This is a genomic window from Actinomyces haliotis (genome assembly GCF_015355765.1).
Taxonomy (GTDB): Bacteria; Actinomycetota; Actinomycetes; order Actinomycetales; family Actinomycetaceae; genus Actinomyces; species Actinomyces haliotis.
In genome coordinates, this window is the sequence record NZ_JACWNA010000012.1 from 1 (window position 1) to 57,671 (window position 57,671).

The 57,671-nt window shown below is 72.8% G+C and carries 48 protein-coding genes, 3 pseudogenes and 1 other annotated feature (1 of these 52 running past the window's edge); of the genes and pseudogenes, 14 read left to right on the forward strand and 37 right to left on the reverse strand.

What is annotated here, in order from left to right; genetic code table 11:
• Positions 1–126 precede the first annotated feature (126 nt).
• Positions 127–1,143, forward strand: coding sequence for an ABC transporter permease (locus tag IXW69_RS06855; protein WP_407646540.1), 1,017 nt, complete (start codon positions 127–129; stop codon positions 1,141–1,143).
• A gap of 4 nt (positions 1,144–1,147) precedes the next feature.
• Positions 1,148–2,050 carry an ABC transporter ATP-binding protein gene (locus IXW69_RS06860; protein ID WP_194785617.1) on the forward strand — a complete coding sequence of 301 codons (903 nt, stop codon included), beginning with the start codon at positions 1,148–1,150 and terminating at the stop codon, positions 2,048–2,050.
• A gap of 35 nt (positions 2,051–2,085) precedes the next feature.
• Here the strand turns inward: IXW69_RS06860 and IXW69_RS06865 are convergent, their stop codons facing one another.
• Positions 2,086–4,701, reverse strand: a complete 2,616-nt coding sequence (locus IXW69_RS06865) for a helix-turn-helix domain-containing protein (protein WP_194785618.1) — start codon at positions 4,699–4,701, stop codon at positions 2,086–2,088.
• Positions 4,702–5,199: 498 nt separating this feature from the next.
• Between IXW69_RS06865 and IXW69_RS06870 the strand changes: the two genes are divergently transcribed.
• The 3 genes from IXW69_RS06870 to IXW69_RS06880 all read left to right on the forward strand — a co-directional run bounded on the left by IXW69_RS06870 (position 5,200) and on the right by IXW69_RS06880 (position 11,442).
• Positions 5,200–7,731, forward strand: a complete 2,532-nt coding sequence (locus IXW69_RS06870) for a DEAD/DEAH box helicase (RefSeq protein ID WP_194785619.1) — start codon at positions 5,200–5,202, stop codon at positions 7,729–7,731.
• A gap of 284 nt (positions 7,732–8,015) precedes the next feature.
• Positions 8,016–9,701 (forward strand): cation:proton antiporter domain-containing protein, encoded by a 1,686-nt coding sequence (locus IXW69_RS06875; RefSeq protein WP_194785620.1) that lies wholly within the window; start codon positions 8,016–8,018, stop codon positions 9,699–9,701.
• Between the two features lie 73 nt (positions 9,702–9,774).
• A complete protein-coding gene (locus IXW69_RS06880) occupies positions 9,775–11,442 on the forward strand; it encodes a cation:proton antiporter (protein WP_194785621.1) in 1,668 nt (555 codons plus the stop codon).
• Here IXW69_RS06880 and IXW69_RS06885 read toward each other — a convergent pair.
• The 6 genes and pseudogenes from IXW69_RS06885 to IXW69_RS06910 form a co-directional block, all read right to left on the reverse strand.
• Positions 11,426–13,216: a GTPase family protein gene (locus tag IXW69_RS06885; protein ID WP_323745217.1), complete on the reverse strand. Its 1,791-nt coding sequence runs from the start codon at positions 13,214–13,216 to the stop codon at positions 11,426–11,428. The two genes, IXW69_RS06880 and IXW69_RS06885, sit on opposite strands and share 17 nt — an antisense overlap.
• Positions 13,213–14,988, reverse strand: a complete 1,776-nt coding sequence (locus tag IXW69_RS06890) for a dynamin family protein (protein ID WP_323745218.1) — start codon at positions 14,986–14,988, stop codon at positions 13,213–13,215. Before IXW69_RS06890 ends, IXW69_RS06885 begins: the two co-directional genes overlap by 4 nt.
• A gap of 4 nt (positions 14,989–14,992) precedes the next feature.
• Complete coding sequence (gene hisS / locus IXW69_RS06895; RefSeq protein ID WP_194785622.1) at positions 14,993–16,396, reverse strand: histidine--tRNA ligase; 1,404 nt, start codon at positions 16,394–16,396, stop codon at positions 14,993–14,995.
• A gap of 205 nt (positions 16,397–16,601) precedes the next feature.
• The gene (locus IXW69_RS06900) at positions 16,602–17,417 is read right to left on the reverse strand and encodes an MBL fold metallo-hydrolase (RefSeq protein ID WP_194785623.1); all 816 of its coding nucleotides are present in this window, start codon (positions 17,415–17,417) and stop codon (positions 16,602–16,604) included.
• A gap of 52 nt (positions 17,418–17,469) precedes the next feature.
• On the reverse strand, positions 17,470–18,585 hold the full coding sequence (locus IXW69_RS06905) for an SLAC1 family transporter (protein ID WP_323745219.1): 1,116 nt from the start codon (positions 18,583–18,585) through the stop codon (positions 17,470–17,472).
• A 72-nt stretch (positions 18,586–18,657) separates the two neighbouring features.
• Positions 18,658–18,837 (reverse strand): annotated as a pseudogene (locus tag IXW69_RS06910) (integrase core domain-containing protein); the annotation flags it as partial.
• A gap of 83 nt (positions 18,838–18,920) precedes the next feature.
• On the opposite strand from IXW69_RS06910, the gene IXW69_RS12255 reads away from it, so the two are divergent.
• The 4 genes and pseudogenes from IXW69_RS12255 to IXW69_RS12270 all read left to right on the forward strand — a co-directional run bounded on the left by IXW69_RS12255 (position 18,921) and on the right by IXW69_RS12270 (position 20,181).
• Entirely contained in the window at positions 18,921–19,205 is a 285-nt protein-coding gene (locus IXW69_RS12255) for a transposase (RefSeq protein ID WP_456048973.1), read from the forward strand.
• Positions 19,166–19,294 (forward strand) — a sequence feature (AL1L pseudoknot). It overlaps the preceding gene by 40 nt.
• Positions 19,278–19,721, forward strand: a pseudogene (locus tag IXW69_RS12260) (IS3 family transposase); the annotation flags it as partial. (Overlaps the previous feature by 17 nt.)
• A gap of 46 nt (positions 19,722–19,767) precedes the next feature.
• Positions 19,768–19,920 carry a hypothetical protein gene (locus tag IXW69_RS12265; RefSeq protein WP_456048975.1) on the forward strand — a complete coding sequence of 51 codons (153 nt, stop codon included), beginning with the start codon at positions 19,768–19,770 and terminating at the stop codon, positions 19,918–19,920.
• Positions 19,921–19,929: 9 nt separating this feature from the next.
• Positions 19,930–20,181 carry an integrase core domain-containing protein gene (locus IXW69_RS12270; protein WP_456048974.1) on the forward strand — a complete coding sequence of 84 codons (252 nt, stop codon included), beginning with the start codon at positions 19,930–19,932 and terminating at the stop codon, positions 20,179–20,181.
• 92 nt (positions 20,182–20,273) lie between these two features.
• Here the strand turns inward: IXW69_RS12270 and IXW69_RS06920 are convergent, their stop codons facing one another.
• Complete coding sequence (locus IXW69_RS06920) at positions 20,274–21,158, reverse strand: DMT family transporter (RefSeq protein ID WP_228524997.1); 885 nt, start codon at positions 21,156–21,158, stop codon at positions 20,274–20,276.
• A 64-nt stretch (positions 21,159–21,222) separates the two neighbouring features.
• Between IXW69_RS06920 and IXW69_RS06925 the strand changes: the two genes are divergently transcribed.
• Positions 21,223–21,792, forward strand: coding sequence for a TetR/AcrR family transcriptional regulator (locus IXW69_RS06925; protein WP_194785625.1), 570 nt, complete (start codon positions 21,223–21,225; stop codon positions 21,790–21,792).
• Positions 21,793–21,972: 180 nt separating this feature from the next.
• Here the strand turns inward: IXW69_RS06925 and IXW69_RS06930 are convergent, their stop codons facing one another.
• The 9 genes from IXW69_RS06930 to IXW69_RS12040 form a co-directional block, all read right to left on the reverse strand.
• A complete protein-coding gene (locus IXW69_RS06930; protein ID WP_194785626.1) occupies positions 21,973–23,625 on the reverse strand; it encodes an ATP-binding cassette domain-containing protein in 1,653 nt (550 codons plus the stop codon).
• A 26-nt stretch (positions 23,626–23,651) separates the two neighbouring features.
• Positions 23,652–24,506 (reverse strand): formate dehydrogenase accessory sulfurtransferase FdhD, encoded by an 855-nt coding sequence (gene fdhD / locus IXW69_RS06935; protein ID WP_194785627.1) that lies wholly within the window; start codon positions 24,504–24,506, stop codon positions 23,652–23,654.
• On the reverse strand, positions 24,503–24,916 hold the full coding sequence (locus IXW69_RS06940; protein WP_194785628.1) for a DUF6457 domain-containing protein: 414 nt from the start codon (positions 24,914–24,916) through the stop codon (positions 24,503–24,505). Before IXW69_RS06940 ends, fdhD begins: the two co-directional genes overlap by 4 nt.
• A gap of 117 nt (positions 24,917–25,033) precedes the next feature.
• A complete protein-coding gene (gene nrfD / locus IXW69_RS06945; protein WP_194785629.1) occupies positions 25,034–26,116 on the reverse strand; it encodes an NrfD/PsrC family molybdoenzyme membrane anchor subunit in 1,083 nt (360 codons plus the stop codon).
• Complete coding sequence (locus IXW69_RS06950; RefSeq protein ID WP_194785630.1) at positions 26,113–27,177, reverse strand: 4Fe-4S dicluster domain-containing protein; 1,065 nt, start codon at positions 27,175–27,177, stop codon at positions 26,113–26,115. The genes nrfD and IXW69_RS06950 overlap by 4 nt, the downstream gene beginning before the upstream one ends.
• On the reverse strand, positions 27,174–30,527 hold the full coding sequence (gene fdh / locus IXW69_RS06955; RefSeq protein ID WP_194785631.1) for a formate dehydrogenase: 3,354 nt from the start codon (positions 30,525–30,527) through the stop codon (positions 27,174–27,176). Before fdh ends, IXW69_RS06950 begins: the two co-directional genes overlap by 4 nt.
• A 170-nt stretch (positions 30,528–30,697) precedes the next feature.
• Entirely contained in the window at positions 30,698–31,378 is a 681-nt protein-coding gene (locus IXW69_RS12195) for a transglutaminase-like domain-containing protein (RefSeq protein ID WP_407646544.1), read from the reverse strand.
• A complete protein-coding gene (locus IXW69_RS06965; RefSeq protein WP_194785633.1) occupies positions 31,345–31,596 on the reverse strand; it encodes a transglutaminase N-terminal domain-containing protein in 252 nt (83 codons plus the stop codon). Before IXW69_RS06965 ends, IXW69_RS12195 begins: the two co-directional genes overlap by 34 nt.
• On the reverse strand, positions 31,593–33,398 hold the full coding sequence (locus IXW69_RS12040; protein WP_194785634.1) for a circularly permuted type 2 ATP-grasp protein: 1,806 nt from the start codon (positions 33,396–33,398) through the stop codon (positions 31,593–31,595). The genes IXW69_RS06965 and IXW69_RS12040 overlap by 4 nt, the downstream gene beginning before the upstream one ends.
• Before the next feature lie 160 nt (positions 33,399–33,558).
• Between IXW69_RS12040 and IXW69_RS12045 the strand changes: the two are divergent.
• From IXW69_RS12045 to IXW69_RS06985, 4 genes and pseudogenes are all read left to right on the forward strand, one after another.
• Positions 33,559–33,681: pseudogene (locus IXW69_RS12045) on the forward strand (transglutaminase-like domain-containing protein); the annotation flags it as partial.
• 44 nt (positions 33,682–33,725) lie between these two features.
• Positions 33,726–33,917 (forward strand): hypothetical protein, encoded by a 192-nt coding sequence (locus IXW69_RS06975; protein WP_194785661.1) that lies wholly within the window; start codon positions 33,726–33,728, stop codon positions 33,915–33,917.
• Positions 33,918–34,173: 256 nt separating this feature from the next.
• Complete coding sequence (locus tag IXW69_RS06980; protein WP_323745220.1) at positions 34,174–36,045, forward strand: DUF349 domain-containing protein; 1,872 nt, start codon at positions 34,174–34,176, stop codon at positions 36,043–36,045.
• 185 nt (positions 36,046–36,230) lie between these two features.
• Positions 36,231–36,818 (forward strand): hypothetical protein, encoded by a 588-nt coding sequence (locus IXW69_RS06985; protein WP_194785635.1) that lies wholly within the window; start codon positions 36,231–36,233, stop codon positions 36,816–36,818.
• Positions 36,819–36,891: 73 nt separating this feature from the next.
• On the opposite strand, the gene IXW69_RS06990 is transcribed toward IXW69_RS06985, so the two are convergent.
• From IXW69_RS06990 to IXW69_RS07085, 20 genes are all read right to left on the reverse strand, one after another.
• A complete protein-coding gene (locus tag IXW69_RS06990; protein ID WP_194785636.1) occupies positions 36,892–39,234 on the reverse strand; it encodes a RelA/SpoT family protein in 2,343 nt (780 codons plus the stop codon).
• A gap of 226 nt (positions 39,235–39,460) precedes the next feature.
• Positions 39,461–40,027, reverse strand: a complete 567-nt coding sequence (locus IXW69_RS06995; RefSeq protein WP_194785637.1) for an adenine phosphoribosyltransferase — start codon at positions 40,025–40,027, stop codon at positions 39,461–39,463.
• Positions 40,024–41,124, reverse strand: coding sequence for a protein translocase subunit SecF (secF, locus tag IXW69_RS07000; protein ID WP_194785638.1), 1,101 nt, complete (start codon positions 41,122–41,124; stop codon positions 40,024–40,026). Before secF ends, IXW69_RS06995 begins: the two co-directional genes overlap by 4 nt.
• Positions 41,121–43,058 (reverse strand): protein translocase subunit SecD, encoded by a 1,938-nt coding sequence (gene secD / locus IXW69_RS07005; RefSeq protein WP_194785639.1) that lies wholly within the window; start codon positions 43,056–43,058, stop codon positions 41,121–41,123. Before secD ends, secF begins: the two co-directional genes overlap by 4 nt.
• Positions 43,059–43,131: 73 nt before the next feature.
• Positions 43,132–43,497 carry a preprotein translocase subunit YajC gene (locus IXW69_RS07010; RefSeq protein WP_194785640.1) on the reverse strand — a complete coding sequence of 122 codons (366 nt, stop codon included), beginning with the start codon at positions 43,495–43,497 and terminating at the stop codon, positions 43,132–43,134.
• Positions 43,498–43,634: 137 nt separating this feature from the next.
• Positions 43,635–44,699 carry a Holliday junction branch migration DNA helicase RuvB gene (gene ruvB, locus IXW69_RS07015; RefSeq protein WP_407646545.1) on the reverse strand — a complete coding sequence of 355 codons (1,065 nt, stop codon included), beginning with the start codon at positions 44,697–44,699 and terminating at the stop codon, positions 43,635–43,637.
• Positions 44,683–45,321, reverse strand: a complete 639-nt coding sequence (gene ruvA / locus IXW69_RS07020; protein WP_194785642.1) for a Holliday junction branch migration protein RuvA — start codon at positions 45,319–45,321, stop codon at positions 44,683–44,685. The genes ruvB and ruvA overlap by 17 nt, the downstream gene beginning before the upstream one ends.
• A 93-nt stretch (positions 45,322–45,414) precedes the next feature.
• Complete coding sequence (locus IXW69_RS07025; protein WP_194785657.1) at positions 45,415–46,020, reverse strand: crossover junction endodeoxyribonuclease RuvC; 606 nt, start codon at positions 46,018–46,020, stop codon at positions 45,415–45,417.
• Between the two features lie 198 nt (positions 46,021–46,218).
• Positions 46,219–46,983 (reverse strand): YebC/PmpR family DNA-binding transcriptional regulator, encoded by a 765-nt coding sequence (locus tag IXW69_RS07030; RefSeq protein ID WP_194785643.1) that lies wholly within the window; start codon positions 46,981–46,983, stop codon positions 46,219–46,221.
• Positions 46,984–47,253: 270 nt separating this feature from the next.
• Positions 47,254–47,841: an NUDIX hydrolase gene (locus tag IXW69_RS07035; RefSeq protein WP_323745221.1), complete on the reverse strand. Its 588-nt coding sequence runs from the start codon at positions 47,839–47,841 to the stop codon at positions 47,254–47,256.
• Positions 47,842–47,915: 74 nt separating this feature from the next.
• On the reverse strand, positions 47,916–48,650 hold the full coding sequence (pdxT, locus tag IXW69_RS07040; protein ID WP_194785644.1) for a pyridoxal 5'-phosphate synthase glutaminase subunit PdxT: 735 nt from the start codon (positions 48,648–48,650) through the stop codon (positions 47,916–47,918).
• Complete coding sequence (pdxS, locus tag IXW69_RS07045; protein ID WP_194785645.1) at positions 48,644–49,564, reverse strand: pyridoxal 5'-phosphate synthase lyase subunit PdxS; 921 nt, start codon at positions 49,562–49,564, stop codon at positions 48,644–48,646. Before pdxS ends, pdxT begins: the two co-directional genes overlap by 7 nt.
• A 141-nt stretch (positions 49,565–49,705) precedes the next feature.
• The gene (locus IXW69_RS07050; protein WP_194785646.1) at positions 49,706–50,950 is read right to left on the reverse strand and encodes a PrsW family intramembrane metalloprotease; all 1,245 of its coding nucleotides are present in this window, start codon (positions 50,948–50,950) and stop codon (positions 49,706–49,708) included.
• Positions 50,947–51,669 (reverse strand): hypothetical protein, encoded by a 723-nt coding sequence (locus IXW69_RS07055; RefSeq protein WP_228524999.1) that lies wholly within the window; start codon positions 51,667–51,669, stop codon positions 50,947–50,949. Before IXW69_RS07055 ends, IXW69_RS07050 begins: the two co-directional genes overlap by 4 nt.
• On the reverse strand, positions 51,666–52,853 hold the full coding sequence (locus IXW69_RS07060; RefSeq protein WP_194785647.1) for a glycosyltransferase family 4 protein: 1,188 nt from the start codon (positions 52,851–52,853) through the stop codon (positions 51,666–51,668). Before IXW69_RS07060 ends, IXW69_RS07055 begins: the two co-directional genes overlap by 4 nt.
• Positions 52,850–53,902, reverse strand: a complete 1,053-nt coding sequence (locus IXW69_RS07065) for a phosphatidylinositol mannoside acyltransferase (RefSeq protein WP_194785648.1) — start codon at positions 53,900–53,902, stop codon at positions 52,850–52,852. Before IXW69_RS07065 ends, IXW69_RS07060 begins: the two co-directional genes overlap by 4 nt.
• On the reverse strand, positions 53,899–54,561 hold the full coding sequence (pgsA, locus tag IXW69_RS07070; RefSeq protein WP_194785649.1) for a phosphatidylinositol phosphate synthase: 663 nt from the start codon (positions 54,559–54,561) through the stop codon (positions 53,899–53,901). The genes IXW69_RS07065 and pgsA overlap by 4 nt, the downstream gene beginning before the upstream one ends.
• 75 nt (positions 54,562–54,636) lie before the next feature.
• Positions 54,637–55,278 carry an HIT family protein gene (locus IXW69_RS07075; RefSeq protein ID WP_194785650.1) on the reverse strand — a complete coding sequence of 214 codons (642 nt, stop codon included), beginning with the start codon at positions 55,276–55,278 and terminating at the stop codon, positions 54,637–54,639.
• A complete protein-coding gene (gene thrS / locus IXW69_RS07080; RefSeq protein WP_194785651.1) occupies positions 55,271–57,316 on the reverse strand; it encodes a threonine--tRNA ligase in 2,046 nt (681 codons plus the stop codon). Before thrS ends, IXW69_RS07075 begins: the two co-directional genes overlap by 8 nt.
• Positions 57,317–57,475: 159 nt before the next feature.
• Positions 57,476–57,671, reverse strand: the 3' end of a protein-coding gene (locus tag IXW69_RS07085) for a lipid II:glycine glycyltransferase FemX (protein WP_323745222.1). It continues 929 nt past the right edge of the window; only the last 196 of its 1,125 coding nucleotides appear in the window; the start codon falls outside the window, past its right edge — the gene reads right to left on this strand; the stop codon is at positions 57,476–57,478.

Consider the following 57,671-nt stretch of genomic DNA (forward strand, 5'->3'; position numbering starts at 1 on the left):
CCGGGCCCGCCGCCCCCCGGGCCCCCCCCCCCGGGGGGGGGGGGGGGGGGGCCCCCCCGGGGGGGGCCCCCCCCCCCACCACCCGTCACCACCATCCCAGACCCCGCCCCCGGGAGAAGCACCACCGTGACCCAGCAAGCCGCCCGGCCCGCCCCTACGGCCGGCACCCCACCCGCGAGCGCACGCCAGACGACCCGGACCTGGGGCGCCATCGGCGTCGCCCTGTGGCTCGTCTACCTCGCCCTCGTCGTCCTCCTGCCAGACGCCGCCGGTGCCCTCACCGCGCCGCACGGACCGCTCCTCATCGTCGGTGGCGCCCTCACGGCGGGCCTCGCCGCCTGGGTCGGCACCGCCGTCGCCCGCCCGTCGAGCGACGCCGCAGCGGCCCTGGCCCACCGCCTCCCCTGGATCGTCTTCGGTGGAGCCTGGTTCATCGTCTGGCAGCTGACCACGGCGAAGTCCAACCTGCTCAAGCCGCCCTACTTCGCGTCCCCCGAGGTGCTGCTCCAGGCCCTCGGCTCGGACTGGCGGCTACTGGTCACCTGCCTCGGATCCTCCGCCCTGCTGTTCCTCACCGGCTACGCCATCGGCTCGGCCGCGGGCTTCGTCACCGGTCTCCTCATGGGCTGGTCGCATCGCGCCGACTACTGGCTCCACCCGCTCCTGCAGACGGTGGGCCCGGTGCCGGCGGCCGCGCTCCTGCCCCTTGCCGTCCTCCTCCTGCCCACGACCTACCTGTCGGCCGCCTTCATCGTCGCCTTCGGCGCCTGGTTCCCGATGGCGACGATGACGCGCGCCGGCGTGAGGGCCGTGCCCCGCACGTACATCGACGTCGCCCGCACCCTCGGTGCCGACCAGTCCTTCCTCATCCGTCGGCTGGCGATCCCGGCGGCGCTCCCCGACGTCCTCACCGGCCTCTTCACGGGCCTGGGCACCTCGCTCGCGGCCCTCATGACCGCCGAGCTCGTCGGCGTCGATCGCGGCCTGGCCTGGTACATCAACTGGGTCAAGGGATGGGCCGACTACCCGAAGATGTACGTCGGGCTCGTCGTCCTCATCGTCTTCTGCCGCGCCCTCATGGTGCTCCTGTTCAAGCTCCGATCCTCCCTGCTCGCCTGGCAGCAGGACCTCGTCCGGTGGTGACCCCATGACTGACACGACCAGCTCCACGAGCCCCTCGAGCACGACCGGGCCCGTGGCCGCGCGCACGGCCGCCCAGCGCGGCGCCGCGGTCCGCCTTGAGGCCGTCTCCCACTCCTTCCCGCTCAGCCACGACCTCGACCACGGATGGGTCCAGTCGGCCATCCGGCTCGTCTCCCCCGCGGCCCGCGCCCGGCACGAGGCCGAGCTGGCCAAGCCTGACAGCCTCGACGTGCTCAACGGCATCGACCTCACCATCGAGCCCGGCGAGTTCATCTCCCTGGTCGGCCAGTCCGGCTGCGGGAAGTCGACGATCCTGCGGCTCCTCGCCGGACTCGACTCACCGAGGCAGGGACGTGTCCTCGTCGACGGCGAGCCGGTCACGAGCCCGGCGCCCGAGCGCGCGATGGCCTTCCAGGACTCGACGCTCCTGCCCTGGCGGACCGTCCGCGAGAACGTGGCCCTCGGACCGCAGGCCCGGGGCCGCCTGGAGAAGGACGAGCGACGCATCACCGCAGCCCTCGAGCTCGTGGGTCTCCGGGACTTCGCGGACTCCTACCCCTCGACCCTGTCCGGCGGGATGGCGCAGCGCGCCGCGCTCGCCCGTGCCCTCGTCAACCGCCCCCGTCTGTTCCTCCTCGACGAGCCCTTCGGCAAGCTCGACGCCCTCACCCGGCTCCAGCTTCAGGACGAGATCGCCCGCCTCTGGCGCTCGCAGGGCTTCACTGCCGTCCTCGTCACGCACGACGTCGACGAGGCGCTGCGCCTGTCCGACCGGGTGGTGGTGCTCTCGGAGCGGCCGGCTCACGTCCTCGAGGACGTCGTCGTGCCCCCCGAGGTGCGCGCCGACGAGGGCGGGGCGGACTTCCAGCGGCTGCGCCGCCGCATCCTGCACCTCCTGGGTCGTTGACCCGCACGGCGCCGGACCGCGCCGTTCCCGGCTTCTCAGGCGCTCCGGACCAGTCCCTGCTCCCGGGCCACCACCACGGCGTCGCCGCGGGTGTGGACGTTGAGGCGCCGGTAGAGCCGCTTCGTCAGCGTCCGAACGGTCTCGGTGCCGACGCCCAGCTCCTCGGCGATCTGCGTCGAGCTGAGCCCGCGCTCCATCCCGAGCAGGATCTCGTGCTGCCGGGCCGTCAGAGTCGTCCCCGCCCCTGCACCGCGGGGACAGGGGACCGCCTCGGGCCAGCCCGGGTCGAGAGCCAGGAGTCCCGCGACGGAGCGTCGGGCAGCCTCGGGCAGGAGCGCCAGGTGGTCCAGCGAGCGAGCCCACTGCCCGCCCCGCGCCACGACCGCGGCGGTCATCGCCGGGTCAGCGCCGAGGAGCACGCCCCCGGCCTGGAGGCGCCAGCGGGACGTGGCACCCGGGGCGGTGAGGGCCGCTGCGGCCAGCTCCCGCGCCTCAACGGGCCTCCCGGCGGCGAGTGCGGCGCTCGCCCGGACCACCAGCGCCCCGTCCTGCGGTACGGAGCCGAGACGCAGCCAGCTCTCGGCGGCCTCGACGCGCCCGGCCCTCGCGTCGAGCAGAGCCAGGGTGAGGTGCACCGGCCACCACTGCCAGTCGGCCGTGCCCGCCCAACGGGATCGTCCCAGCTCGTCGTGGAGCCAGCGGCCCGCGGCGCCCGGACCCTGCTCGACGAGGAGCGCGCGCCCGACGGCGGCCACGCCGAGCGGCCTGGTCGGTACGTAGCCGTCCGAGACTGCTCCGCCAACCGACCGGTTCCCCAGCCCCTCCGCCACCGCGAGCGAGCCGCGTCCCGAGTCCACGATCAGGCGAGCGACGTCCGCGATCCCGGCCTCGTCGTCGTCGACGCAGGGAGCCGTCTCAAGGGCGGCCTCGTAGGCGGCAAGGTGGTCCTCCGCCTCAGCGGGCAGGTTCGCGGTCGCGGCGAGCAGGGCCATCCGCACGCGCAGGCCCTGCTCGGTCCGACGGCTGCCCAGGACGCCCCGGGGCGTGAGCTGCCCCAGGCTGCGCGCCTGGTTGAGGCACTGCTGCGCGCGCAGCACCATCCCGGCGCCGAGGCACGCGTCCGCGGCCCCCTGGAGAGCCAGGGACAGCAGCCGGGCGAGGTACTCGTGGGCCTGCGGGCCCAGGGCGTCGTCGTCACGCAGACGGTGAGCGCGCAGGACGTGATCAGTCAGCACCCCGACAGCAGCCTCGAGATCGGCTCGCGCGGCGGGCCCGTCGGCCACCAGCGCGTGGCTCGTCAGCCTCCGGACCCGGCCGTGGAGGTTCCTGAGGGCGGGAGGCAGGAGCGCGCTCTCGGTCGCGCCGTAGAGGTAGCGGAGCTCCTGCCAGGGACGTGGACCGGGTGCGGCGGAGGCTCTCCACGAGCCGTCGAGGAAGGCCCGGCCGGCAGCGAGGTACGGCCACACACCGTCCCCGGAGCTCGGCCACCGGCGTACGAGGGCCGTTCGCTCGCTGCGGGTCAGGAAGGCGAGCGCCATCATCCCCTGCGCCAGGACGGAGTCGAGGCGGTCCCAGTCGCCGAGCACCGCGAGCACCATGATCCGGTCGACGGTGCGCACGGGGAGCCCGGGGTCGATGACGGCCAGGACGATCTCGCGTCGCATCCCGCGGACGGGGGCGCGGTCCCGCTCCATGAGCACGGTGACGACGCTGCGGGCGAGCAGCGACGGCGCGCAGGGCCGCGCGCCCTCGACCGGCAGCGCGCTCCCGCGCCGTCCCACCGCCGCTCGGACCTCGGGTGTCCCGACCGGGCGGTGCAGGACGCGCGAGGCGACGGCAGCCGTCACGTCGAGGGGAAGGGGCGGCACGAGGTTGAGGAGCACGGCGAGGCGGTCGTCGCCGTCGTGCTCGACCACGCGCAGCGCCCACCGGCGTCCGAGGCGCTCCAGGTCGGACCGCGAAGGGCGCGGCGTGAGACCCGCCGCGGTGCTCGCCAGGGTGACGAGCTCGTCATGGCGTCCCTCGGCGAGGTCGGTGAGGGCGGCTCCCACGAGCGCGGGCACGCCGCCGGTGGCCTCTCGAAGCACCTGCAGGCCCTGGGGCGACAGTCGGTCTCCGACGACCAGGGCGAGCTCGGCGGGCGTGAGCGCCAGGCTGGCGGAGGAGAGCACGAGGTCGAACACGGTCGGCACGGCGAAGTCTCGGACGTCGGCGTCGATGACCAGGAGCAGCGGGGGGATGGGAGTCCGCGACCCGAGGAGCTCGGCGACCTTGTCGAGCAGCTCGCCGGGGTCGGTCGGGCAGACGACGCCGCCGGCCCCGTGCTCGGCCCCGGGCCGCCAGTGGACGAGGGCGCGACCGACGCCGGGGGCAGCGCGCAGTCCCTCGATGACCTCGTCGATCCCGGTCCTGCCCGCGGCGGCGTGGGCGCCGGGTGAGCACTCGACGAGCAGAGGAAGGCTGCCGTCGGCGTCGAGCACGGCGGCCTCGAGGGAGTCGCTCGCCTCGAGCTCCTCGGGGCCGATGGCGACGACGGCGTCGGCCTGGGCGATGAGCGGTGCGAGGCGGGCGCCGACGGCTCGTGCGGCAGGACCGCTGGAGCCAACGGCGGTGGGCGTCGGCTCGTCCTCGCCCGCTGCGCACGCCGTCATCGCTGCTGCCGTCCTCACCGGAGCGCACGCGACCGCCGACCTCCGACGGCCCGCACCGGGCGCCTCCGCCGCGAAGGTAGCGCTGCGGCAGGCCAGCGCCCTCCGCAGACCGCCCGCCCGGACCCGCACCCGTCCACTCCTCGGTCCGCACGCGGGCACCGAGCCCGACCGGGGCGAGACCGGGCTCACGTGTGACCTCGTGCGGATCGCGGAGCGCTCCGGACACCGGGACACCACCCTCCCGTAGGGTGACCCCAGGAGCGATCCGTGCTGTGAACCCCGTTCGGGGCGCCGGCGCCGACGCCGGGGCACCGGCGCGGGCCGGAAGCGACCCCGTGAGTCTGTGCGTGAAGCCCGCAAGCCGCCGTCGTCCGCGAGGACGTCCCGGCGCAGGGCGAGTGTGGTGGGTGCGGCGCGGCAGGAGGGCCGCCGGACGAGCTGTCCCCACACTCCGCGTGAGTCCCCCGCCGTGGGGACGTGAACGGGAAGAACACCGATATGAGCACGAACGACGCCACCAGTGCGCCCAACGACGGCCCCCTGAGCCTCGACGACCTCTTCAGCGCCAGCGCCTCCGGGTCGCCGGGCACCCCGGGGACCCGCGTCGAGGAGGTCGACGGCGGCGAGGAGGTGGCGGCCCCGCACCGGGCGGAGGCCGTGACCGAGTCCGCCTCGGCGCCGTCCTTCGCCACCCCGGCCTCCTCCGACTCCCCGGAGGACCCGGAGGACGTCGACCACGAGGACGAGGACGACGACGTGGACACCGCCGCCGAGCTGGCCCTGCCCGAGTCCGACCCCGAGGACCAGGACGACGAGGACGCCGACGACGGCATCGAGGTCGACGAGGACGAGGTCGACGGCCGCGCCCCCTTCCTCGACGGCGACGACTCCGACGACGAGTCCGGCGAGGACGAGGCGCCCGCCCGCAAGGCCCCCGAGGAGATCACCTTCGCCGACCTCGGCCTGCCCGCCGACCTCCTCAAGGCCGTCACCGACATGGGCTTCACGACGCCCACCGACATCCAGCGCGAGGCCATCCCCACGCTCCTGTCCGGCCGCGACGTCGTCGGCGTCGCTCAGACCGGCACCGGCAAGACGGCGGCCTTCGGCCTGCCGCTCCTCGACGCCGTGGACGCCCACGACGCTGAGGTCCAGGCCCTCGTCCTGGCCCCCACCCGCGAGCTCGCCCTCCAGAGCGCCGAGGCCATCACCGACATGGCGCACCGCTCCCGGGGCCTCGACGTCGTCGCCGTCTACGGCGGCTCGCCCTACGGCCCCCAGATCAACGCCCTCAAGGGCGGCGCGCAGGTCGTCGTCGGCACGCCGGGCCGCGTCATCGACCTCATCGAGAAGGGCGCCCTGCGCCTGGAGAACGTCCGCTACTTCGTCCTGGACGAGGCCGACGAGATGCTCCGCATGGGCTTCGCCGAGGATGTCGAGACGATCGCCGCCTCCCTGCCGGAGGAGCGCCGCACGGCGCTGTTCTCCGCGACCATGCCGGCCGCCATCCAGCGCGTCGCCCGCCAGCACATGACCGACCCGGTCGAGGTCGAGGTCTCGCGCCAGTCCTCCACGGTCGACACCGTGCACCAGACCTACGCGGTCGTGCCCTTCCGTCACAAGGTCGGCGCCGTCTCCCGCGTCCTCGCGGTCACCGAGGCCGAGGCCGCCATCGTCTTCGTGCGCACCAAGTCCACGGCGGAGGACGTCGCCATCGAGCTCGCCGGACGCGGCATCCAGGCGGCCGCCATCTCCGGCGACGTGCCCCAGCGCGAGCGCGAGCGCCTCGTCGAGCGCCTCCGTCAGGGCACCCTCGACGTCCTCGTCGCCACCGACGTCGCCGCCCGCGGCCTCGACGTCGACCGCATCGGGCTCGTCGTCAACTTCGACGTGCCGCGCGAGGCGGAGGCCTACGTCCACCGCATCGGCCGCACGGGTCGCGCGGGCCGCCACGGCGAGGCCGTCACCTTCCTCACCCCCAAGGAGAAGGGCAAGCTCCGTCAGATCGAGCGCCTTACCGGCACCCGCCTCGAGGAGATCACGCTGCCCTCCCCCGCGGACGTCTCGCGCCACCGCGCCGGCAAGCTCCTCGAGCGCGCCGCCGCCCGTCACGAGCGCGGTCGCCTCGGGATGTACACCGAGCTCGTCACGGCCCGCTCCGCCGAGCTCGGCCTCAGCGTCGAGGACCTCGCCGCGACGCTGCTCGCCCTCGCCGTCGGCGACGACGGCCCCCGCCGGCCCGAGAACGCCAAGGGAGGCAACCGCCAGCGCGTGCGCCGCGAGGAGAACGTCGACGCCGAGGGCACCTTCGTGTCCGCCTCCTTCGAGCCCGGCCGCGGCGAGCGCAGCCGCGACCGCGGCGACCGTGACGACCGGGACCGCAAGCCCGGTGCCGCCCGCGGCGGCCGCCCGCGCCCCGAGGGGCCCGGCACCGTCTACCGCGTCGAGGTCGGCCACCGCGACCGCGTCATGCCCGGCGCGATCGTCGGCGCCCTCGCCAACGAGGGCGGCATCGCCGGCTCCGACATCGGCAAGATCGACATCCTGCAGTCCTTCTCCCTCGTCACGATCCACACGGACCTGACCGAGGATCAGCTGGACCGCATGCGTCACGCGACCTTCGGCGGTCGCGAGCTGCGCATCCGCCCCGACGAGGGCCCGGGCCACGGCTGGGACGGCCCGAACGACGACAACGCGCCGAGCGAGTTCTCACAGCGTCGCTCCGGGCGTCCGCACCGCGACGACCGACGCGGAGGCTTCCGCGGGGACCGTGGGAACGGCCGTGGCAATGACAGGGGCGGCTACCGGGGCGGCAGGCGCTACGACCGTGACGACCGACGGGGCGACCGCGGTGACGGCCGCCGCGGGGGCTTCCGGGGCGACCGCGACGACCGACGTGGAGAGCGCCGTGACGACCGCCGCGGGGGCTTCCGAGGCGACCGCGACGACCGACGCGGTGAGCGCCGTGACGACCGTGGAGGCTACCGGGGCGGCAAGCGCCGCGACGGCTTCCGCGGCGACCGTTGGTGACCGCCGCCGACCGCTCGTGACCCGCGTCCGGCGCACCGCCGTCGGCACGGTGTGACCCTCCCGTCCCCCGCGCACTGAGAGCACCGCGCCGCACGGCCCCGTCCCGTGGTGGGACGGGGCCGTCGTCGTTTCCCGGGACACCCCGGTCCGACCGCTCCCGCACGCCTCCCGAGACCGCGAGCGACGGAGACCACCGATCCAGGAATACCCATCGTGACACCGTTGTTGCCGGGACCGAGAACGCACTGACACCGAAGGCCGAGGCCGGCACGCAAAGGGGGCCCGTGGTACCAGCCATCTATCTGCTCGCCGTCGTCGTCCTCGGGTTCACCGCCACGATCCTGCGTCTGCCGCCGCTGGTCGGCTTCCTCCTCGCAGGATTCATCCTCGGAGCCTCCCCCGTCCCCAACCTCGAGTACGTCGGCGTCCTCGGCGACCTTGGCGTCGCCGTCCTCCTCTTCACCATCGGGCTCAAGCTCGACCTGCGCGTCCTCACGCGCAAGGAGGTCACGGCCACGGCCCTCATCACCATGACGGTGCTGAGCGGCCTCGGCAGCGTCATCATCGGCGGGCTGCTCCTCCTCGGCCTGCAGGTGGATACCGTGACGCCCGCCGGCGTCGCCATCCTCGGCTTCGCCCTGTCGTTCTCCTCGACGGTCGTCGTCGTCAAGCTCCTCGAGGAGCGCGACGACACCGGCTCCCTCTACGGCCGCATCGCGATCGGCGTCCTCGTCGTGCAGGACATCGCCGCCGTGCTCTACATGACGCTGACCTCCGGGCAGGTGCCGAGCCCGTGGGCCCTCGGCCTCGTCCTCCTGTGGCCCGCGTCCAAGGTGCTCGGCTGGGTGCTCGACCACATCGACCACCGCGAGATGCGCACCATCTTCGGCATCTCGATGGCGCTCCTGCCCGGCTACCTCCTCTTCGACATCGTCGGCATCGACGGCGACCTCGGCGCCCTCATCATGGGCGCGCTCCTCGCCTCCCACCCGGCCGCCAAGGAGCTCTCCGGCGCCCTGTTCACCATCAAGGAGCTCCTCCTCGTCGGCTTCTTCCTCGCCATCGGCCTCGACGGCGTCCCCGGGACGGGCGCCTTCATGCTCGCCGCCTTCCTGCTCCTCCTCCTGCCGCTGCGAGGCCTCGTCTACACCATCACCGTGAGGATCTTCGGGATGCGGCGGCGCACCTCGGCCCTCGCCGGGCTCGCGATGACCGCCTACAGCGAGTTCGCCCTCATCGTCGTGGCCGTCGCCGTCGAGCACGGCCACCTCGGGCACGAGTGGACCGCCGCGGTGTCGCTGGCCCTGGCGCTCTCCTTCGTCGTCTCCGCGATGGTCAACCGGCGCCCCGCCGCCCTCGTGCGCTGGATGAGCGGCCTCATCCCCCGGCGCAGCCCGACGAGCCTCCACCCCGACGAGCAGCCCCTCGACCTCTCGGGCGTCCGCACCGTCATCTTCGGCATGGGACGCGTCGGCCGTGCGACCTACTCCCGTCTCCACGCCGACGGCGAGCGCGGCGTCCTCGGCATCGACAACGACGCCTCCAAGGTCGAGTCCCTCGAGAAGTCCGGCTTCAACGTCCTCGAGGCCGACGCCACCGACCAGGAGTTCTGGGAGCGGCTCGACGCCGTCCACGCCACCAAGGCGGTCCTCGCCATGCCCGAGGCCGGTGCGAACGTCCGCGTCCTCGACTGGCTCAACCGCTCGAGCTTCGACGGCCAGGTCCTCGCCATCGCCCGCTACGACGACGAGGCCGCCCAGATGCGCGACAAGGGCGTCGACGCCGTCATCAACATCTACGACGGCGTCGGAGCCTCCCTCGCGCAGGCCGTCGAGTCCCTCGGCCCGCTCGACGCGGTACGGGCCGTCGACGCCGGTGCCGACGCGGAAGGGCCCGACGCCGGCTCTGTGACGCAGCCGCCGATCCCGACCGCGGCCGAGCCCGAACCTGTGACCAGCCGGGCCGTGTGAGCCCCGGCAGCCACCCCCGTCCGACCCGAGCGCGCCTCAGCGGCGCCCACCCGAGCCCCACGAGAGACCCCGCATGAGCCTCGCCCTCCACCTCCTCGCCGTCGTCGCCCTCGGCCTCGCCGCCGCCCTCCTGCGCCTGCCACCACTGGTGGGCTTCATCGCCGCCGGATTCCTCCTGGGCGCCACAGGGGTTGAGCCCCTCCCCTGGCTGTCCACGGTCGGAGACCTCGGCGCCGCCCTCCTGCTGTTCTCCATCGGCCTCGATCTCGACCCGCGCGTCCTGGGGCGCCGAGTCATCGCGGGCACCGCCGCCGTCACGATGGTGGCCATCACCGCCGTCACGTCCCTCGTCGTCGGCCTCGTCGTCCTCGTCGGCGGGCTCGCCGTCGGGGCGACGGAGGGCTGGGGCGCCGCGCTGCTGGTCGGCTTCGCCCTCGCCTCCTCCTCGACGATCGTCATCATGAAGATCCTCGAGGACCGCGACGACGCCTCGGCTCTCTACGGACGCATCGCCGTGGGCACCTCGATCCTCCAGGACACGACCTCCATCGTGCTGCTCGTCGCCATCTCGGGGACCGCTCCGAGCCCCTGGGCCCTCGCCCTCGTACTCCTCGTCCCGGCCGCGCGCGCCGTCGGGTGGCTGCTGCGCCGGGTCCAGCACCGCGAGGTGCTCATGCTCCTCGGGATCACGCTCGCGCTCATGCCCGGCTACGAGCTCTTCGAGCTGGTCGGCCTGCCTGGGACCCTGGGCGCCCTCGTCGTCGGGGCGCTGCTCGCCGCCCACCCCTCTGCCGGCGAGCTCGCCGACTCCTTCCGGCCCGTGCAGGAGCTCTTCCTCGTCGCCTTCTTCGTGTCCATCGGCACGGCGGGGCTGCCGGGGCCTGGCGCGGTCGTCATGGCGCTCGTGCTCGTGGCGCTCCTGCCGCTGCGCTCGGCCGCCTACACGGGCGTCCTCTGGCTCATGCGTCTGCGGCACCGCAGCGCCGTGCTCACGGGTCTCGCCGTCGCCTCGTACTCCGAGCTCGCCCTCGTGGTGGCCGGCGTCGGTGTCGGCCAGGGGGTACTCGGCCCCGAGTGGCTCCAGGCCCTGTCACTGGCCGTGGCGCTGTCCTTCGTGGTCGCCTCGGTGGTCAACAAGCGGGCCAGCGGTCTGGTCCGACGGGTCTCGCACGCGCTGCCGGACCACGGTGAGGACGCGCTCCACCCCGCGGAGGCGCCCGTCGACCTCACGGGGGTGCGCGCCGTCGTCTTCGGGATGGGACGCGTCGGCCGCGCGACCTACGCCCGGCTCCTCGCGGACCTCACCGAGGACACCGAGCAGGCCACCCCGCCCGCGGGCTCAGGTGCGCCGGCCGAGCACCGCCGGGTCCCCGTCCTCGGAGTCGACTCCGACGCGGACAAGGTCGAGCGGCTGCACGGCCTCGGCCTCAACGTCGTCGAGGGCGACGCCACGGACACCGACTTCTGGGCGCGCCTCGGCTCCGGCGAGGTCGCTACCGCCGTGCTCGCCATGTCCGAGCCGGGCGCGAACCTCGAGGTGCTCAGCTGGATCGAGCACCACGGCTTCGCCGGTGAGGTGCTCGCTGTGGCCCGCTTCGACGACGAGGCCGCGCAGATGCACGCCCGCGGCGTCAACGCGGTCGTCAACCTCTATGACGGCGTCGGCGAGGCTCTCGCGGAGGCCGCCCACGCGCGCCGTCCCGGCGCCGCTTCGAGGCCCCCGCTCAGCGCAGCCGGCTGAGCGCCTGGGTCAGGTCGCTCCAGCGCGTGAGGTCGGCCTGGAGGGGCTCGATGAGCCGCTCGTCGACGACGGCGTCCGTCGACGAGCGCAGCCGCCCGCGCACGCGCTCCTCCCGACGGCGCACGGTGACGCGGGCGAGGAGCGTCCCGAGTCCCGCGAGGACCGCTCCCAGGAGCAGACCGCCCAGGAGGAGGACCACCGGCCAGGGCAGCTCGCCCAGGCGCGGCGGGTTCGGCTCCCGCATGAGGACGTAGGTGGCGACCAGGTGCAGCACGAGCAGCCAGGCACCGCCGACGAGGGCCGTGGCGGCGCAGAGCCACTGGAGCCAGTTCGCGGCCCTCCACCAGCCCGGCACGCGGCCCTGCTCGAGGTCCGTGCGGGCGACGGCGGAGTCCAGGGCGTCTCCGAGGGCGGCGGCGCGCTCGTCGGAGCGGGCGACGACGTCGGCCTCGGCGTCCCCGGGCAGGTCGCCGGTCATGCGCACGGCGGTCGTGTGGGCGGCGGAGCGCAGCACTCCCCCGGCGACGGCGCCGGTCTGGACGGAGGTTCGGGCGGCGGGCTCGACGAGCGCGCCGGTCGCCGCCGTGTCGCGGCCTGCGGCGGCGTCACCGACACGGGCGGAAGGATCGGGAACCCTCCCGCGCACGACGTCGGCGCCGAGGTGGAGGGCCCTCAGGGGGTCCCTGCGGAAGCGGCCGACCCAGCGCACGGGCACCCAGCCGACGTAGCGGGAGGCGTGCTGCGCGGTCGAGCCGGCGACGGCGCTCGCGACGGCGTCGACCCCGGCCGCGCGGGCTGCCGCGGTGCGCAGGTCGGCCCAGGCACCCTCGACGTCGGCGGGCAGGGACGCCGCGGCGTCGTCCAGCGCGAGCTCGCGCCACAGCACCTCCGCGGCGGTGCGCACGTCGGCGGCGAGCCGGTCCTCGGTGGCGCGGGCCGTCGCTGCGACGGCTCCGATCCGCTCGCGCAGGGCGGGAACGCCCTCGCCGGTGCGGGCGGAGACGGGCTCGACGCGGGCGCCGGCCAGTCCCTCGTCCGCCAGGAGCCGCGTGAGGTCCCCGGTAACGGCACCGCGGGAGCCCTCGTCGAGGCGGTCGACCTGGTTGAGGGCCACGACGGCGACCTCGGCGTGGGCGGCCATAGGGGCGATGAAGTCGCGGTGGAGGACGGCGTCGGCGTACTTCTCCGGGTCGAGGACCCACACGAGGACGTCGACGAGCCCGGCCAGCCGGGTCGCGATCTCTCGGTGGGCGGCCTCGTCGGAGTCGACGTCGGGCAGGTCGAGCAGGACGGTGGCGCCGCCCATGCCCGTGTCCGTCTCGAGCTGGACCCGCTCGTCGACGCCCAGCCAGTCGAGCAGGTCCGAGACGTGGTCGGCGACGGGGCCGGAGACTCCGGCGGGCAGGGCCGCCAGGGGCTTCGTCGTCGTAGGACGGGTGACCGCGGTGCGGGCGATCGTGGCGCCGGTGAGGGCGTTGAAGAGACTGGACTTGCCCGAACCGGTCGCGCCGAGGAGCGCGACGACGGTGACGCCGGGTGCGATGCGGCGGCGCTCGCCCGCCCGTTCGAGGACGGTGCGGGCGGGGGCGAGGGCGGCGTCCTCGACGAGGCCGTCGCCGAGCTCGACGACGCGGGTGAGGTCCCACAGGGTCTGGTCGAGGTCGCGGGCGGCGCCGCGGCGCTGGGCTCGGGAGGTCGCGCGGTCGAAGGCCTGCGTGGCCTCGGCGGGGCCGGCCGCGTCGCGGGACCGGCGGGAGCGCATCGACGGGGTCACTGGGCGCTCCGTCCGTCGAAAAGGGCTCCGACGGCGCTGCGGGCGCGCTCGACGTCCCGCCGGAGCTCCGCGCCGGTGGGCTCGGGCTGGGCGAGGGCCGCGGTGAAGGCGAGCTCGTCGGCGTCCAGAAGGCTCTTGACGCGGGCGACGAGGTCGTCGTGGGCGCGCTCAGCCATGGTGCGCATGGCCTGGTCGCCGAAGACGGCCTCGAGGAGCCGCTGGGCGATGACGGCGGTGCCTCCGGCGATGCCTACCTCGCCCCCGGAGAGCCCGCCGGTGTGGGCGAAGACGATGACCATGAGGGCGACGCCGACGCCGTTGACGCCGAGGGACAGGACGCGGGCCGTGAGGCGCTTGTCCCCGCCCTCGGCCCGGACCATCTCGAGGACGTCGCCCTGCCAGTCGCGCACGAGCGCGGCGGCGCGCTGGGTGAGCTCGGCGTCCGAGGGCAGGGAGGGCAGTGCCGCGGTGAGCTGGTAGGGGGCGGTGCCGGCACGGCGCCAGGCACGCTCGGTCTCGAGCGCGGCGCGCTGCGCCTCGGCCACGACGAGGGAGGCGAGCGAGGACTCGATGGCCTCCTCGACCTTGGCGGCCGGGGCCGGGCGGCCCCGCAGGGCTGCTCCGAGGCGGTCCCTGAGGCGACCGACCTGGCTCTCGAGGCCGCGCAGGAGCTCACCGGTCCCGACGAGCTCCTGCCAACGGGCGAGGACCTCGCCGCGCAGCATGGAGCCGTCCTCGGTGGCCTCCTTGACGCGGGCGAGCGCCTCGGCGTGAGCCGCGGCCGCGGCGTGGGCGAGGTCGTCGTGCTCGGTGCTCTGGGCGTCGAGCTCGCCGGCCAGCGCCGTGGTCTCGGCAAGGGCCGCGCCGAGCGCGCCGGCGAGGGTCCGGCGGGCGACGGCGGCCCGGGCGGCGGCGTCCTCGGCGAGCCCCGTGAGCCACGAGCGCAGGGGCGCGAGGACGCCGTCGGGGAGGAAGCCCTCGGCGTCGAGCCGTGTCTCGGGCACGGAGAAGACGGGGGCGTCGGCGAGCCCGGCGTCGGCGAGGCGGCGCCGCAGGTCGTTCTCGACGTCCGTGCCCGCCCCCTCGGGGACGCGGTCGAGGACGACGGCGATGACGACGTCGCGCTCGGCCGCCTGGCGCAGGAGCGCCCATGGCACGGCGTCGGCGTAGCGGGCGGCGGTGGTGACGAAGACCCACAGGTCGGCGGCCGCGAGGAGCGTGGCGGCGAGGTCGCGGTTCTCCTCGACGACGGAGTCGACGTCGGGGGCGTCCAGGAGCGCCAGTCCCCCGGGCAGCGGCGAGCAGGTGCGGACCTCGAGCTCGCGGGGAGTCGAGGACGTGGGCGGGGTCGGCGCTGCGTCCTCGGCGACGCGGACCCGCGCGAGGGAGCCGAGGACTCGGTCGTCCTCGAACCAAGCACCGTCACCCGGAGCATGAAGGAGCAGGGGCCGACGCGTGGTCGGGCGGATCGCCGAGGAGGCGGTGACGTGGCGCCGGACGAGAGAGGACACGAGCGTCGACTTGCCGGCGCCGGTGGAGCCGCCGACGACCGCGAGCAGCGGCGCCTCGAGGCTCGCGAGCCTCGGCAGGACGTAGTCGCCGAGCTGGTCGCGCACGAGGTCGGCGCGGCTGCGCGCGGCGGCCGTGCCCGGCAGGGCGTAGGGCAGCGTCAGGCTCGAGAGGGCGTCACGCAACCCGGTGAGGGCACCGGTGGCCGAGGCCGGCGCGTCAGAGGTGCTCTCCACCGAGGGCAGGGCCTTCTGCTCGCTCACGGTCTCAGTCCTGCTCGGCGGCGGCGCTCGTGAGGCGGGGCGCGAGGTCGGACGGGTCCGCGGGCGTCCAGGTGGCGGCGTCGGCCTCGACCTGGTCGCCGGACCGGATGTCCTTGACGGAGTCGGCCTCGCCGTCGGCGCCCGGGAACCAGACGAAGGGGATGCCGCGCTTGTCGGCGAACTTGATCTGCTTACCGAACTTGGCGGCCGTGGGGGCGACGTCGGCCGGGATGTCGCGGGCGCGCAGGGCGTCGGCGACGGCGTCGGAGGCGGCACGGTGCTCCTCGTCGGTGACGGCGACGAGGACGGCCGTGGGCACGCCGCGGGAGACCTCGATGAGGCCGTCGGAGATGACGCGCGACAGGAGGCGCGACAGGCCGATCGAGATACCGACGCCGGGGAAGGTCCGCTTGCCGTTCGAGGCGAGGTTGTCGTAGCGGCCGCCGGAGCAGACCGAGCCGAGGTCCTCGGCGCCGGCCATGAAGGACTCGTAGACGGTGCCCGTGTAGTAGTCGAGCCCGCGGGCGATCTTGAGGTCGGCGATGATGGCGCCGGGGCGGCGCCGCTCGGCGGTCGTGAGGAGATCGGTGAGCTCGGCCAGACCCGTGGTGAGCAGCTCGGTGGGCTCGGCGCCGTCGAGGGCGGTGAGGACGGCGGCCCTCACGGACCCGGGGTCCCCGCCGGAGACCCTGGCGAGACGGAGCGCGGCGTCGGCCTGCTCCCGCGTCGCACCAACCTCCTCGACGAGCTCTTCAGCGACGGCCTCGGGGCCGATCTTGTCGATCTTGTCGACGACGCGGAGGACCTCGATGAGCTGGTCGTCAGCGATGCCGACGGACTGGTAGAAGCCCTGGGCGACCTTGCGGTTGGACACGTGGATCGTCACGGACGGGATGGGCAGGGCGGAGAGCGCCTCGTGCATGATGAGGGGCGTCTCGACGTCGTGGTGGAGGGGCAGGGAGCCGTCGCCGACGACGTCGATGTCCACCTGGTAGAACTCGCGGAAGCGGCCCTCCTGCGGGCGCTCTCCGCGCCAGACCTTCTGGATCTGGTAGCGCTTGAAGGGGAAGTGCAGGACGCCGGCGTTGTCGACGACGTAGCGGGTGAAGGGGACCGTGAGGTCGAAGTGGAGGCCGAGCTGCTTGGAGGGGTCCTCGGCCTTCTCATCAGGGTCGGCCTGGAGGCGCGAGAGCAGGTAGACCTCCTTGGAGGTCTCGCCCTTCTTGGTGAGCTGCGACAGGGGCTCGACCGAACGGGTCTCGATGCCGGAGAAGCCGTGGAGCTCGAAGGTATGGCGCAGCGTGTCGATGAAGGACTGCTCGATCATCCGAGCGGCGGGGAGCCACTCGGGAAATCCGGAGAGGGACGACTGGGCCTGACGGGCCTGCGCTGCTGCCATGTGGGCCATTCTGTCACGCCAGCGCGGCGCCCTCGCTCCGGCGCGACATCCCGACCGACCGAGGGCCGCCCGCCCGCGTTTGGACCACCGCGCCGAGTCTGGACCACCTCAGACAGTGGCTCACGTGGTCCTGACTCACGCAGGCGGTCCAAACACCGGGGGGCTCACGCTCGCAGCTCGCTGTGTCCTGCGCCGTGCCCGCCCCGCTGCTCGCTCACGCTCGCAGCTCGCCGCCACGCACCTTGGCCTCGGCGAGGTACGGGTTCCCGCGGTGCTCGTGCTCCATCGTCGTCGAGGCGCCGTGACCGGGCAGGAGGACCGTCTCCGGACTGATCGCGGACGCGAGGAACCGCAGGGTGCCCCACATCTGCACCTGGTCGCCGCCGGGCAGGTCCGTGCGACCCACGCTGCCCTTGAAGATGACGTCGCCGTCGATGCCGATGAGGTAGTCGTGCGGCTGGTCCGCCTCCGAGGGGTCCGCCTCGAGGAGCGCCGGCACCTCGGCCTCGCGCAGCAGGTCGTTGTCGGCCAGCCGCGCGTTGAGGAAGAAGATCGTCGAGCCCTCCGAGTGCCCCGGCGCGGGGACGGCTTGGACCGCGATCCCCCGGACGAGCTCGACGGCCCGGGAGAAGCCCTCGCCCGGGAAGATGTGGATGCCGCTCGGGCAGGTCCAGGGCGTGCCCGCGAGGTCGGCGAAGGTCTGGCCGTCGGAGCGGATGCCCGTCGTCGTGTCCGGGTCGTCGAGTCGGTAGCGGTCCGGCTCGGGGACGTAGACCGGGATCTCGCCGTCCGCGGCGATTCCCTCGGCGCGGGCCGCGTCGATGAGGGCGGCGGTGTCCCACACGTGGTCGGCGTGGCCGTGGGTGAGCAGGACGGCACCCAGGGTGAGGCGGTTGGAGCGCAGCAGGGCGAGGGCTCCGCGGACGGAGCCAGCTCCGGGGTCGACGACGAGGGCCGGGCTGTCCGGGCCGTCGGCGAGGACGTAGCAGTTGGCGGCGAAGACGGGGGCGATCGTGCGCTCGAGGATCATGCCCCGAGGCTACCGCCGACAGCGAGGCGCCCGTCCCGCGACGTCGGACCGTCTAATTCCCCGACCGCCGACCAGCGACGTCGTGCGAGATCCGCACCACCGCGCCGACCAGCCCGAGAAGCACTGTCCCCAGCAGGAGCGCGCAGGCCCCGACGCCGAGCCACGACACGGCAACGACGCCGACCGAGCGGCCCAGCATCATGCCTCCGAGCGCCATGGTTCCGGCGGAGAAGGTGGCCGCGAACCGCCCGGGCGAGTAGGGCATGCGCCGGCGCAGGCCGCGCACGAGGACGAGCAGCCCCCAGACGACCATCGGGTGACCGAGCGCGAGCATGCCCCAGCCCCAGCCGTGGGCGAGGACGAGAAAGGTCCGCGCGGTGGGCCCGCTCACGTAGGCGCGGGCCTGGGTGGCGATAGCGACGATCCCCGCGACGGACTGCCCCACGATGCCGAGAGGGATGGTCGCCGAGGCGGACAGGCCGAGCGGCAGCGGGGCGAGCCTCAGCGTGCGCGGGTAGGCGGCGAGGAAGATCCGCCATCCGAAAACGAGGGAGATGAGCCATCCGAGGAAGGACACGAGCAGGACGATCCCACCGGCCACGTGGGGCACGTGCGGCGCGACGCCCGCACCGACGGTCGAGGAGACCATCGGGGCCAGCACGGCGAGGCAGGAGACGAAGCTCGGCGCGGGCTCGGTCCCGCAGCGGCACCGGTGCAGGTGAAGGCCCTCCGCCGCGAAGCCCAGCACGGTGCCCAGGATCCAGAGGACCGTGTCGACCGCCCACGAGGCGCGCTTGAGCGCGGGCCACCACCCCGGTACGACGGCCGCGGTCGCCGAGCCCACGGTCATGAGTCCCATCGCGACCGGTCCCCAGAAGGGCGAGTGGATCTCCCCGCGCAGCACGGCCGGGTCACGGGCGACGCGCACCCCGTAGCCGGTGGTGAGGACAAGAAGCAGCAACCAGGCGACGAGCAGGTCGATGAGGGCGAGAACGCGAACTGGGCCCACGAGCGCCGTCGGCACGAGGCCGACAGTGAGCTGGAGGGCGGAGGCGAGTATGCCGGTCCCCATGACGGCGGGGAACCAGACGGGACCAGGCGGCGGGAGGGGCTCGCGGTGGGGGGACCTCGGGGGGTCAGGGCTGACCAGGAGGCCGCGGTGCCGCACGGCGGTCGCTCCGGGTGAGTCGGAGGTCGGCAGTGCTCCGAGGTTCGCGCGTGTCAGGCGGTCATTGACCCACTAGGTGTACTGGTCGGGGACGTTGATCAACCGTGCGAAGGGCGGCTTGTTCCCGCAGGCTGTGTGGGGGCGGTGGTGGTTGTAGTAGTGCAGCCACCCGTCGAGCTCACCGCGGCGCTCGGCTTCGGAGGTGTAGCAGCGGGCGTAGGCCCAGCCATCAGCCAGGGTGCGGTGAAACCGTGTTGCGCTCCGGGTTTGATGGAGGCAGTGATGACAGGAAGGATCACTGCGCATGGGACAGAGGAAGTAGCCGATCGAGCTTCGTGGGCGGGCGACGAGGATGGCGTTGGAGGCTCTGGCGGACCCGGCCAGGTCGAAGGGGGGCGATCAAGCCGATCGCCGACGAGCTCGGCGTTGCCCCGCAGGCTCTGCGTACCTGGGTGCGGCAGGCTGAGGTGGACCAGGGCGCCCGGCCCGGTACCACCACGAGCGACGCGGAGCGCATCAAGGAGCTGGACAAGGAGGTCCGTGAACTGCGGCGGGCCAACGCGATTGTGAAGAGTGCCTCGGCTTTTTTCGCGGCGGAGCTCGACCGCCCGTCCCGCTGATCTGCCGTTACGTGGAGTCCAAGAAGGACGAGTTCGGGGTCGAGCCGATCTGCGCCACGCTGACGAGCGCCGGTGTCAAGATCGCCCCCTCCACCGTCGACGCGGCAAGGACCCGCCCGCCCCTCACCACGCGCCAGGCGCGAGGAGGTCCTCAAGGACGAGATCCGTGCCGTTCATGGTGAGAACTACTCGGCGTTCGGGGCCCGCAAGATGCACGTCATGGTGAACCGGCCCCTGGTCGCCGAGAGGCACGGGCAGGGACACGTCGCCCGCTGCACGGTCGGGCGCCTCATGCGGAGCCTGGGGCTGCGGGGCATCCGGCGAGCCAAGACGCCTCACACGACGCGCTCCGCGCCGAGGGATCAGTGCCCCGCGGACCTCGTGGAGCGCCACTTCTCGGCCTTCCGCCCCAATGAGCTGTGGGTCGCCGACATCACGTACGTGCCCACCTTCTCGGGGTGGGTGTACGTCGCCTTCGTCACCGACGTGAACTCGCGTCGCATCGTGGGCTGGCAGACCTCCACCAGCCTGTACACCGATCTCGCCCCGGGACGCCCTGAACATGGGCATCTGGCAACGCCACAAGGACGGTGCCGACCTTGCCGGCCTCGTCCACCACTCCGACCGCGCAGTGCAGTACCGCTCCATCCGCTACGGGCAGGCCCTGGCCGACTGCCACGCGGTGGCATCGGTGGGACCCGAGGCAGGCTCCTAGGACAACGCCCTGGCTGAGGCCCTGAGCTCGTTGTACAAGGCCGAGCTCATCGGCAGCAAGGGGCCCTGGACATCCATCGACGACGTCGAGGTCGCCACCGCCGAGTGGGTCCACTGGTACAACACCGTGCGGCCTCACTCCGCGATCGGGATGCTCACCCCCGTCGAGCACGAGCACGCCCACCACGCCGCAACCGGAGCCGATGCCACAGCCCTTGAGGTCGTCGACCGACCCCTACCCCAGACCACCACAACCAGATGAACGAGCCTCCACAAAACCCGGGGCCTGACACCCTGGCGGCCTAACCCCGACTGACACCCAACCGTGCATCAGCCCCAGTTGTGTGCGCTGGCTCATGTCGGTTCTGCCGCTGACCTTTCAATGCGTGTGGTGGCGCAGGCCACTCCGCCCAGCACGACAAGCAGCCCCGCCCATTGGATGGGGGAAGGCCGCTGACCGAACATGGCCCAGGCCCACAACATCGTGACGGGGGCTGTCAGGTAGAGCAGGGTGCTGGTTGCGGTGGCCCCCACGTGGCGCAGGCACCAGGTGAAGGTGGCATAGCCGCCCAGGCCTGACAGGAGAACGAGCCAGATGAGCGCCAGCACCAACCGTCCGGAGACGGGAACGCGGAAGCTCCCATCGGCGAGCGCGCAGAGCAGGAAGAATCCAGCCGCCACACAGACTTGGATGGTCAGGCTGAGCATGACCGGCATTGCCGGTTGCCACACGCGCTCCAGGAGCGCAGCCGTGGACAGGCCGAGCAGGCTTGCCACCACCAGGCCGACACTGGCCACGCCGGCCGCGCTGATCCCACCAACGCTAAGGGTCACACCGGCAAGCGCTACACCAAGACCAGCCCACTGGCGAATGCTGACGGGATCAGAGAAGACCAGTCGACCCACGGCGGTGACCAGCAAGGGCTGCAGTGCGCACACCAGGGCAGACAGCCCGGCATCCAGCCCGTGGTGGGCGGCAAGGAACACCCCGCCGAGGAATACGACATGCGACAGCAGCGACAAGGCAACCTGTCGCAACAGATCACCGCGTCCCACGTCGACCACCGCTCGGCGGGTCGAGGCCGTCACCATAGAGACGACAAGGAGCACTGCCGCGGTCACCAGGTAGCGCCAAGCCAGCAGCCCCCAGACTCCCACCGCCGTCTGGTCGGCCAAGGACGCGCCCACGAAACCAGAGCTCCACGTCATCACGAATGCTGCAGCCCTGATCCATCGCATCGCAACAGGTAACCATACCGGTCGGTATACTGTCAGTATATCCGCATCCGAGCCAGGAGCAACCATGGACATGGATCTCGAACCCTTCGCTCCAGTGAGCACCACCCCGGCGGGCCACCGGATCCTCGACGCCGCGACATGGCTCTTCCGGGAACAGGGCATCACCGCCACGGGCGTCGACAGCATCGCCGAGCGTGCCAGCACGACCAAGCGAACCCTCTACCAGCGCTTCGGCTCCAAGGACCATCTCGTCGCCTGCTACCTGCAACAACGCGCCCATAACTGGCAGGGCGAACTCGTGACCGCACTGCAGCAAGCCAGCCTCGCAGAAGGCCTCGACATCGTCTACGACCACACCATCCGGTGGGCCGGAGACACACTCCGCGGCTGCGCCTTCGCCAACGCCTGGGCCGAAATCGGGGCCAGTGACCACCAGGCCACAAGGATCATCCTGAACGAGAAGAACTGGATGTTGGCACTCTTCACGATCCTGGCCGAAGGCAACCACCGCATGGGCGGTCTACTCCACCTACTCCACGAAGGTGCCCAGGTCACCGCATCCATCCACCAGGACCCCACAGTCTTCACTGAGGCTCGCACCGCATCCCACCACCTGCTGGCCAGCCGGTCATGAGCTCGACCGGCAACCGTCGAGCTCCGGGGCGCGCTTCTCGATCAACGTCTTCGGTCAGTACAACTATGCCCTGAGCCCGCCCGCAGCTGGTCACCGCCCGGACACGTGCGGCGGCGCCTCCTGCTCCGCCGTCGTCCTGGCTCCTTTCCAACTCACGACGACCGCACCTGCCTTCGCGTGTCACCGGGTGGGCTCGAGCTCGAGGCGTTGGCCGGTCCAGTGCTCGAGGAGCCATCGGTCGTGGCTGGCGACGAGGAGCGTGCCGTCCCAGGCGGCGAGGGCCGCCTCGAGGGCCTCGATGGAGTCGAGGTCGAGGTAGTTGGTCGGCTCGTCGACGACGAGGACCTCCGGTGCGGCGGCGACGGCGAGAGCGAGCTGGACGCGCCGCTGGTTGCCGGCGGACAGGTCCCCGACGCGGCGGTTCCAGAACGACGGGTGCAGGACGCCCGCGCCCGTCTCACCGATCCCGCTCTCCCAGGTCTCGGCGTCGAGGCCCGGGTCGCCGGGCTGCGGGAGCCGCTGCGGGACGACGGCGAGGCGGCCGCCGACGTCGAGGGTGCCGGTCGAGGTGGCCGTGGGCGGCTGGCCGGACGCGATCCAGTTCAGCAGCGTCGACTTGCCTGCGCCGTTAGGTCCCGTGAGAAGCAGGTGCTCACCGGCGCGCAGGTCGAGGGTGACCGGAGCGAGTCGTCCGGGCACAGCCGCCCCTCGGGCCGCGACGGCCACGCCGGACGGCGTGCCGACGCTCCGCAGCTCCATGCGCAGGAGGTACTCGCGGGGCTTGCGGACCTCGCGGGACGTGAGGGCGTCCATGCGGCGGTCGTCATTGTGCGTGCGCCGGGTCATCGTCTTGGAGGCGCGGTCGGCGAAGAACTTCTTCTCCTTGTTGGTCGCCTCACGCAGCCGCACTCCCCCGGCGGCGATGTCCTCGCTGGAGCGCCGGTGCGCGCGGATGGATCGTTTCTCCTCCTGCTGTGCCGTGTGGAGCCGGGCGTGCTCGGCCCGCGCAGCGGACTTCTGGACCAGGTAGTCGGTGTAGGACCCGGCGCAGCGCTGCACGCCGGGCAGGACTCCCGCTCCCTCGGCGGTGAGCAGCGCCTGCCAGGGCGCGGTGTCCAGGTCGAGCAGGACGGTCGCGACCTCGTCGAGGAAGGCGCGGTCGTGGCTGGCCAGGAGGACCGGGCCGGTGACGTCGCGCAGGAGGCCCGCGAGGTACCGGGCGGCGTCGTCGTCGAGGTGGTTGGTGGGCTCGTCGAGGACGAGGACGGAGGGCGAGGCGAGCAGGGTGGCGGCGAGCTCGAGGCGGCCGCGCTGGCCCGGGGAGAGGGTGGCGAGGTCGCGGGCTCTCCCCTCCTCCCCCGTGATCGCTTCGAGGCCGAGGCCGGCGAGCGTCTCGTGGACACGGGCGTCGAGGCCCCACACGTCGGCGGCCTCCATGGCGGAGAGGAGCCCGTCGTACTCACGACTGAGGCGGCGCTCCTCGGCCGCGTCCGGCTCGTCGGCGAGAGCCGCGGTCACGGCCTCGAAGCGGGCCGTGAGTCCACGGACCTCGGCCGTGGCGGCGTCGAGGTAGTCGCCGACCGTGCCGGTCATGGTCAGGACGTCGGGGGCGCGGCGCAGCCCACCGGCTCCCCCGTCGGTGCCGGTGACGACGGCGGTGCCGGAGTCCGGGACGAGGTCCCCGGTGACGAGGCGGAGGAGCGTCGTCTTGCCGCAGCCGTTGGGACCGACGAGGCAGGCGCGCTCGCCGTCGACGACGGTCAGGCAGACGTGGTCGAGGAGGGGCTCGACCGTGTACGAGAAGGTGAGGTCGGTGAGAGTGATCGCTGGCATGCGGCGGTGCTCCTGGGCGCGGGGTCTCAGGAGGACTCGGGCAGGACGATCCGCTCGGGGTGGGCGTAGAGGTTCATCCGGTCCCCGCGCACGAAGCCGGCGAGGGTGATGCCGAGCTCCTCGGCGACGTCGACGGCGAGGCTGGAGGGCGCGCTGATCCCGGCGAGGACCGGGACGCCCGCCATGGCCGCCTTCTGGGCGAGCTCGAAGCTCGTGCGCCCCGAGACGAACAGGACGCAGCCGGTTGCCGGGTAGCGGCCGTGCTGCATCGCCCACCCGATGACCTTGTCGGTGGCGTTGTGGCGGCCGACGTCCTCGCGGGCCACGAGCATCTCGCCCTGGGCCGTGAACAGCGCGACCCCGTGGAGGCCGCCGGTGGCTGAGAAGACCTTCTGGGCCTCACGCAGAGCGTCGGGCATGGCGAGCAGCGTCTCGGCGCGCACGCGCACGTCGTCGGCGGCGAGGTCGAAGCGGGTCTGGGTGCGCAGGAGGTCGATCGACTCCGTGCCGCACACGCCGCAGGCGGAGGAGGTGACGGCGCGGCGCACGCGCCCCGCTGGGACGACGACGCCGGCCGCGAGCCGGATGTCGAGGACGTTGTAGGTGTTGGCGGGCTGGCCTGTCTCGTCGTCCATGACGCTGCCGGCGCAGTAGCGGGCGGTGGCGACGTCCTCAAGCCGGGTGATGATGCCCTCGGCGTTGAGCAGCCCCTGGGCGAGCTCGACGTCGTGGCCCGGGGTGCGCATGGTGACCGTGTAGGGGGCGCCGCCGAGGCGGATCTCGAGGGGCTCCTCCATGGCGACGGTGTCGATACGGCCGACGCCGCCCGGGTGGGTGGCGTCGACGGCGGTGACGCGGCGTCGGGCGGTGATACGGCTCATGCGCGGCCCTCGTCGGCGCCCGGCACGGTCCGGCCGACACCGTCAGCGCCCGAGCCGGGAGCCTCATCGTCGGCCCGTCCGACCGCGCTCCCACCGGCGGCCCCCGCCTCCTGCTCCTCGAAGCGACGGACGGTCTCGCGCACGCGGGTGAGGGTCGCGCGGACCTGCTCCTCGCTCGGGCCCTCCTGCCCGGAGGCGCCGGCCTCGCGTCCGAGCGCGACGCCGGCGAGAAAGGCGGACAGCGCGCCGGCGGGGCGGGCGGAGCCGTGGGCGACCTGCCCGACGGTGGCGAGCACCGGGGAGGTCACGGCCTCGGCGAGCGCGTGGTGGATCCCGAGCTCGGTGCACAGCAGGTCGGTGAAGGCCTGCGTGCGGCGCGTGGTCTCGGGGTCGTCGACGTGCTTCGGCATGGTTCTCCTCAGTGCCCTGGTGGGGCGGTGGTGGGTGCGGTCGTCCGCTGCGCTCGCCTGCGGCGTGAGCGGGCGGACGCTGAGCGCCCAGCCGGTCGCTCGCGGCACGGGGGCGTGTCAGCGGATGGAGTACTCGGGCCAGTCGCCGCCCGGCTCGGTGACGGAGCGCCCCTGGGCGAGCTTCTCGGCGAAGCGGCGCCGCTGGGGCCGCACCGTGTACACGGGGTCCTTCGCGCTCTCCAGGCCGGCGTAGTAGATGGAGAAGCGGGTGCAGGCGGAGCCGGCGACGAGCGAGGCTCCCGCGAGGACGTTGAGCGCCCGGTTGCGCCCCGCGAAGGCTGCCGTGACCCCGCCGACGGCGGTGAGGACCTTGGCGGCCTTGTGGAGGCGACCGGCACGGCCCTCGTGGAGCGGCTGTCCCTCCTCACCGAGGCGGCGCTCCATGGCGGCGTCCGCGGCCAGGTCGCAGGCGGCGGCAACGGAGGCGAGCTGGCGGACCGGTCGCATCTCGTCGGCGGAGCCGAGGACCATGTTGAGGCCGCAGCCGGCCCCCTGCCCGGAGGCGACGAAGAGGAAGGGCATCTCGCGGTAGGCCTGGTGCCACAGCGGCGTGGCCGTGTCGGAGAAGAGGACGGCCGTGTAGGCGGCGAGCGGGGGCGCGAAGAAGGCGGCGCCGGCGGAGGCGAAGATGCTGGCGACGTCGACGAGCTCGCGCCACCAGGACTCGCGCGGCAGGAAGGGCTGGATGATCTCGAGGGCGGCCGCTCCCCCGGTGAAGCCCGAGAAGCCGACGAGGATCCACGAGCCGACGCTCATGGGGCTCGTGAGCTTCGCGGTGCGCATCATGTTGAGGAAGCGCTCGGGCCGGCCGAGGTCGACGATGAGCGCGGTGCCGCCCACGCCAAGGCTGACGAGGCCCGCGATGCGGGCGTTGCGACGCAGGCCGTGGCGGTGCGTGATGTCCGCGCCGGCGCCGACGAGCCCGGAGCCGGCGGCCATGCCGCCCGCCCAGAGGTAGATGGCGATGGCCTCCTCCCACGGTGCCGGCTTGACGATGTTCTGGCCGTAGTAAGAGGTGAACTCGGCGGCGGGGACCACCCAGTCCTTCCCGACCTTCGGACCGGAGCCGGAGCGGCGGCGCCGACGACCGTCGCGGGGCGGCTCGGGCGGGCGGACGGAGTCGAGGTCGGTGACGGTCACTTCTGCCTCCCGTTGAGGACGAACATGCCGAGGGCGGTGGCGATCATGGCGGTGCCGGCGACGCCCGCGTGGGTGAACATCGACGCGATGTCGGCGGTGGTGACCTCTGGGTCCGGCGGAAGGCCGTAGGCCTCCGGCTCGTCCATGAGGAGGAAGACGCTGCCGGTGCCGCCGACGCCGTCGTCGGGGTTGGCCCCGTAGAGGCGGGCCTCGGTGTGACCCTGGGCGTGGAGCTCGGCGAGGCGCTCGCGGGCCATGCGGACCATCTCGTCGTGGTCGCCGAAGTGGATGGACTCCGTCGGGCAGTTCTTGGCGCAGGCCGGCGTCTGCCCGTCCTTGAGGCGGTCGTAGCACAGGGTGCACTTCTGGGCGACGCCGCCGTTCGGGATCGGCGTGGAGACGTCGCCGATGGTGATCGTGCCCTTCTCACGGCGGTCGATCACGCCGAAGGGGCAGGCGGCGACGCAGTAGCCGCAGCCGTTGCACACGTCGGGCTGGACGACGACGCTGCCGAACTCGGAGCGGAAGAGCGCGCCGGTGGGGCACACGTCGAGGCAGGCGGCGTGGGTGCAGTGCTTGCACACGTCCGAGCTCATGAGCCAGCGCACGGCGGGCAGCCCCTGCGGGTCGCCGTCGGCGAGCCCGGAGCCGGGCGCCGTCGGGTCGGCGGGCGCCGTCGTCGTGGTGGCGGTCCCGCTGACGGAGCCACCGGGAAGGCCCTCGCCCTGCTTGCGGACGCTCGGCATGCCGAGGGCGACGACGCCGGAGCGCCTCGCGGCCGCGATCTGCTCACTCGTCTGCTCGACGAAGGCGACGTGGCGCCACTGGTTGGCGCCGAGGTGGTAGCTGTTGTCGAAGGAGTTGCCGGAGAAGGTGTTCCCGTGCTCGTGCTCCTGGCGGGCCGGCACGCGGTTCCACTCCTTGCAGGCCACCTCGCAGGCCTTGCAGCCTATGCAGATGGAGGTGTCGGTGAAGAAGCCCTTGCGCTTGGTCTCGACGCCGTAGTTCGCGTCGTGGAGCGGGTCGGTCGGTCCGCTCAGCTGGTTCCTGAAGATGCTCATGCCCTGCTCCCGGACTCGGTGGCGGCGGTGGCGAGGCGCTCCTCGCCGTCGGTGGTGAGGCTGTTCAGCGGGTCCTGGGCCGTCTCGGGGACGAGGCCGGCTCGCTGCTGGTACTCGCGGACGAGGTCGAGGCGGGCCGTGCCGGTGGGACGGCGGCCGGGGATCACGTCCACGGTGAGGGACTTGGAGTCCTGGATGTGCGTGTTCGCGTCGAGGACGATGCCGAGCAGGTCGTTGGCGGAGTCGCCCTTCGTGATGGAGGTGCGCCCGTTGCCCCAGTGGAAGGGCATGCCGATCTGGTGGATCGTGCGCCCGCCAACGGTGAGCGGCGTGAAGCGGTCGGTGACGAGGACGCGCGCCTCGATGGCGCCGCGCGGGGAGACGATGGTCGCCCAGCCGCCGTTCTCCAGGCCCTTCTCGGCGGCGAGCTCCTTGTCCAGCTCGCAGAACATCGAGGGCTGGAGCTCGGCGAGGTACGGCAGGGTGCGGGTCATGCCGCCCGCCGTGTAGTGCTCCGTGAGCCGGTACGTTGTGAGGACGTAGGGGAAGACCTCGGCGCCGGGCTGGCCGGCCGAGGGCGCGAAGAGGTTGTCCTCGCGGGTGAAGGTCTCACGCGTCGGGTTCGCCTGGAGGTCGTACAGGGGGTTGCCCACCGGCGACTCCTGCGGCTCGTAGTGCGTCGGGAAGGGGCCGTCCACGAGGCCGCGGGGGCTGAAGAGCCACGCCTTGCCGTCCGCCTGGGCCGTGAAGGCGTCCGTGCCGGCGAGGCCCGCGGTGCCGTGCACGCCCTCGGGCGCGACGTAGTCCGGGGCCTTGGTCACCGGGAAGTCCGGGACGTCGTCGCCGGTCCAACGGCCCGACTCCTCGTCCCACCAGACGAGCTTCTTGCGCTCCGACCAGGGGCGCCCCTCGGCGTCGGCGGAGGCGCGGTTGTACATGATGCGGTTGTTGGCGGGCCAGGCCCAGGCCCAGTTGTGGGCGAGGGGTCCGTCCTGGTCCTTGCGGTCGGGGCGGTCGGCGGCGTGGTTGTGGTCGCCCGCGTAGACGCCCGTGTAGAGCCAGCAGCCCGAGGACGTCGAGCCGTCGGCCTTGAGGTCGGCGTAGCCGTTCAGCGTGTGCCCCTTGTGCTCGCCGTCGAGGAAGTAGCCGTTGATCTCCGCGAGGACGGACTCGGGGACGATCTCGCCCTCGTCGTCGGTCGGGTAGTCCCAGGTCATGTCGAGCAGGAGGCGGTCGCGGGGGTCCGTGGAGCCAGCGAGCTTCTCCTGGATGCGCTTGCCGAGCAGGTAGTAGAACTGCAGGTCGCTCATGCCGACGCCGGGGGCCTGGGCGGCCTTGTGGCGCCACTGGACGAGCCGGTGGGTGTTGGTGAAGGTGCCGCACTTTTCCGCGTGGGAGGCCGCGGGCATGAGGAAGACCTCGGTGCCGATCTCCTCGGTGACGAGCTCGCCCGTCTCGATCTCCGGGGCGTCCTTCCAGAAGTTCGAGGTCTCGGTCTCGCGCAGGTCGCGCACGACGAGCCACTTGAGCTCGGCGAGGGCCTTGCGCTGGATGCGGGCGTGGGCCTGGGCGACGGCGGGGTTCTGACCGAGGACGAAGTAGCCCTCGACACCGCCGTCCATCATGCGCAGGACCGTCTGGTAGGTGCCGTGCGCACCGGTGAGGCGGGGCAGGTCCCCGAAGTGGAACTCGTTGTCCGGCTGGGCGCTCTCGCCCCACCAGGCCTTGAGGAGGCTGACGACGTAGGCGTCGGCGCCCGCCCAGTTGCCCTTCTGCTCCTTGGAGGAGATACCGCCGAGGTACTGCTCGAGGGTCTCGGACTTCCCCGCCACCGGCATGGGCAGGTAGCCGGGCAGGATGTGGAAGAGGGTCGGGATGTCGGTGGACCCCTGGATGGAGGTGTGGCCGCGCAGGCCCATGATGCCGCCGCCGGGACGCCCCATGTTGCCCATGAGGAGCTGGAGGATGCCGGCGGCGCGGATCATCTGGGCGCCGCCGGTGTGCTGGGTCCAGCCGAGCGCGTAGCAGAAGGTGGTCGTGCGCTCGCGGCCGGAGTTCTCGACGATCGCGTCGACGAGGTAGTCGAGGTCCTCGCGGCTGATACCGCAGACCTCCTGGACGAGCTCGGGCGTGTAGCGCGCGTAGTGCTTCCGCAGCAGGTTGAGCACGCAGCGGGGGTTCTGGAGCGTCGGGTCGGTCTTGATGCGCGAGTGGGCGAGAGCCGGGCCGCCGGCGCCGAAGGACTCGTGGTGGCTCGTGCCGGGGACGTCGCCCGGGTCGTTGGCGGGGTCGGGCGCGCCCACGCCGTCTCCGGCGGAGGCCGGGGCGTCGTCGGACTCCTCGTACTCCCAGGTCGAGACGTCGTAGGTCCCGGTCTCCTCGTCGTAGCCGGAGAAGAGCCCGTCGAGGTCCTCGGCGTCGGCGTACCGCTCGGAGACGACGCTCGTGGCGTTGGTGAAGGTGAGGACGTAGTCCTTGAACCAGAGCTCGTCGGTGAGGATCTTGTTGATGACGGCGCCGAGGAGGGCGACGTCGCTCCCGGTGCGGATCGGGATGTGCTTGTCGGCCTGGGCGCTCGTGCGGGAGAAGCGGGGGTCGATGTGGATGAGCCTCGCGCCGCGGAGCTTCGCCTCGGTGACCCACTGGAAGCCCACCGGGTGGGCCTCGGCGAAGTTCGAGCCCTCGACGATGATGAGGTCGGCGTTGGCGATGTCCTGCAGGGACAGGGTGGAGCCGCCGCGCCCGAAGGAGCCGGTGAGGCCGGGGACGGTGGCGGAGTGGCAGATGCGCGCCTGGTTCTCGACCTGGATGACGCCGGAGGCGGTGTACAGCTTCTTCATGAGGTAGTTCTCCTCATTGTCGAGAGCTGCTCCGCCCAGGTGGGCGATGCCGAGGGTGCGGTGGAGGTTCTCGTGCTCGCCGTCGGACTCCTCCCAGGTGCGACGGCGGGTGTCGATGTAGCGGTCCGCGATCATGTCGATGGCGGTGTCCTGGTCGAGGTCCTCCCACTCGGTGGAGTAGGGGCGGCGGTAGCGGACCGTGGAGATGCGGGTCGGCGAGTTGACGAGCTGCTCGGAGGCGGAGCCCTTGGGGCAGAGGCGCCCGCGGCTGATCGGGGACTCGGGGTCGCCCTCGATCTGGATGATCTTCTCGTCCTTGACGTAGATGAGCTGGCCGCAGCCGACGGCGCAGTACGGGCACACGGAGCGCACGACCCGGTCGGCGGTGACGGTGCGTGCCTCGATGCCGCGGGTGGTGGGCGAGGTGACGGCCTTGCCGCGTCCGAGGAAGTCTCCGCTCGTGACCTGTCGGACGACGGGCCAGTCGAGCAGGGTCGGCAGCTTCGCCATGGGTGCCTCCGGGTGCGCAGGTGGTGGCCCGGGCGGGAGGGCCCGGGTAGGCCGAAGGTAGGACGTCGATCCGCCGTCGGCGCGCTCGGAGGGCGTCGGCGCGGCGAGCCCCGGTACCGCGCGGAAAATCGCGACGCGCCGGCGCACGGGCCGCGCCGGAGGGCACGTCTTTAGGTGACGGCGACTGCGCGTTTGTGCGCGCGGGGTCCTCTCGCCGCAGCCTGGTGACGACGACGTCGACGAACATCGACTCGGCGGGTGCGCCGGTGAAGGCGCCGCGCAGCGGTGCGACGTCCGCGTAGTCCCGACCGTGCCCGGCAGCCACGTGCTCCTCGAGGACGGGCGCGGGGTTCGTCGGTCGAGCGGCACCCAGCGGCCCAGCCAGGCCTCGACCCAGGCGTGGGACTGGCCCGTGGCCACCGTGCCCGCCGGGGCGCTCGCCAGCCGGGGCCGAGGTAGCCCGACCCGGAGCGGGCGGGGACGCCGGCGGCGCGCAGAGCACCGATGAGGACGTGGGAGAGGTCCTGGCACACGCCGGATCCGACCTCCCAGGCCTGGGCGGCGCGGGTGGTGACGTCGGTGGAGCCGGGGACGTGTGAGACGTGCCCGGTCACCGCGCCCAGGAGGGCGTCGACGAGCTCGCGGGGACCGGCGGCGCCGGCTCGCGCCTCGACCGCGAGGGTCCCCAGGTCCGCCGCGGGCTCCACGAGCGGTCTCATGGTGAGGTACTCGGTCAGGCGGCCGCGCAGCTCGTCCGTCTCGAGCTCCGCCCAGCAGAACCCCTCCCCCGCGGCGGTGCCCTGGGGAGGCGGTCGCGTCACGTCGACGGTCGGGGTCGCGACCAGCCGCATCTCCTCGGGGGCTCGTGGATCTCGAAGGCGACCACGCCGGTGCCGAAGTAGTCGGTGTAGCGGTGGGTCCACGCCGTCGGGGTGATCTCGATGCGGGAGGACAGGACCGACTGCTCGGCGTCGGCGCGCGAGATCATCCGGGCCTCGTTGATCGAGCCCGTCGCGCGCCCCTCGTAGCGGTAGCCGGTCGTGTGGACGACGCGCAGCGTGGTGGTCATGCGGGCGATCCCTTCGTCTGGGCGGTCGTGGGTGCCTCGTCGGAGGAGCCCTCGCTCCACCTCGGGGCCGCGGCACCGGAGAAGTAGCGCTCGGCGACGACCTCGCTCGCGCGCTCGCACACGAGCTGGAGGTCCTCGAGGCGGGACGCCAGGTCCGTGAGCACCTCCTCGGGGGCGAGGAACTCGAGCTCGGAGCGGGCGCGTCCGAGCGCCCGCTCGGCCGCGGTGCGAGGACCGTCGGGCCAGCCGCCGGGGTCGAGGGCCGCGAGCGCGTCCGCGGCCTGCGCGAGGGAGTGGACGACGGATCGTGGGAAGAATGGGTCCATGAGGAGGAGCTGCGCGGCCTCGCCCGGCTCGGTCGTGGCGCCCCGTGCCCACCGGAAGTCGTGCATCGCTCCGGCGGCGCGCAGGGCGTTGGACCAGACGTTGGTGGCGTCCTGGGTGCGGAGGGTCCACATGAGGAGCCGGACCGACATGTCGAACTGCTCCAGGCAGCGCCCCAGACGGAGGAGCTGCCAGCCCTCGTCGTGGCGCATGGTGTCGTCCGCGATGCCGGCGATGACCGCGCACGACTGGCGCAGGTACGTGAGAGAGGCGGTGGGCCGCGTGCTGGCGACCTCGCCCGTGCGGATCTCGTTCCAGGTCGTGTTGAGGGGCTCCCAGGCCTCGGGCGGGACGGTCTCACGAAGCCGGCGGGCGGCCTCACGCGCGTTGCGGAGCGAGGCGGAAAACGATCCCGGGCAGTCCGGGTCGTCCTTGAGGCGGGCGAGGAGGCCGGCCGTGGTGAGGCACTCCTCCTCGGGAGGCAGCCCCAGGACGGCGAGGAGGGAGGCGGCGGAGACCTCGAGGTCCGCCGTCGGATCCTCGACCATGAGCTGGAGGTGCACGTCCAGGAGGCGGCACGTGTCCTCGGCGCGCTGGACGTAGCGCCCGATCCAGTAGAGGGACTCCGCGATGCGGCTCAGCACGGGGCGATCTGCTGATCGGTGACCTGCTGCGGTTGGGCGTGAGCAGCCTCGGCGGCGGCGGGAGCGGCGTGAGCGCCCCCGGTCTGCTGCTGCTGTTGCTGCTGCTCCTGGGGCGGTCGGTGGGCGTGCTCGGAGTAGTGGGCCTGCGGCCGCACCTCGACGGTCGTGGCGCGGGGCGGGGCGCCCGCCGCGGACCGTCGGGACCGCGGTGAGCTGGACGACGAGCTGGGCGATCCAGCTGCGCGGGTCCTCGAGGATCCTGGCCCGGAGCGCGTCGAGCTCGGCGGGGGTGGCGGACGGGCCGATGACGGTGCCCTTGCCGCCGCAACCGTCGACGGGCTTGAGGACGAGCTCGTCGAGGCGGTCCATGACCTCCTCGCGGTGCTCGGGCTCGCCGAGCCTCCACGTGTCGACGCTCGGCAGGATCGGCTCCTCACCGAGGTAGTAGCGGATGAGGTCCGGGACGTAGGTGTAGACGAGCTTGTCGTCGGCGACGCCGTTGCCGACGGCGTTGGCCAGGGTGACGCGCCCCGAGCGGGCCGCGTCACGGCACCGGCCGAGCTCGTGCTCTCCGTCGCCCTCGCGGCGCCCGCGACGGGTCCCGACCTCGGAGAGGCGGGCTGCCCGATCACCGAGACGCTCACCGTCACGGTCGACGGCAGCCCCCTGCCGTGCACGGAGGTGCGGACCGAGGCCGGGACCCGCCTCCGCATCGTCAGCGAGGCGCCCGTCGGCGGCATCGAGGTGGTTGACGAGGCCAAGGTCCGCGGGGCCCTGCCAGCGGTCGAGGACGCCGAGGACGCCACCGCCCTGGCCCGCGACCGCGTCGTCCACCGGCTGCCGTCACGCTACTGCGAGTCCGACACGCTCGCCCCGACCGCCGCCGCGGCCTTTGAGGGACCGACGGGCGAGGCGCTCCTCGACGCCGTCTCCTCCTGGGTGGGGCAGCCGGCTCGCCTACGTGCCCGGATCCTCGCGGCCCACTGACGGCGCCGTGCGCACGCTTCTGGCGCGGCACGGCGTGTGCCGCGACTTCGCCCACCTGACGGTGGCGCTTCTGCGAGCGCTCGGGGTACCGGCCCGGCCGGTCAGCGTCTACGCGCCGGGCCTCGACCCGATGGACTTCCACGCGGTGGCCGAGGCCCTCGTCGAGGGCAGCTGGTGCGTCGTCGACGCGACGGCGCTCGCACCGCGCCGCTCCCTCCTGCGCATCGCGACGGGGGGGACGCCTCGGACACCGCCTTCCTCACCGTCTCCTCGGGTGCCGTCGACCTCGGGGCACCGGAGGTGAGCGCCGTCATCGACCCCGCCCTTCCGGATGATGACCTCGACCGTCTCGTCCGGCTGCGCTGAGCGCCTCGGGGGACTGCCCGGCGGGCACGTTCCGCGGGCTCGGCCGGCACGTTCCGCCCCAGCCCGGCCGGGCGCTACGCCGCACGCGCAACGCGACAGCTGCCCGTGGACGCCCCGCGCCACGACCCTCCGCGGCGGGTAGGCTCGAAGGACCGCCGCCTCCGCGGCGGACCACCACCACCCGGCCCCGGCCGGGCGCGAACGGAACGGGTCGGTCCTCCCGACCCCGCCCCGTCAACACATGAAGGAGCACATCGTGTCCGAGCAGACCCAGCCCGACGCCGAGCTGACGCCCACCTCCACGTCCGATGACCAGCAGCAGGGCCACTCCGGCTCCGACCCCACTCCCTCCGCCGCCGAGCGCGCCGCGAGCGAGCACGAGCGCGCCGAGCAGGCCAACCCCGCGACCGAGAGCGCGGACCCCTCGGGAAAAGCTGAGGGGGACGCGGCCAAGCCGAGCCGCGTCCCCGCAACCGACGAGTCCTTCGCCGCCCCCGAGAACGGCGGCGAGGTCGAGGACCGCCTCGAGGCCGAGGTCCGGGAGGCCGCCAGGGCCAACGCCGAGGCCGCCGACCGCGAGGACGCCCCGGCGCCCGCCGCCACGGACACCCTCGAGGAGCCCTCCTCGGCCCAGGCCGACTCCGCCCAGGAGGCCTCCGCCTCGCACGCCGCGCGGTCCACCACCGAGGCGCTCGCCACCGCCGCGCAGGGCGCCGCCAGCCACGGCGAGGGCACCCAGGACCCGACCGAGGGCGAGCCCTCCGACGCCCCGTCCGAGCCGGTCCCGGCTCCCACCCCCGCCGCCGTCCCGGCTCCCACCCCCGCCGCCGTCCCGGCGCCGGCCCAGGCCGCCGTCCCGACGGAGCCCGAGGTCGACCCCGAGGAGGCGCTCGACGCCGCCAAGTGGGGCCGCGTCGACGGCGAGGGACGAGTCTTCGTCCAGGACAACGGCGCCGAGCGCGAGGTGGGTCAGTTCCCCGACGCCCCGATCGCCGAGGCCATGGCCTTCTACGTGCGCCGCTTCCTCGACCTCAAGTCCTCCGTCGACCTCTTCGCGACGCGCCTGCCGCAGCTGAGCGTCCGCGAGATCGACTCGACGATCAAGACCCTCGAGGAGTCGCTCGTCGAGCCGGCCGCGGTCGGCGACCTCGAGGGCCTGCGCGCGCGCTTCGCCGCCCTCAAGGGCGTCGCCGCCGAGCGCCGAGAGGCCGTCACCGCCGAGCGCGCCGCGGCGAAGGAGCAGGCCGTCAAGGACCGCACCGCGATCGTTGAGCGCGCCGAGGCCATCGCGGCCCAGGACCCGGCACGCACGCAGTGGAAGAACTCCGGGGCCGAGCTCCGTGAGCTGCTCGAGCAGTGGAAGGGCGCCCAGCGCCGTGGCCCGCGCCTGGACCGCCCCACCGAGGACGGCCTGTGGAAGCGCTTCAGCCACGCCCGCACGACCTTCGACCGCCACCGCCGCCAGTTCTTCAGCGAGCTCGACGCCAAGCAGTCGCAGGTCAAGGCCGCCAAGGAGGCGCTCATCAAGCGCGCCGAGGAGCTCCAGGACTCCACGGACTGGGGCGGCACCTCCGCCAAGTACCGCGGGCTCATGGACGAGTGGAAGAAGGCCGGGCGCACCTCCCGCAAGGAGGACGACGCCCTGTGGGCCCGTTTCCGCGCCGCGCAGCAGGTCTTCTTCGACGCCCGACGTGCCAAGGACGAGGCCGTCGACGCCGAGTTCGCCGAGAACCTCAAGGTCAAGGAGGCCCTCGTCGAGAAGGCGGAGGCCCTCTTGCCCATCAAGGACGTCAAGGCCGCCAAGAAGGCCATTCGCCCCATCCAGGACGCGTGGGAGGAGGCCGGTCGCGTGCCGCGCAACGCGGTGCGTCGGATCGAGGGCCGCATGCGCGCCGTCGAGGACGCCATCCGCGAGGCGGAGAACGCCGAGTGGCGCCGGACCGACCCGGAGACCAAGGCTCGCGCCGAGGGCCTGGCCGGTCAGCTCGAGGACTCGATCTCCGAGCTGGAGAAGGACCTCGAGGCCGCCCGATCCGCCGGCGACGACAAGCGGATCGCCGAGGCCGAGGCCGCGCTGACCGCGCGCCGCGCCTGGCTCGACCAGGTCCGCCGGTCCGCCCGCGCCTGACACGCTGCCCCCGCCCGCGCGGCGGTGCGCACCGGCGCCGGGTCCCGCGTCACGCGGGACCCGGCGTCGTCGTGTCCGTGCCATCCCCGCCCCGGCGCACAGCGCCCTGAGCCCCGTTCGGTCTCCGTCCACAGGCCGAGGGCGGCGTCTCGCGGGACCTGCGCAGCCCCTGGCACCATCGGGCCATGCTCCCGTCACCGCCTCGTGTTCCGGCTCCGCGTGTCATGCACCGCCTCATTCGGCCGGCATCCTCACCCGCGACGACCGTCCTCGACGACGACGAGCTCGCCGTCCTGCGCGTGCCTGACCTGGACCGCGCGCTCATCGAGCGGGTGGCCGGTCTGGCAGTACCCCGGGACCTCCTGCGCACCCCCGGGACACGAGCCGGGTGCGTCGCGGAGCTGGTGCCGCCCGACGGCGCCCTCACCGATCTGACGGCCCTCTGGGTCCACGACGGGCGCCGCCCGCCGGCCGAGAGGCTCGAGGTCTGCTCGCCCTCGCGCTCGGGCGGGTCGCGCCGCGTCCATCTGCGCAGGGAGGTGCTCACGGCCGAGGACGTCGTCGTGCTCGGAGGGCTTCGCTGCGTCTCACCGGCGCGGGCGGCCTGCGACGTCGCCCGTACGGCACCGCCGGCGGTCGCCGTCGAGGCCCTGCTGCGGGCCCGCGACCTCGGAGAGTCCAGGACCAGTCTCCTCATCGCGCTCGAGCGCTGTCGCGGTTCCTGCGCGCGCGGCCGCCCACGAGCGCGCGGTCTCATCATGAGCCTCGTCTGAGGGCGTCCGCCGCCCTGGCCACCGCGCCCCACGTGCCCGCCCGGCACCACGCCCGGCCCCGGCGGGGCTCTCCTCAGGGCCGGGTACCGCTCCGCCTGGCGCCCCCCGCGGAGGTGCGGTGCGCCTCGAAGACGCCGTCGATCCTGCGCAGGGCGGCGAGCGTGTGGTCGAGGTGACTGGCCTCGGCGAGCTCGACGACGAAGCGCATCGTGGCCACGCGGTGCCGGCTCGTCGCCGTGTTCGCGCTCATGAGGTTGACGTGGTTGTCGGCGAAGGCTCGTGTGATGTCGGCGAGGAGCCCGCCGCGGTCCAACGCCTCGACCTCCAGCTGGACGAGGAAGGCGCTCTGGGCGTGGCTGGCCCAGCGCACGCCGATGAGCCGCTCGGGCTCCGTCTCGAGCTGCTCGACGTTCTGGCAGTCGGCCCGGTGCACCGAGATGCCGGAGCCGCGCGTGATGAACCCGACGATCGGGTCGCCGGGCATCGGGGTGCAGCAGCGGGCCAGCTTGACGTAGACGTCGCCTTCGTCCATGCCGTCGACGACGACGCCGCCGTCACCCTGACGGGCACGCGCCCGGTTCGCCGCGGCCCTGGTCGGCAGGACCCCCTCCGCGAGGGTCTCCTCGGTGCCCGCCTCCCCGCCGAGTGCGGCGACGAGGGTGTCGACGACGTGGGCCGCGGAGACGTGCCCCTCTCCGACGGCGGCGTAGAGGCCGTCGATGTCGCCCTTGTCGAGGGTCTTGGCGACGTCGGTGAGCGACTCGTGGTTCATGAGGCGCTGGATGGGAAGGTCCTTCTTGCGCATCGCCCGCGCGATGGCGCCCTTGCCCTCCTCGATGGCCTCCTCACGGCGCTCGCGCGAGAACCAGCCCTTGATCTTGTTGCGGGCTCGCGTCGACCCGACGAAGGCGAGCCAGTCCCGGCTGGGGCCCGCCCCCTGCGCCTTGGAGGTGAAGACCTCGACCGTGTCACCGTTCTCGAGCGGGGTGTCGAGGGGCACGAGCCGCCCGTTGACGCGGGCACCGACCGTGCGGTGCCCGACCTCGGTGTGGACGGCGTAGGCGAAGTCGACCGGTGTCGATCCGGCGGGCAGGGCCATGACGTCGCCCTTCGGGGTGAAGACGTAGACCTGGGTGCCGGCCATCTCGTAGCGCAGCGAGTCGAGGAACTCGGCCGGGTCCTGCGTCTCCTTCTGCCAGTCGACGAGCTGGCGCAGCCAGGCCATCTCCCCGGAGTCCCGCTCGACGACCTTGCCGCCCGCGGGACTCGGCCCGGTGGCGTTCGGGTCCTCCTTGTACTTCCAGTGGGCCGCCACGCCGTACTCCGCCATCCGGTGCATCTCGTGGGTGCGGATCTGGATCTCGACGGGCTTGCCGCCCGGGCCGACGACCGTCGTGTGCAGCGACTGGTAGAGGTTGAACTTGGGGACGGCGATGTAGTCCTTGAAGCGGCCGGACATCGGGGTCCAGCGCGAGTGCAGCGAGCCGAGGACGGCGTAGCAGTCCTGGATGGTGTCGACGATGACGCGCACGGCGACGAGGTCGTAGATGTCGTCGAAGTCCTTCCCCCGCACGATCATCTTCTGGTAGATCGAGTAGTAGTGCTTCGGTCTGCCGGTGACGACGCCCTTGACGTGGTTGACCCGCAGGTCCTCCTCGATCTGGAGGCGCACCTGGCGCAGGTACTCCTCGCGTGCGGGGGCGCGCTCCGCGACCATGTGCTCGATCTCCTCGTAGACGCCCGGGTAGAGCGCCTTGAAGGAGCGGTCCTCGAGCTCCCACTTGATCGTGTTCATGCCGAGGCGGTGCGCCAGCGGCGCGTAGATCTCGAGGGTCTCCTTGGCCTTGCGGGCAGCGTTCTCGGCGGAGACGTACTTCCACGTGCGCGCGTTGTGAAGGCGGTCGCCGAGCTTGATGACGAGCACGCGGATGTCCTTGGACATCGCGATGATCATCTTGCGGACGGTCTCGGCCTGGGCGGCCTCGCCGTACTGGAGCTTGTCGAGCTTGGTGACGCCGTCGACGAGCAGCGCGATCTCGTCACCGAAGTCGGCGCGAAGGTTGTCGAGCGTGTAGTCCGTGTCCTCGACGGTGTCGTGGAGGAGGGCGGCGGCGAGGGTCTGGGGCGTCATGCCGAGCTCGGCCAGGATCGTGGCCACGGCGACGGGGTGCGTGATGTAGGGCTCGCCCGACTTGCGGCGCTGGCCCGCGTGGGCCCTCTGCGCGACCTCGTAGGCACGCACGATGAGGCTCGTGTCCGCCTTCGGGTGGTTGGCACGCAGGGCCCGAAGCAGGGGCTCGATGGCGGGTGGGGTGGAGTGGCCGCGGGAGCCGAACCACGCGAGCCTGCTCCTCACGCGGGAGCCCGGGACGACCGTGGCGTCGCCGGTGCCTGCACTGCTCTTCGTCTCCGTCATGCTCGGATCATAGCCGTGACGGCCCTTACCTTCTGGTTGCTTCCGCGTCTCGGCCCCTCAGGGCGGGACCCGGCTCGGCGCGAGCGCGGCCGACGGCGCGGCGGACGGTCAGGCCGGTCCGCCCTGTCCGTCCCGGCCGCCCCCGCCCGCGACCGCGACCGCGGGCGACGGTGCGCGAGCCCCGGCCGGTGGGGCCGGGGCTCGCGTGACGGTCTGGGACTGAGCCTCAGGCGGACTCGAAGCTGACGACGGCGTCGACCTGGCGGCCGGGCAGCTTCTCGCGGCCGCCCAGGGCGCCGAGCTCGAGCAGGACGCAGGTGGCGACGACCTTCGCCCCGGCGGACTCGATGAGCTCGATCGACGCGGCGGCCGTGCCACCGGTCGCGAGAACGTCGTCGATGACGAGGACGCGGTCGCCCTCGCGGACGTCGTCGGGTCGCAGCTCCATGCGGGCCGTGCCGTACTCGAGGGCGTAGTCGACGCCGATGACCGGCGGCGGGAGCTTGCCGGCCTTGCGCACCGTGATCATGCCGACGCCGAGACGGACGGCGAGGGGCGCCGCGAGGATGAAGCCGCGCGACTCGAGGCCGGCGACGGCGTCGATGCGCCCGCGGTAGTGGGAGGCCAGCTCGTCGATGAAGGTGGCGAAGACGGGGCCGTTGGCCAGCAGCGGGGTGATGTCGCGGAACAGGATGCCCGGCTCCGGAAAGTCCTGCTGCTCGCGGAGGTTGTCCAGGACGATGCGCTGCAGGGACACGGGCAGCGCGTCCGGGAGCTCGTTCGACTGGGTCATGACCGCTTCTTCCTTCTCTTGGGCTGTGCGGCGGCACCGAGATGGTGCCCGGGGGTCAGGGGGGAGGCGACGGGCTCCGGGGTGACGGCGGACGCCGCCGCCGGGTCGCTCGCGACGGCGTCGGCGCGCTGGGCGCGCGCGTAGGCGACTCGCTCGGCCTGCTCGCGCACGCCCTTCTCACGGCCCCGGAGGTCGACGAGGAGCGGGGTGGCGAGGAAGATCGAGGACAGGGTGCCCGCGATCATGCCGATGAACAGCGTGAGGGCGATGTCGCGCAGGGTGCCCGCACCGAGGATGAAGGCGCCGACCACGAGGAGCGAGGCGACGGGCAGGACACCGACGATCGAGGTGTTGATCGAGCGGATGAAGGTCTGGTTGACGGCCAGGTTGGCGAGCTCGGCGTAGGTGGAGCGCGTCTGGGACTGGTAGCCGTCGGTGTTCTCACGGATCTTGTCGAAGACGACGACCGTGTCGTAGAGGGAGTAGCCGAGGATCGTGAGCACGCCGATGATCGTGGCGGGCGTGACCTCGAAGCCGCTGGCGGCGTAGACGCCGACCGTGATGACGATGTCGTGCACGAGGGCCAGGAGAGCCGCCACCGCCATCTTCCAGGTCCGGAAGTAGGCCCAGATGAGGGCGCCGACGAGCAGGAAGAAGATGACGAGGCCGCGGATCGCCTTGCTCGTGACGTCGCTCGACCAGGTCGGGCCGATCGACGTCGCGGAGACGTCGCTGTCGTCGACCTTGTAGGCCTTCGTGAGAGCCGCGGTGAGGTTGTCGAGGTCCTTCTTCTCCAGCGTGGTGGTCTGGATGCGGACCGCGGAGGATCCCATGGTCGTCACGGAGGCGGCGTCGACGCCCTCGTCCTTGAGCACCTTGTTGGCCGGTGACTCGGACGGGCTGGCGAGGCCGGTGATGGTGACCTCGGAGCCGCCCTTGAAGTCGATGCCGGGGTTGAGGCCCGGCTTCCACACGAGGATGGCTGAGGCCGCGATGACGAGAACGGCGATGGTGTACCAGATCCGCCGCTTCGGGACGAAGGGGACGGAGGTGCGTCCGGAGTAGAGCTCGTTGCCGAGCTGGGCGAGGGACTTCACTCCTGGCCCTCCTTTCGGCTCGTGGCCTGCGGGTCGACGGCGCCGTCCGCCTTCTGCGCGGTCACGGCGTGCGCGCCGTGGGCGGCGGGCTCCGTCTCCTGGCGGGCTCGGGCCTTGCGGCGCGCGAGCGACTCGCCGACCGCGGCGACGGCGGCCTCACGGCCCTTGCCGTAGGCGGAGCGGTTGCGTGCGCCGAGGTGCTCGGGGTCGAGGCCGGACAGGCGGTGCCCCTGCCCGAAGAAGGGGAAGCGCAGGATCCAGGCCATCATCGGGTGGGTGAAGGCCATGATGACGATGAGGTCGACGACGGTGGTGACGCCGAGGGTGAAGGCGAAGCCCTGGACGCCTCCGACGGCGAGGAAGTAGAGCACGACGGCGGCGACGAGGTTGACGGCGTCGGAGACGATGATCGTCTGGCGGGCGTGCTTCCAGCCCTCGTCCACGGCCGCGGAGAGGGTGCGTCCGTGGCGGACCTCGTCGCGGATGCGCTCGAAGTAGATGATGAAGGAGTCCATCGTGATGCCGATGGAGATGATGAGGCCGGCGACGCCCGCGAGGGACAGGCGGTAGCCCATCGTCCAGCTGAGCAGCGCGATCGCCAGGTAGGTGATGCCGGCGGCGACGAGCAGCGAGGCGACGGCGACGACTGCGAGACCGCGGTACTGCCACGCCAGGTAGAGGATGATGAGGATGAATCCGACGAGGCCGGCGATGAGGCCGTTGCGCAGCTGCTCGGTGCCCAGCGTCGCGGAGATCTGCTGCTCGGACTGGACCGTGAAGGTGAGCGGCAGGGAGCCGAAGGAGAGCTGGTTGGCCAGCGTGTTGGCCTCGGCCTGCTTGAAGTTGCCGGAGATCTGGACCTTGCCGTTGGTGATCGGGGTGGTGACGTCCGAGTTGAAGCCGGAGGCCATGATCGTCAGGCCGTCCAGGACGATGGCGAACTCGGCCTTCTGCGAGTCGGTCGAGGTCGTCGTCGACGAGCTGGAGGACGAGCTCGAGCTCTTGGCGGAGTCGCGGTAGGCGAGGAGTCGCTTGGAGACGGCGGCGAACTCCTTCGTGCCCTTCTTGTCGAACTCGATGGAGACGACCCAGTTGTTCGTCGTCTGGCCCTGGCTGGTCGTCTCGAGGCCGGAGGCCGCGCTGGCGATGTCGGTGCCGGAGATGTCCGCCGGGCCGAGGATGTAGGTGGCGCCGGAGCCGTCCTTGGCGCAGGAGATGACGGCCTTCCTCGGGTCCTGGGACTGGCCGGTGAGGTTCTTCTTGGCGGTGCAGTCCGTCATGTAGGCGTCGTAGATCATCTTCTCGGTGATCCACTTGTCCGAGGAGTTGTCGTCGCTCGTGGACTCCAGCGGGTCATCGCTGATCTTGCCGTCGCCGTTGACGTCCGCGTAGGACGAGGCGACCTCCGTCGGCGTGATGGTGGCCGGCTGGGTCGCCGCGGCGCTCGGGCTTGCCGCTGCGCTCGGGGCGGAGGCGGAGGCGCTCGCCGTGGCGGCGGCCTTCACCTGGGCGTTGTACGAGGAGGCGATGGCCTGGGCGGAGCCCTGGATGATCCGGATGACGGGCCGGAAGTAGAGGACCGCGGAGTTGCGGACGAGCTCGAGAGTCTGCTCGCTCGGGTGACCGGGCAGCGAGACGACGATGTTCTGGCCGCCCTGCCGGGAGATCTGGGCCTCTGAGACTCCGGAGGCGTCGACGCGCTGCCGGATGATCTCGATGGCCTGCGTGACGTCCTCGTCGGTGATCTTCGATCCGTCGGTGGTCGTCGGGGTGAGGATGATCTGCGTGCCGCCCTCGAGGTCGAGCGCGAGGCCCGGAGTCATCGAGGTGCGGTGCGTCGCCACGCCGGCGACGAGGGCGCCGTACCCGAGGGCGATGACGAGGAGGAGCACCAGGAGTCGTCGTCCCGGCTTCTTGATCTGCTTGGTGGACACGCGGTCTCTTCTCAGGATGTCGTGGGGAGGGTCGTCGAGGGCGGGACGACGGCGGTCCTGCCCGGCACGGCGCTCAGGCGTGCGTCCCGGACCCTTCCTCGGGCTCGGTGGCGACGGGCTCGTCGGCGGCGAGGCCCTCGGCGTCGACGACGGCGTCCTCGGCCGCGGTGCTGGAGGCGAAGGGCGGCTCCTCGGCGCCGACGACGGCGCTCTTGGCCCACAGGGACTCGTCGCCGAGCGGCGTCGCGAGGGTGACGACGTCGCCGTCGACCTCGACCACCGTTCCGTAGAACCCGGCGCGGGTCCGCACCCACGTTCCGGGGACCATCGCCTCCTCGGTCCGCCGCTCCTGCTCGGCCTGCATCTTCTGCTGCTGCTTGCGCGCGAAGTGGGACATGAGCCAGAACGCCAGGAGCATGACGACAAGGGCGGCGAGCATGGTGCGGACTCCGAATCGTTGAGGGGCGCCACCCCGTGGAGCACGAGGGGCCGCGGCGAGTCTAGGCCACGCCTCCGCGCGGGAGGCGGCGCGGGAGGCGGGAGGCGCGTCACGTCTCGGGGTGTGACTCGCGCTCCTCAGCCGAGGTAGGCCTCGCCCTCCGGCGGCTCGAGCCCGAGGTGGGCGTAGGCGGCGGGCGTCGCGGCGCGGCCGCGCGGCGTGCGCACGAGGAGGCCCTCGCGGAACAGGTACGGCTCGGCGACCGTCTCGATGGTCTCCGGCTCCTCGCCGACGCTGACGGCGAGGGTCGTGAGACCGACCGGGCCGCCGCGGAAGCGGGTGCACAGCGCCTCGAGGACGGAGCGGTCGAGGCGGTCGAGCCCGAGGGCGTCGACCTCGAAGACCTCGAGCGCTCCGCGGGCGGCGGCGAGGTCGAGGTGCCCGGGCGTGCCGTGCACCTCGGCCCAGTCCTGGACACGGCGCAGGAGGCGGTTCGCGATGCGCGGCGTGCCCCGCGAGCGGCGAGCGAGCTCCGTGGCGGCCTCAGGGTCCAGGTCGACGCCGAGGAGCCCGGCCGAGCGAGAGATGATGCGCGAGAGATCGTGCGGACCGTAGTACTCGAGGTGGCCGGTGAAGCCGAAGCGGTCGCGCAGCGGCGCGGGCAGGAGACCCGCACGAGTCGTTGCGCCAACGACGGTGAAGGGAGGGAGCGTCAGCGGGATCGACGTCGCCCCGGGCCCCTTGCCCACGACGACGTCGACGCGGTAGTCCTCCATCGCGAGGTAGAGCATCTCCTCGGCGGTGCGCGCGAGGCGGTGGATCTCGTCGATGAAGAGAACGTCGCCCTCCTCGAGGGACGACAGGATGGCCGCGAGGTCGCCGGCGTGCTGGATGGCCGGGCCGGACGTGAGCCGGAGTGAGCCGTCGACCTCGTTGGCGATGATCATGGCGAGGGTCGTCTTGCCGAGTCCGGGCGGCCCCGAGAGCAGCACGTGGTCCGGGGTGGCGCCACGCGCGATCGCGGCGCGCAGGACCACGGAGAGCTGACCGCGCACGACCTCCTGCCCCACGAAGTCCTCGAGGCGCTTCGGACGCAGCGCGGCCTCGGCGGCACGCTCGGTGTCGTCCGCTCCCCCGCCCACGAGGCGGTCCCCCGCCGGCCCGTAGGATCCGTACCCGCTGTCCTCAGCCACGGCGGCCACCTCCCAGCCAGCGCAGCGACGCGCGCAGGAGCTCCGGGACGGTCAGGGCGGCACCGTCGTCCTCTGCCGCGTCGGCCTCGACCGCCGCGACGGCCTGGGTGGCCGCGGCCTCGTTCCAGCCGAGCTGGACCAGGGCGGCGACCACGTCGGGGTTCGCCTGGACGCCGCCGGTCACCGGCCCCTCGGGCCCACCGGGTGCGAGCGGCGCGCCAGCACCCGTGACGGGCCCCAGCTTGTCGCCCACGTCGATGATGACGCGCTGCGCGCCCTTGGGACCGAGGCCGGGGACGCGCTTGAGTGCGGCCACGTCCTGGCCGGCGACGGCGCGCCGCAGCGCGTCAGGGGTGTGGACGGCGAGCATGGCGAGCGCGAGCTTGGCACCGACGCCCTTGGCTCCGAGCAGCACGCGGAAGCAGTCGCGCTCGTCAGCGTCGGCGAAGCCGTAGAGGGTGAGGGAGTCCTCCCGGACGATGAGCTCGGTGGCGAGGGACGTCTCCTCCCCCACGCGCAGCGATGCCAGGGTGGTCGGCGTGGCCAGGACGCTCACGCCGACTCCGCCGACCTCGATGACCGCGCCGGTCAGGGAGACGGAGGTGACGGTGCCGCGCAGTGACGCGATCACGGGTGGGCTCCTCCTCGTGCCGGGCGGGGAGCCGCGGCCTCGTCGCGCCGCAGCGCGTTCGAACAGACGTTCAGACCCTAGCAGCAGCCCGGCTCAGTGCCGCGCACGACGCGGGTCGACGGCGCCGTAGCGCCGGGCGGACGCCTGGGCCTGCGCCCACTGCTTCTGGGCCGGGGTGCGCGCCGAGGCCCGGACCGAGCCGCCGGCGGAGACCATCTCGGTGCCGCCGTCGACGCCGGTGCCGCCGCCGCGCCAGCCGTGGCAGATGGCCTGGGCGAGGGCGTCGGCGGCGTCAGCGGGCTTGGGCGGTGCGTCGAGGCCGAGGATGCGCTGCACCATCATCTGCACCTGGGGCTTGTCAGCCGTTCCCGACCCGGTGACGGCGGCCTTCGCCTCGCTCGGGGTGTGCTGGGCGACCTCGAGGCCGGCGCGGGCGCCGGCGACCATGACGACGCCCATGACCTGGGCGACGCCGATGACGGAGCGCAGGTTGTCCTGGGCGAAGACGCGCTCGACCGAGACGCTCGTGGGACCGAGACGCGCGATCCAGTCCTCGAGCGCGTCGGCGATGGCGAGGAGACGCAGCTCGGGGCTCTGGGAGGGCGGGGTCCGGACGACCCCGACCTCGACGAGCCTGGCGCGTCGCCGCGGGTCGATGTCGACGCAGCCGAAGCCGCAGCGCGTGAGCCCGGGGTCGATCCCGAGGACGCGCTGCTGGGCGACGACGGCCTGGGTGGAGCGCACGGCGGTGGTCTCGTCTCTCGTGCTGGTCGGAACGGTGCTCGTGGGGCAGGCGCCGGCCGGGGGGGGAGGATGAAAAAAGGAGCGGAGCCCGGGTACGGTAACGGCCCCGTCACCCGCGGTGGCAGGCGGCGGGACCGTACGAGCCGGTGCGGCTCAGTCCTCGTCCTCGTCGAGCTCGGCCGCGACCTCGGCGGAGATGTCGACGGAGGTGTAGACGTTCTGGACGTCGTCGAGGTCCTCGAGCGCGTCGATGAGGCGCATGACCTTGCGGGCGCCCTCGAGGTCGACCTCGACCTTGGTGCCTGCGACGAACTGCGACTCGGCGGAGTCGTACTCCATGCCGTTCTCCGTGACGGCGTTGCGCACGGCGATGAGGTCGGAGGGCTCGGAGATGACCTCGAAGGACTCAGCGCCCTCGACGACCTCCTCGGCGCCGGCGTCGAGGACGGCCATGAGGATGGTGTCCTCGTCGATGCCTTCGGCCTTGGCGATCTCGACGACGCCCTTGCGCTCGAAGTTGTAGGCGACGGAGCCCGGGTCGGCGAGGTTGCCGCCGGTGCGGGTGAAGGCGACGCGGACGTCCGAGGCGGCGCGGTTGCGGTTGTCGGTGAGGCACTCGACGAGGAAGGCAACGCCGGCGGGGCCGTAGCCCTCGTACATGATGGTCTGCCAGTCGGCGCCACCGGCCTCCTCGCCGCTGCCGCGCTTGACGGCGCGGGTGATGTTGTCGGCGGGAACGGAGTTCTTCTTGGCCTTCTGGATGGCGTCGAAGAGGGTCGGGTTGCCGGCGGGGTCACCGCCGCCGGTGCGGGCAGCGACCTCGATGTTCTTGATGAGGCGCGCGAAGAGCTTGCCGCGCTTGGCGTCGATCGCGGCCTTCTTGTGCTTGGTGGTCGCCCACTTGGAGTGTCCCGACATGTGTCCTCCTGGGTGTCGAAGTCAGGTGAGGGCCGCGGTGCCGCGCCCGGCCCCGGGTGAGGGGCGGTACAGGCCCACGGCGAGCCTCCGCCATCCTAGCGCCGGGGCGCGCCGCTCCCCCAGGAGCGAGTGCGCCACGACGCCTGGACGTGGCGAGGATCTCGCCCGCCGAGCCGTGAGACCCCTCCTGGGCGTGGGCTCGGTCGGGGCCGCGTCCCTCGGAGCGGGTCCGAGCCGGCACCGCCTCGACGTCGGCCGACGGCCGCAGGCTCAGTCCTCCTCGAGGATCTCGCGGACGACGCCGTCCCAGCCGCGCAGCAGCTCGCGAGCGAGTCCGGGAAGCGCCTCCGGGTAGACCGTCGTGCCGTTGGCGGCCGCGTCCTCGAGCTCGTCCAGGCGCCACCAGCGCAGTGAGTCGAGGACCTCCTGCTCGAGGTCGGTCCAGCCCGAGCGGTCCATCTCCCCGTCGGCGCCCTCGCTGGCCTCCGTCCGGTGGGGATCGAGGACCACGAGGAACATCTCCTCGTTCTGGCGCGCCGTGACGAGGTTGAAGATGAAGCGGCTCGAGCGGCGCACGACGGGGCCGACGAGCTCGGCGGGTGCGAGGACGACGCCGGTCTCCTCGCGCATCTCGCGGACGGCGGCCTCCCGAGGCTCCTCCCCCGGCATGATGCCGCCGCCGGGCGTGAAGGCCCACCAGTGGTCGGAGTCTCCGAAGTCGTGGCCGGTGACGAGGAGGATCGCGGGCTCGGGCTCCCGCCTGAGGGCGATGACCCGGGCGGCTCGCCGGGCAGGCAGCCCCTCGGCGTTGAGACGCCACTCCGTCGGATCGAGGAGCTGGCGCCAGTTCTCGGGCACGCGCACAGGATCCCGGCCGTCCTCGGTCAGCCGACCAGGCCGACCAGGCCGACCGGCGTCAGCGGGAGCCTCCCTCACGAGGCCGCGTCCCGAACCATCTGGACGAATGCGGCGTGGACCCGGTGGTCCGCGTCCATCTCCGGGTGGAAGGAGGTGGCGAGGAGACGGCCCTGTCGGACCGCGACGGCACGACCCGATCCGGTGGGGGCCGGGGTGGCTGCGTCGGCGCCTCCCGCGCGTCCGGATCGCGTCCGCGCGAGGACCTCGACACCCTCGCCGACGTCGTCGATCCACGGGGCCCGGATGAAGACCGCGTGCAGCGGGTGCGACTCGTCAGCGCCGAGCGCGGGCGCGAGCAGGTCCTCCTCGTAGGAGTCGACCTGGCGGCCGAAGGCGTTGCGCCGCACGGTGACGTCCAGGCCGCCGAGGCCGTGCTGCCCGGGCGCAGGGTTCTCGATGCGGTCCGCGAGCAGGATCATCCCCGCGCACGAGCCGTAGACGGGCAGGCCGTCCTCGACGAGCCGCCTCAGCGGCTCGCGCATGCCGAAGGAGGCGAGGAGCTTCTCCATGACGGTGGACTCGCCGCCCGGGATGATGAGGCCGTCGAGGGTCTCGAGGTCACGGGCCGAGCGCACGGCGACGGGGCGGGCACCCACGGCACCGAGGTGGAGGCCGTGCTCGCGCACGTCGCCCTGGAGGGCGAGGACACCGACGACCGGGCCGTCCGCGCCCCCGCTCGTCTCAGGGAACAGGGACCGCGGGTGGCGGGCCACCGTGACGCGACGGCCCGGCTGGGCCGCGCTCACCATCCGCGCTCGGCGAGGCGGTGCGGGACGGGGACGTCGTCGACGTTGATCCCGACCATGGCCTCGCCCAGGCCCCGCGACACCTCCGTGATGACGGCGGGGTCGTCGAACTGGGCCGTGGCGCGCACGATCGCGGCGGCGCGCTTGGCGGGGTCGCCCGACTTGAAGATGCCCGAGCCGACGAAGACGCCCTCGGCGCCCATCTGCATCATCATCGCGGCGTCCGCCGGTGTGGCGATGCCGCCCGCGGTGAAGAGGACGACGGGCAGGGAGCCGGTGCGCGCGACCTCGGCGACGAGCGGGTAGGGCGCACCGAGCTCCTTCGCCGCGAGGTAGAGCTCGTCCTCGGGCAGCGAGGTGAGACGACGGATCTCGTCGCGGATCGTGCGCATGTGGATGACGGCGTTGGAGACGTCGCCCGTGCCCGCCTCGCCCTTGGAGCGGATCATCGCGGCACCCTCGGTGATGCGGCGCAGCGCCTCCCCGAGGTTGGTCGCTCCGCAGACGAAGGGGACGGTGAACGCGTGCTTGTCGATGTGGTGGGAGTAGTCGGCGGGCGTGAGGACCTCGGACTCGTCGATGTAGTCGACGCCGAGCGACTCGAGGACCTGAGCCTCGACGAAGTGGCCGATGCGGGCCTTGGCCATGACCGGGATCGAGACGGTGTCGATGATGCCCTGGATGAGGTCCGGGTCGCTCATGCGGGCGACGCCCCCCTGGGCCCGGATGTCGGCGGGGACGCGCTCGAGCGCCATGACGGCGACCGCGCCGGCGTCCTCGGCGATACGGGCCTGCTCGGGGGTGACGACGTCCATGATGACGCCGCCCTTGAGCATGTCGGCCATCCCTCGCTTGACCGTGGGGGTGCCGGTGGTGGACGCGGTCTGCGGAGTGTCGCTGGTGGGCGTCTCAGTCATGCGTGGTGCTCCTCGGGTTCTCCGAACCGCTCGCGGGGCATGGTGCTCCCGGCGTGCCGGACGGTCCGGCTGAGGCCGAACTGTACGCGCGCGGTGCCCTCCCCGCGTACGGAGGCCGGAGCGCGGACCGGGCGGCCGGCCTCAGCCGCGCGCGAGGAAGACTCGGCGGCTCGCGGCGACCGAGTCGAGGAGCTCGCGCTCGGTCGTGGCGTAGTCCGCCTCGGCGTGCCCGTCGAGCCCCTGCTGACGCAGCTGGGCGAGGGCGGCCGTCGAGGTCTGGAACTCCTTCATCGCCTGGGCGGCGACGGGTCCGCGCCCGCGGGCCCAGCGGCGGGCGGCGGAGCGGCCGGACCCCGTGGTGAGCATGGTGATCTCGGCGGGGTCGAACCATCCGGCGCGGGCGTAGTCCATGAGGCGCTGCCGCATCGTCATGCGCTCGCTCCATCGCAGCCAGATGACGAGTGCCACGCAGGCCAGGAAGAAGGGGACCTCGACGAGGAGGTAGAGGCCGGGGGCGACGGAGATGACGCCGTTCCAGAAGGCGTGGAGCATCATGGCAGCCACCAGGCCGATCGGTGTCATCCACAGCCACGCGAGCCGCGACCGCATCCGGGAGCTCACGCCGATGGCCAGGCCCGTGCAGGCGGTGAAGGTGACGTGGGCGAAGGGCGAGAAGACGGCCCTCATGAGGAAGGTCTGCATGAGGGAGTCGGAGTACTGGACGAAGTAGAGGACGTTCTCGGCGAAGGCGAAGCCGCCGGCGACGACGGCGGCGTAGACGATGCCGTCGACGGGCCCGTTGAAGGTGCGCCGCCAGATGAGGTAGATGATGAGGACGCCGAGCCCCTTGGTGGACTCCTCGATGAGTGGCGCAGAGACGACCGCGGAGACGAGCTCGCCGCCAGATGGGTCCCCGGTCGAGGACGCGACGAGCACGGAGGCCGTCGTGTTGACGACGAGCGAGATGACGGTCGCGACGCCGGCTCCCCACAGGAAGGCGGCCAGCAGCACGCCGAAGGGCTCCGGCTCCCAGCGGTCGATCCAGAAGACGGCCGCCAGCACGATGACGAGCGGGATCATCGCCAGCGCGACCGGCAGGATGACGTGGCTCGAGCCGCCCGCGTTCATGGCGATGAGCCCGAGCATGATGAGCAGGCCCAGCCCGCCGACGACGGCGATGACGTACTTGGCGACGTCACCTCGGCGGCGGTGACGGGTGAGCGGAGCGGCCCAGCCGGGAGCCGGGGACGCAGCGCCGTGCGCGCTCGTCGCGGGGGCGCCCGCCCGACCGGCGGGTGCGCCGGACGCGGGGAGCCCCCCGCGCTGGTAGCCGGGCCTCGGTGCCCATCCTCCGGAGCCGGCCGCGGGACCGCTGGGGGTGCTCATGCGTCGTCGTCCTTCCCGGTCACGAGGGCGGTGGCGTCGTCGTCGATGTCGAAGGTGGCGGGTAGCGGCGCGCTGCCGGCGAGGTGGAGGAGGCGCACGCCCGGGCGGGCGCGCAGGCGCCGCGCCTCGGCGACGTGGGTGTTGTGGAAGCGGCGCGCCAGACCGAGCCGGTAGGAGGCGCGGTCCAGCCTGGCCAGGCAGTCGGCGCCGAGGGGGGTCTCGGCCACCTCGGCGCGGGCTCCCTCGTGGGCCACGGCGCGGATGACGCGCGTGAGGTCCGACTCGATGAGGGCGCGGGGACGTGCGGGACGGGCTCCTCCTCGCTCGTCCGGGTCGAGACCGTCGTCGACGACGGGCCCCTCGGCCTCGATCGCGTCGTGCGCCGCCCGTGAGAGGAGCAGGGAGCTCGCGGGGTCGAGGACGCCCGAGGCGGCGAGGTCGGCCGCGGCCTGAGCGCGGTGGGTGAGCTCGGCCTCGAGGGTGGCGCGGGCGCCGAGGACCTGGCGGTGCAGGCGGTCCACGCGCACGGCACGGACGTAGAGGAGCCAGCCCACGGCCACGGCGAGCACGACGACGAGCGCCACGATGGTCGTCCAGGCCCACGGCCCGGTGAAGGGGCCGGAGCGCAGCTCGTCCTCGGCCCCGACCACGGCGGGCAGGCCGGGGACGAGCCCCGTCCCCAGGATGACGGCGGAGCCGGTTGCGGTCGCGGCGGTCATGAGCCCTCCTCGCGGACGCCGCGCAGGCGCCCCATCATGGTCCGGCTGCCGGGCGCGACGCTGACGCGGGTGTGGGCGATCGACAGCGCCATGTCGTAGACGTCGAGGACGCGGTCGGTGACCGTCGACCAGTCGTACTGCCCGACGACGGCAGAGGCGGCCGACCGCCGGGCGTCCGAGGCCTCTCGGTCCGTGAGCGTCCCGATGATCGCCCGGGCGAGGTCGGCCCCGTCCCCGTTGTGGAAGAGGGCGCCGTAGCGTCCCCCGCCGAGGACGTCGGAGAAGGCGGCGAGGTCGCTGGCGACGACGTGCGTGCCGGCCGCCATGGCCTCGACGAGGACGATCCCGAAGGACTCGCCGCCGGTCTGGGGCGCGACGTAGACGCTGGAGGAGGCGAGGAGCGCGGCCTTGTCCTCGTCGGAGACCCCGCCCAGGAACTGGACGTGGTCGCCGAAGCGGGCGAGCTCGCGGCGCTGCTCCTCGGCCTCGCCGCGGCCCGCGATGAGGAAGCGGGCCCCGGGAAGGGCCTCGAGGACGGCCGGGACGGCCTCGGCGAGCACCTGGAGGCCCTTGCGGGGCTCGTCGACGCGACCGAGGAAGGAGATCGTCGGGGCCTCGGCGGTCCCCTTGAACCGCGGGTCGTCGCGGCGGGCCGCCCTGAAGGGGGCGACGTTGACACCGTTGGGGATGACGACGGCGTCGCCGCCGTGGTACTGGATGAGGGTCCGGCGGGCCTCCTCGGAGACGGCGATGCGCGCCGTGAGCCGCTCGACCCACTGCCCGGTGGCCGGTGAGAGGAGCTCGCGGGCCAGGGAGCGGTCCATCGCCGAGTGGAAGGTACCCACGAGAGGGCAGTCCGCGGCCTGGAGGACGAGGAGGCCGACGCTCGGGGTGATGGGCTCGTGGATGTGGACGAGGTCCAAGTCGTGCTCCTCGAGCCACCGGCGGGCGCGGCGGGCGACGGCCGCACCGAAGTTGAGCCGGGCGATCGAGCCGTTGTACGGGATGGCGACGGAGTCGCCGGCGCTCGTGACCCACTCGGGGTAGCCCTCGAGGCTGGAGGCCGGCGCGAGCACCTGGACCTCGTGGCCCCGGCCCCGCAGCTCGGCGGCGAGCTCGAGGACGTGGACCTGGACCCCGCCGTGGGCGTCGAGGGAGTACGGGCAGACGATGCCGATCCTCATGCGCATCCCTCCCCCGCGGTCGCGGCACCGGCGGGCGCCGGACCAGCCGTCGCCGCCGCCTCCTGGGCGGCGGTGTCGGCAGTGGCCTCGCGGGCGCGGCGACGGGCGAGGCGCTCCTGGTCGAGGTCGGCGTCGAAGACGGGCTGGAGCATGTGCCAGTCCTCTGCGTGCTCGGCGATGCGCGGTCCGAGGTCGGCGACCCAGGCTCGCGTCCAGGCCACGACCTTCTCCCGTCCCGTCAGCCCCTCGGGCTCCGGGACCGGGCGGATGGTGAGGACGACGCCCCAGGGGCCACCGGCGGCGCGACGGCGGCTGCCGGTGAGGCGCTCGTAGGCGACCGAGGCCGTGAAGAGCGGAACGCCGAGACGCTCGGCGAGGGCAGCCGGTCCGGCGGCGACGTGCGCGGGCTCGCCGCCCAGCGGCGCCTCGATGCCGGAGGAGGAGAGGTCCCGGTCGGCGAGGAGGGGGATGACGTAGCGCCCCTCCTGCGCGGCGGCGACGAGGCGCTCGAAGACCTTCTCGCCCTTGGCTTGGCCGATGATGCGCATGCCGAGCCCCTCGCGGAACGCGACGAACTGCTCGAAGAGGTCGGCCGGCTCGAGGCGCTCGGCGACGGTGAGGACCTGGGCGAGCTCGTCGCAGGCCCAGGCGCCCACGAGGTCCCAGTTGCCCATGTGCGGCAGGGCGATGACGATCGACCCCTGCGAGATGGCCTCCCAGGCGGAGGGGTCAACGTCCGGGCGCACGCGCGCGACGATCTGCTCCCGGCGGAGCCCCGGCAGGGCGAAGGCCTCGTAGAAGTAGCGCATGTAGGAGCGCATGCCGGCGCGGGTCGTGGCGCAGAGGACCCGCTCGCCGGTGCCCGCAGGCAGCAGGTGGGCGAGGTTGCGGCGCAGCTGCCCCACGCCCGTGCTCGAGCGGGTGACGCGCTGGACGGCCCACGCAGCGTCCCCGACGAGGTGGAAGAGCCCGTAGCCGACGGGAGCCGGCAGCCGACGGACATTGCGCCAGGCGAGGCGGTAGACGTCGTCGACGCCGGGCCGCCTCACTGCTCGGTCCCGTCGGTCGCGGCGGCGCGCTCGGCGGCCTCGCGGGCCGTGATCTGCGTCCGGACGGTGAGCACGCGCTGGATGACGGTGATGAGGGAGGCGATCGCGACCCACGTCAGGCCCGCGGTGATGACCCAGGTCGGGGCGCCGAGGCCCACGGCGAGGACGGCGAGCCCGATGACGACGAGGCGGTCCGTGCGCTCGGCGATGCCGACGGACGCGGTGGCCCCGACGGACTCGGCGCGCGCGCGAGCGTAGGGCACGGCGGCGGCGAGGACGACGCAGCAGGCGGCCAGCGACACGGTCCAGGTGCGCAGCGGTCCGGGGACCATGTGGAGGGCGGCCCAGACGGTGAGGGAGCCGAAGGCCGCGCCGTCAGCGAGGCGGTCCATCGTGGAGTCGAGGAAGGCTCCGAACTGGCTGGTCCGGCCGGTGGCCCGGGCGAGGATCCCGTCGAAGGAGTCGCCGATGAGGACGAGGACCATGAGCACCGGCCCGAGGACGAAGTGGCCCTGCGGGATGGTGAGGACGGCGACGGCGACGGAGGCGACGGTCCCGCCGACCGTGAGCATGTTGGGGGTGACGCCCATCTTGGCCATCGCCAGGGCGGGCTTGGTGAACAGGGCCTTGGTGAGGCCGCGTCCGTGCTGTCCGAGCATCTCTTCCTCAGGGTCGGGGTTCGGTCAGGCGCGGTGCCGGTGCCTCTGCGCCTGCGTCGGGTGGGCGGTGGGTGGTCAGTGCCCCGTGGGCTCCAGCCGTGTCGGCGCGGCGTCCCAGGCGGCCGCGAGCATGTCACGCTGCTCGCCGAGGAGCTGGGGCACCGGCTTGGTCCGCCCGATGATGGGCATGAAGTTCGCGTCGCCGGTCCACCGGGGCACGACGTGCTGGTGGAGGTGAGCGGCGATGCCGGCTCCCGCGACCTCTCCCTGGTTCATGCCCAGGTTGAAGCCGTGGGGGTGCGAGACGGCGCGGACGACCTCCATGGCACGGGCGGTGAGGCGCCCGATCTCGACCCGCTCCGCCTCGCTCGCCTCGGTCCAGTCGGAGAGGTGGCGGTACGGGCACACCAGCAGGTGGCCCGTGTTGTACGGGTAGAGGTTCATGAGGACGTAGGCGTTCTCGCCCCTGTGCACGATGAGCGCGTCCTCGTCCTCGCGGCCCGGGGCCGCGCAGAAGGGGCACTCGGACTCGCTGGAGTCCTTCGGCTTGTTCTCCCCGCCGATGTAGACCATGCGGTGCGGGGTCCACAGGCGTCCGAAGGGGTCGGGCGCGTCGGCGTGCTGGAAGGGTGCCTCGACGGTGACGGGGCCGTCCGGGCCGTCGACGACGGTCCCGGGGAGGTGCTGGAGGTCGCGGGGCTGAGCGCTGTCAGTCACGGACCGGCTTCTCCCCCGCCGGGTCGTTGACGCGCTCGGCGATGACGCGGGTGACGTGCTCGATCGCCTCGTCGACGGGCACCTGGTTCACCTGGGAGCCGTCCCGGAAGCGGAAGGAGACGGCGCCGGCGTCGACGTCGTCGCCGCCCGCGATGAGCGTGAAGGGCACCTTCTCCTTGGAGGCGTTGCGGATCTTCTTGCCGAAGCGGTCGTCGGACAGGTCCGTCTCGACGCGGACGCCGCGCTCGCGGAGCCGCTGGGCGACGTCCTTGACATAGTCGTCGAAGGCCTCGGCGACGGGGACGAGGCGCACCTGGACGGGCGCCAGCCAGGCCGGGAAGGCGCCGGCGTAGTGCTCGGTGAGGACGCCGATGAAGCGCTCGACGCTGCCCAGCTTGGCGGAGTGCAGCATGATCGGGCGCTGGTGGGTGCCGTCGGCGGCCGTGTACTCGAGGTCGAAGCGCTCGGGCTGGTTGAAGTCGTACTGGATGGTGGACATCTGCCAGGTGCGCCCGATGGCGTCGCGAGCCTGCACGGAGACCTTGGGGCCGTAGAAGGCGGCGCCGCCCGGGTCGGGGACGAGGTCGAGGCCGGTCGAGGTGCAGACGTCCTCGAGGACGCGGGTGGCGGTCTCCCAGTCCTCGTCGGAGCCGATGAACTTGTCCTTGTGGGCGCCGTCGGTCGCGCGGGTGGAGAGCTCGAGGTAGAAGTCGTTGAGGCCGAAGGCCTGGAGGATCGAGATGAAGAACTCGATCTGCTTCTTGATCTCGGCGGGCGCCTGCTCGCGGGTGCAGTAGGTGTGGGAGTCGTCCTGGGTGAAGCCGCGCATGCGGGTCAGGCCGTGGACGACGCCGGACTTCTCGTAGCGGTAGTCGTGGCCCATCTCGAAGAAGCGCAGGGGCAGCTCGCGGTAGGAGCGGCCGCGGGCGCGGAAGATGAGGTTGTGCATCGGGCAGTTCATGGCCTTGAGGTAGTACTCCTGGCCGGCCTTGGTGACGTTGCCCTCGGCGTCGGTCTCCTCGTCGACGAGCATCGGCGGGAACATCGTGTCCGCGTAGTAGGGCAGGTGGCCCGAGGTGTGGAAGAGGTTGCCCTTCGTGATCTCCGGCGTGTGGACGAAGTCGAAGCCGGCCTCCTCGTGGCGCTTGATGACGTACTGCTCGATCTCGTGGCGCAGGATCCCGCCCTTGGGGTGGAAGACGACGAGACCGGGACCGATCTCCTCCGGGAAGGAGAAGAGGTCGAGCTCGGCGCCGAGCTTGCGGTGGTCGCGACGGGCGGCCTCGGCCATGCGGTCCTGGTAGGCCTTGAGGTCCTCCGTGCTGGCCCAGGCGGTGCCGTAGATGCGCTGGAGGGAGTCGTTGGCCTGGTCGCCCTTCCAGTACGCCGAGGAGGACTTGGTGAGGGCGAAGCCGTTGCCGATGAGCTTCGTGGTCGGGAGGTGGGGACCGCGGCACAGGTCCTTCCAGGCGACCTCGCCGTTGCGACGGACGTTGTCGTAGATGGTGAGCCCGGACTCGCCGACCTCGACCGAGGCCGAGGCCTCGGCGCCCTTGCCCTTGGTGGTGATGAGCTCGAGCTTGTAGGGCTGGTCGGCGAGCTCGACCTGCCCCTCCTCCTCGGAGATGTCGCGGCGGACGAAGGACTGCCCCTCCTTGACGATGCGCTTCATGCGCTTCTCGATGTCCTTGAGGAGCTCGGGGGTGACGGCGTCGATGTTGCCGAAGTCGTAGTAGAAGCCGTCGGTGATGAAGGGGCCGATGCCGAGGTTGACGTCGGGGAAGATCTCCTGGACGGCCTGGGCCATGACGTGGGTCGCGCTGTGGCGCAGGATGTTGAGGCCGTCCTCGGAGGCCAGCGTGATGGGCTCGACGACGGCGCCGGCCGGCACCTGGCGGGCGAGGTCCCAGGGCTCGCCGTCGACCTTCATGGCGACGACGTCGCGGTCCGCCTCGAAGAGCGCGGTTCCCGTGGTGCCCTCCTCGATGCTGCGCTGGGCACCGTCGAGGGTGATGTCGATGCTGGGCTGAGATGGCACGGGGTTCTCCTGCGTGGTGGGGGTGGGGCGCTGCACTGGTGCACCCGCTTCTTCGTCCGTCACTCTACCGCCGGGTCCCGACGGCTCCTCCGCACGGTGGCGGAGGCGCCGGGCACACCCGGCGACCGCCGCCCGCGGCGGGGCGCCCGGCCGTCCGGGTCAGCTCCGGGCGCCGCGTCCGAGGGCGCCCACGGTCGTGCGCAGGGCTCGAGCCACTGCGGCCGCCCCGGCACGAGCGCGCGGCTCGACGTCCCGGCGCAGGGTCGTCCTCGTGCGCTTGGCGGCCACCATCCCCGCGTAGAGGACGGGCCGGACCGGGAGGTCCCAGGCGCCGTCGACCTCGGTGGCGTGCTTC

Coding starts and splice junctions, on each gene's coding strand:
- IXW69_RS06860 (WP_194785617.1), top strand. CDS start 1,148: ATGACTGACACGACCAGCTCCACGAGCCCCTCGAGCACGACCGGGCCC.
- IXW69_RS06865 (WP_194785618.1), bottom strand. CDS start 4,701: ATGACGGCGTGCGCAGCGGGCGAGGACGAGCCGACGCCCACCGCCGTT.
- IXW69_RS06870 (WP_194785619.1), top strand. CDS start 5,200: ATGAGCACGAACGACGCCACCAGTGCGCCCAACGACGGCCCCCTGAGC.
- IXW69_RS06880 (WP_194785621.1), top strand. CDS start 9,775: ATGAGCCTCGCCCTCCACCTCCTCGCCGTCGTCGCCCTCGGCCTCGCC.
- hisS (WP_194785622.1), bottom strand. CDS start 16,396: ATGGCCCACATGGCAGCAGCGCAGGCCCGTCAGGCCCAGTCGTCCCTC.
- IXW69_RS06900 (WP_194785623.1), bottom strand. CDS start 17,417: ATGATCCTCGAGCGCACGATCGCCCCCGTCTTCGCCGCCAACTGCTAC.
- IXW69_RS12265 (WP_456048975.1), top strand. CDS start 19,768: ATGGGCATCTGGCAACGCCACAAGGACGGTGCCGACCTTGCCGGCCTC.
- IXW69_RS06920 (WP_228524997.1), bottom strand. CDS start 21,158: ATGCGATGGATCAGGGCTGCAGCATTCGTGATGACGTGGAGCTCTGGT.
- IXW69_RS06925 (WP_194785625.1), top strand. CDS start 21,223: ATGGACATGGATCTCGAACCCTTCGCTCCAGTGAGCACCACCCCGGCG.
- IXW69_RS06930 (WP_194785626.1), bottom strand. CDS start 23,625: ATGCCAGCGATCACTCTCACCGACCTCACCTTCTCGTACACGGTCGAG.
- fdhD (WP_194785627.1), bottom strand. CDS start 24,506: ATGAGCCGTATCACCGCCCGACGCCGCGTCACCGCCGTCGACGCCACC.
- IXW69_RS06940 (WP_194785628.1), bottom strand. CDS start 24,916: ATGCCGAAGCACGTCGACGACCCCGAGACCACGCGCCGCACGCAGGCC.
- IXW69_RS06950 (WP_194785630.1), bottom strand. CDS start 27,177: ATGAGCATCTTCAGGAACCAGCTGAGCGGACCGACCGACCCGCTCCAC.
- fdh (WP_194785631.1), bottom strand. CDS start 30,527: ATGGCGAAGCTGCCGACCCTGCTCGACTGGCCCGTCGTCCGACAGGTC.
- IXW69_RS12195 (WP_407646544.1), bottom strand. CDS start 31,378: ATGCGGCTGGTCGCGACCCCGACCGTCGACGTGACGCGACCGCCTCCC.
- IXW69_RS06965 (WP_194785633.1), bottom strand. CDS start 31,596: ATGACCACCACGCTGCGCGTCGTCCACACGACCGGCTACCGCTACGAG.
- IXW69_RS06985 (WP_194785635.1), top strand. CDS start 36,231: ATGCTCCCGTCACCGCCTCGTGTTCCGGCTCCGCGTGTCATGCACCGC.
- IXW69_RS06990 (WP_194785636.1), bottom strand. CDS start 39,234: ATGACGGAGACGAAGAGCAGTGCAGGCACCGGCGACGCCACGGTCGTC.
- IXW69_RS06995 (WP_194785637.1), bottom strand. CDS start 40,027: ATGACCCAGTCGAACGAGCTCCCGGACGCGCTGCCCGTGTCCCTGCAG.
- IXW69_RS07010 (WP_194785640.1), bottom strand. CDS start 43,497: ATGCTCGCCGCCCTTGTCGTCATGCTCCTGGCGTTCTGGCTCATGTCC.
- IXW69_RS07030 (WP_194785643.1), bottom strand. CDS start 46,983: ATGTCGGGACACTCCAAGTGGGCGACCACCAAGCACAAGAAGGCCGCG.
- pdxT (WP_194785644.1), bottom strand. CDS start 48,650: ATGGTGAGCGCGGCCCAGCCGGGCCGTCGCGTCACGGTGGCCCGCCAC.
- pdxS (WP_194785645.1), bottom strand. CDS start 49,564: ATGACTGAGACGCCCACCAGCGACACTCCGCAGACCGCGTCCACCACC.
- IXW69_RS07050 (WP_194785646.1), bottom strand. CDS start 50,950: ATGAGCACCCCCAGCGGTCCCGCGGCCGGCTCCGGAGGATGGGCACCG.
- IXW69_RS07055 (WP_228524999.1), bottom strand. CDS start 51,669: ATGACCGCCGCGACCGCAACCGGCTCCGCCGTCATCCTGGGGACGGGG.
- IXW69_RS07060 (WP_194785647.1), bottom strand. CDS start 52,853: ATGAGGATCGGCATCGTCTGCCCGTACTCCCTCGACGCCCACGGCGGG.
- pgsA (WP_194785649.1), bottom strand. CDS start 54,561: ATGCTCGGACAGCACGGACGCGGCCTCACCAAGGCCCTGTTCACCAAG.